The following is a 45148-nucleotide window of genomic DNA, read 5'->3' on the forward strand; positions in this document are numbered from 1 at the left end:
ACATGTTCAAGAAGGAATATCCGGGCGGCCGCTTTTGTTGTGCCGACAATCAGTCCTTTTTGTGGAAGCTCGGGTCATTTGTCCTCCCCAGAATATAATCGGTGGAGGTGTGGTAGAAATCAGCCAGGAGAATCAGCCTGTCGACCGGCAGGGGACGAATCCCACGCTCATATTTTTGATAATATTGCGGTGTAGTTTTTATGACCTCCGCAACATCCCTTTGGGTCAGGTCGTTGTCCTCCCGCAGTGCTCGCAAACGTTGCGGATAAAGCATTGCTATCACCTCAAAAATATTGTATCACTAATCACATATGACACCCTTGACAATAGCCACATGTGGCTATACAATATTAGTTAGGAGGTGATTTCATGGACAAAGATATTTTAAAGGCACTTTACGAAGGGGAGGTATATCCTTCGGAACAGCTCGGCCCGATCCCCGAGGAAAAGGAAATGATGGAGATGTGCGATTTGCTTTGGCACCGGATGGGGATGGAGGATCAAAAGAGGCTGGATCACATCACCGACCAGTTCGCGGTGGTGTGCGGGGCGTATGCGCTGCGCGGCTTCCGCTCCGGCTTCAAGCTGGGCGCGCGCATCGCGCAGGCGCTGTATCCCTGACCGCCCGGCCGCTTTCCTGTTGAAGGCGTGGCATTTGCCTTCTTCATGCGGTTGGCTGGACGTGAGCGAAGGGGGGATTCTCAAGGGGGGCGAGCTTTGCGCCCAGTCTTCTTCAAGTGAGCCCCCCTTGAGCGCCCTTCTTTCGTCCATTTCTTGGGCGATCAAGAAATGGACCCGCCCGCCGGGGCGGGACCCGGCAATCTTAGCCGCTGAAAGCGGCTCCCCTAAAGCGCCCCGGAGGGGCGCGATAAAAGTCCTCCGCCCGATGAGCGGCAAATCTAAGAAGAAAGAGCGGGCCCAACCGGGCCCGCTCAAAAACAATTTTTAAGATTTCTTCTTCATCTGCTCGCGCATGCGCTGGGCATGGTCCAGAATCTTCTTGCGGATGCGGATGCTCTTGGGGGTGACCTCCAAAAGCTCGTCGTCGCTGAGGAACTCGAGGGATTCCTCAAGGGAGAAGCGGCGCGGCGGGATGAGGCGGAGCGCGTCATCCGAACCGGAGGCGCGGGTGTTGGTGAGCTGCTTTTTTTTGCAGACGTTGACGGCAATGTCCTCGTTCTTGGGGGACATGCCGACGACCTGCCCGGCGTAGACCGGCTCGCCCGCGCCGAGGAAGAGGGTGCCGCGCTCCTGCGCGTTATAGAGGCCGTAGGTGATCGTCTCGCCCGTCTCGAACGCGATGAGGGAACCGTTCTGGCGGCGGGGGATGTCGCCCTTATAGGGGGCGTAGCCGTGGAAGAGGGTGTTCATGACGCCCTCGCCCTTGGTGTCGGTCAAAAACTCGCTCTTGTAGCCGAAGAGGCCGCGCTCGGGGATGACGAAGGTCATTTTCATGCGGCTGCCGACCGGCTCCATCGACTGGAGCTCGCCCTTGCGGGGGCCCATCTTCTCCATGACCGAACCGGAGGACTCGGCCGGGACGTCGATCGTCAATTCCTCGAACGGCTCGCACAGCTCGCCGTCGATGGTTTTGAGCAGCACCTTGGGGGTGCTGACCTGGAACTCGTAGCCCTCGCGGCGCATGTTCTCGATGAGGATCGACAGATGCATTTCGCCGCGCCCGCAGACGACGAAGCTGTCGGCGGTGTCGCCGTCCGAAACGCGCAGGGAGACGTCGCGCAGCAGCTCGCGGTAGAGGCGGTCGCGGATCTGGCGGGTGGTGACGAATTTGCCCTCGCGGCCCGCGAAGGGGCTCGTGTTGACCGAGAAGGTCATCTCCACGGTGGGCTCGGAAATCTTGACGAAGGGCAGCGCGATGCTGCTGCCCGCCGCGCAGACGGTGTTGCCGATGTTGATGTCCTCGATGCCCGAGAACTGGACGATGTCGCCGACCGTGGCCGATTCGACCTGGGTGCGGCCCACGCCGGTAAACTGGTAGATCGCGGTGATCTTGCCCTGCTTGAGGAGCTCCTTGTCGTGGTAGTCGCAGACGTTCATCTGCTCGTTGACCCGCAGGGTGCCCTGCTCGATGCGGCCGACCGCCATGCGGCCGACATAGTCGTTATAATCGATCGACGAAACGAGCACCGCGGTGGGCAGCTCGGGGTCGCCCTGGGGGGGCTGGATGTAGTCGACGATCGTGTCCATGAGCGGCAGCAGGTCGGTGCCCGCCACCTCGGGGGAGATCGAGGCGGTGCCGTCGCGGCCGGAGCAGAAGACCATCGGGCTGTCGAGCTGCGCGTCGGACGCGCCGAGGTCCATCAGCAGCTCGAGCACCTCGTCGATGACCTCGTAGACGCGCGCGTCGGGTCGGTCGATCTTGTTGATGACCACGATGACCGCGAGGTCGAGGTCGAGCGCCTTGCTCAGCACGAAGCGGGTCTGGGGCATCGGGCCCTCCGCCGCGTCGACGAGCAGCAGCACGCCGTCCACCATCTTGAGCACCCGCTCCACTTCGCCGCCGAAATCGGCGTGTCCCGGGGTGTCCACGATGTTGATCTTCACGCCCTTGTACTCCGCGGAGGCGTTCTTCGCCAGGATCGTGATGCCGCGCTCCCGCTCGATGTCGTTCGAGTCCATCACGCGGTCCTGCACCGCCTGGTTCTCCCGGAAGGTGCCCGACTGCTTGAGCATCCCGTCGACCAGCGTCGTCTTGCCGTGGTCGACGTGCGCGATAATGGCAATATTGCGTAAGTCTTCTCTCTTGATATTCATATACCCTGCTTCCCATCTGCCGTTCTTCGGCACATTCATTGATTCGACAATTTTACCTTGGTATCATACCGCCAAACAAGTATGTTGTCAAGAAAAACCCGGCAATTTTAGTAACTTTGCTAATGTGGGCCGGAAATCGCGGCTGCTGTCGGGCAGTTTCCCCCACATGCGGCGGCAGCCGGACGCGGGCGGGGGCCCTTCCGCACGGGCGGCGCCGCCGGGGAGGGGACGCGGCCGGCCTGAATCAAACGTTTTGGCGCCGCTTTTTCAAAAGCGGCAAAAAGGAAGGGCCGCCCGCCGGGCGGCCCCTCGTTTTTTCGTCTCTTTTGTCACTCGTCGCGGCCGCAGCACTTTTTGTACTTTTTTCCGCTGCCGCAGGGGCAGGGATCGTTGCGTCCGACCTTTTTGACCGAGCGGGGCTTGTTCTGGATGGTGCCGTCGCTGCCGAAGCCCTCCTGCGCGGGCTTGGCGACCTGCTCGCGCTTGGGCTCCTGGTTGGTGCGCAGCTGGATGGTAAACATCAGCTTGACGGTGTCCTCGCGGATCGACTCGATCATCGCGTCGAACATGTCGAAGCCCTCGATGCGGTACTCGACGACCGGGTCCTTCTGGGCGTAGGAGCGCAGGTACATGCCGCGCTTGAGCTCCTCCATGTCGTCGATGTGCTGCATCCACTTGGTGTCGACGTTGCGCAGCAGCACGACGCGCTCGACCTCGCGCATGATCGGGGAGGTGAACTGCTCCTCGCGCGCGGCGTAGAGCTTTTCCGCGCGCTCCCTGAGCTGCCGCTTGATCTCATCGTCGGTGATCTCGCCGAGTTGTTCGGTGGTGTAGCGCAGGTCGTCGTGGGTGGTGAGCCAGCCCATGAAGTAGTCGCGCAGGCCCTCGAGGTTCCAGTTGTCGTGGACCTCCTTGTCGACGAGGTAGCGATCGACGACCGAATCGATCGTCTCGGTGATCATATTCCTGATGATGCCGCTGATGTCCTCGCCGTCGAGCACCTTGTCGCGCTGGGAGTAGATCACCTCGCGCTGGCGGTTCATGACGTCGTCGAACTGGAGGACGTTTTTGCGGATGCCGAAGTTGCGGGTCTCGACCTTCGACTGGGCGGACTCGATCGAGTTGGAGAGGATCTTCGCCTCGATGGGCATGTCGTCCTCCGCGCCGATCATGTTCATCATGTTCTGGATGCGCTCGCCGCCGAAGAGGCGCATGAGGTCGTCCTCGAGCGAGATGAAGAAGCGCGTTTCGCCCGGGTCGCCCTGGCGGCCGGAACGGCCGCGCAGCTGGTTGTCGATACGGCGGGACTCGTGGCGCTCGGTGCCGATGATGAAGAGGCCGCCCGCCTCCCGGACCTTCTCCGCCTCGACGGAGATCTCCGCCCGGTACTGGTCCATCTTCTCGCGGAAGAGCCTGCGGGCCGCGAGGATTTCCTCGTTGTGGGTGTCGGCAAAGCCGGTGGCCTCGTTGATCGTCTCCTCGTCGTAGCCCTCGCGGCGCAGGTCCGCCTTGGCGAGGTACTCGGCGTTACCGCCGAGCATGATGTCGGTGCCGCGCCCGGCCATGTTGGTGGCGATCGTCACCGCGCCGTACTTACCGGCCTGCGCGACGATCTCCGCCTCCTTGTCGTGGTACTTCGCGTTGAGCACCTCGTGCCTGATGCCGCGGCGCTTCAGCATCTGCGAAAGCAGCTCGGACTTCTCGATCGAAATGGTGCCGACCAGCACCGGCTGGCCCTTTTCGTGGCACTCGACGATGTTCTCGATGACCGCGTGGAACTTCGCGGTCTCGGTCTTGTAGACGACGTCGGGGTGGTCGTGGCGCTGGATGGGCTTGTTGGTCGGGATCTCGACGACGTCGAGCTTGTAGATCTCCATAAACTCGTCCGCCTCGGTGAGGGCGGTACCGGTCATACCGGCGAGCTTATCGTACATGCGGAAGAAGTTCTGGAAGGTGATCGTGGCGAGCGTCTTGCTCTCCCGCTCGACCTTGACGCCCTCCTTGGCCTCGATGGCCTGGTGCAGGCCCTCGTTGTAGCGGCGGCCGAGCATGAGGCGGCCGGTGAACTCGTCAACGATGATGACCTCGCCGTCCTTGACGACGTAGTCGACGTCCCGCTGCATGATGCCGTGGGCCTTGATCGCCTGGTTGATGTGGTGCTGGATCTGCATGTTGTCGCCGTCGGTGAGATTGTCCAGCCCGAAGTATTCCTCCGCCTTCTTGACGCCCGAGGCGGTCAGCGTAGCGGTCTTGGCCTTCTCGTCGACGATGTAGTCGCCGTCGACGTCGTCGTGCTCCTCCTTGGAGTCCGCCTCGGCCACGCGGTAGCATTTGAGGGTGTTCGCGAAGCGGTCGGCCTTCTCATAGAGGTCGGTGGACTTGTCGCCCTGGCCCGAAATGATGAGCGGGGTGCGCGCCTCGTCGATGAGGATCGAGTCGACCTCGTCGACGATCGCGTAATTATGCCCGCGCTGAACCTTGTCCGTCTTGTAGATGACCATGTTGTCGCGCAGGTAGTCGAAGCCGAACTCGTTGTTGGTGCCGTAGGTGATGTCGCAGCCGTAGGCCTCCCGCCGCTCGGCGGTGGTGAGCCCGTGGACGATCAGCCCGACCGTGAGGCCGAGGAAGCGGTAGACCTTGCCCATCCATTCGGAGTCGCGCTTGGCCAGGTAGTCGTTGACCGTGACGATGTGCACGCCCTTGCCGGTCAGCGCGTTCAGGTAGGCGGGCAGAGTGGCGACGAGGGTCTTGCCCTCGCCGGTCTTCATCTCCGCGATGCGGCCCTGGTGGAGGATGATGCCGCCGATGACCTGCACGGGGAAGTGCCGCATGCCGAGCACGCGGTCGGACGCCTCGCGGCAGGCTGCGAAGGCGTCGGGCAGCACGCTGTCGAGCGGCTCGCCCTGCGCGAGGCGCTCCCGCAGCTTGGGCGTCATCGCCTTGAGCTCGTCGTCGCTCATGGCGCGGTAGGTTTCCTCCAGTTCAAGCACCTTCTGCTGAAGGGGCAGGACGCGTTTGATCTCCCTGCTGGAATAGGTCCCGAAGACCTTGTTTAAAATACCCATTTTGTCACCTCATAGTCTGATACGCGCGGACCCTCCCATGCCGTTTCAAAAAGCCGCGGCTGGCTGGAAATGCGTATACTTTAACTTGTACATTCTACTCCCGCCCGCCGTCAAAGTCAACCTCGTTTTCCCGCTTGCGGCGGCGGTTTGGGGCCTCTCCACAGAGGGAGGAGGACGGGCGGGCGCATCTCTGCTTATTATAACCAAAAAAAATCCAAAAATTAGGCCTATTTTGTTTTGCAACCGTGAACAAAAGCTGAACAATCCCCTTGATAAAGCCTTGACAAACTAATATAATAAAGATTAGACAACCCCAGTAAACAAACCGAAAGGAGTACCGATATGAACTATTCTCATGAAGTGGAGAGAATGTGCGTTCTCGCCAAAGGACCCAAGCACGGTCCCGCGCCCATTCCCGAAGAGGGCAAATGGGTAAAGGCCTACGAGATCAAGGATATCTCCGGACTCACACACGGCGTGGGCTGGTGCGCGCCGCAGCAGGGCGCCTGCAAGCTCACCCTCAACATCAAAAACGGGATTATCGAGGAGGCGCTCGTCGAGACGCTGGGCTGCTCCGGCATGACCCATTCGGCCGCGATGGCGGGCGAGATCCTCCCCGGCAAGACCATCCTGGAAGCCCTCAACACCGACCTCGTCTGCGACGCGATCAACGTGGCGATGCGGGAGCTCTTCCTCCAGATTGTCTACGGCCGCAGCCAGACCGCCTTCTCCGAGGGCGGGCTCCCGATCGGCGCGGGCCTCGAGGACCTCGGCAAGGGCCTCCGTTCCCAGGTCGGCACCATCTTCTCCACCAACGCCAAGGGCGTGCGCTACCTTGAGCTGGCGGAGGGCTATATCCTCTCGGTCGCAGTCGACAACAACAATGAGGCCATCGGCTACAAGTTCGTCAAGGTCGGCAAGATGCTCGAGGACATCCGCCACGGCGTGGACCCCAAGGAGGCGTTCGAGAAGAATATCGGCACCTACGGCCGCTACGCCGACGCCCCCAAATACATCGACCCGCGTGAAGAATAAGAGGAGAAGGAGGTAACACACATGGCAAAGTTTGAAGGACAGGAGAGAAGGATGCCCAAAATCAGCGCTTGTCTCGCTGAGTACGGCATGTCTTCCCTTGAAGATGCAAGAGAGATCTGCCTTGCCAAAGGCATTGACGTGGAAAAAATTGTCAAGGGCGTGCAGCCCATCGCGTTCGAGAACGCCGTCTGGGCCTACACCCTCGGCACCGCCGTCGCCATCAAGAAGGACTGCAAAAAGGCCGCGGACGCCTCCGAGGCGATCGGCATCGGCCTGCAGGCGTTCTGCGTGCCCGGCTCGGTCGCGGAGACCCGCGCCGTCGGCCTCGGCCACGGAAACCTCGGCGCAATGCTGCTGCGCGACGAAACCAAATGCTTCTGCTTCCTGGCCGGCCACGAGTCGTTCGCCGCGGCGGAGGGCGCGATCGGCATCGCCCGCAACGCCAACAAGGCCCGCAAGGAGCCGCTGCGCGTCATCCTCAACGGCCTGGGCAAGGACGCCGCCTATATCATTTCCAGAATCAACGGGTTTACCTATGTGGAAACCGATTATGATTTCGCCACCAGCGAGCTCAAGGTGATCGGCGAGACCGCCTATTCCGACGGCGAGCGCTCCAAGGTCAAGGTCTACGGCGCCAACGACGTGCTTGAGGGCGTGGCCATTATGAAGCACGAGAAGGTCGACGTCTCGATCACCGGCAACTCCACCAACCCGACCCGCTTCCAGCACCTGGTCGCGGGCACCTATAAGAAATGGTCCTACGAGAATAACGTCAAGTACTTCTCGGTGGCCTCGGGCGGCGGCACCGGCCGCACCCTGCATCCCGACAACATGGCGGCCGGCCCGGCTTCCTACGGCCTCACCGACTCGATGGGACGCATGCACGGCGACGCGCAGTTCGCCGGAAGCTCCTCCGTCCCCGCGCACGTCGAGATGATGGGCCTCATCGGCATGGGCAACAACCCCATGGTCGGCGCGACCGTCGCGTGCGCCGTCGCCGTCGAGGAATCCTTCAAGTAAGGTTTTACTCTTATAAAAAGGCCATGCGGGCAAAGCCCGCATGGCCTTTTTCCTGTTTTTTCAGATGCGTGCCGCGCCGCACGCGCGCGCGGCTTCGGCGACCGCTGCGGCGACCGTCTTCCCGACCCGCGGGTCGAACGCCCGGGGCAACAGGTAGTCCCCGCAAAGCTCCCCGCCGGACACGAGCCCCGCGATCGCGTAGGAGGCGGCGGTGAGCATTTCGTCGGTGATCTCCCGTGCGCGCACGTCGAGCGCGCCCCGGAAGATGCCGGGGAAGGCGAGGACGTTGTTGATCTGATTGGGGTAGTCCGACCGTCCGGTCCCGACCACCCGCGCTCCGCCCGCGAGGGCCTGCCCGGGCAGAATCTCGGGGACGGGGTTGGCCATCGCGAAGACGGCCGCGTCCTTTGCCATCGTGGAGACCATCTCCGCCGTGACGAGGTTCGGGGCCGACACGCCGATGAAGACGTCCGCACCCCGCAGCGCGTCGGCGAGCGTCCCTGTCCGGCGGCCGCGGTTTGTGAGCGCCGCCATCCGCGCGTGAGCGGGGCTCAGCCCCTCCATTCCCTCGCAGAGAATGCCCGCCCGGTCGCAGAGAATGACCTCCCCGGCGCCGAGCGCCCTCAGGCGCAGAGCGATCGCAGTGCCCGCCGCGCCCGCGCCGTTGATGACGGCGGTGACCTCCTCCATCCGCTTGCCGACCAGCTTGAGGGCGTTGATCATGGCGGCGGAGACGACGACCGCCGTGCCGTGCTGGTCGTCGTGGAAGACGGGGACGTCGCACAGCTCCCGGAGCCTGCGCTCCACCTCGAAGCAGCGGGGCGCGGCGATGTCCTCAAGGTTGATGCCGCCGAAGCTCCCCGAAATGAGGTGGATGGTGCGTACCAGCTCGTCGACGTCCTTTGTGCCGACGCAGAGCGGGAAGGCGTCCACCCCCGCGAACTCCTTGAAGAGGACGCATTTCCCCTCCATGACCGGCATGCCCGCCTCGGGGCCGATGTCCCCGAGCCCGAGCACCGCCGACCCGTCGGTGACGACCGCCACAAGGTTCCAGCGGCGGGTGAGCTCGAACGATTTCGCCGGGTCCTCCCGGATGGCGAGGCAGGGCTCCGCCACGCCGGGCGTGTACGCCAGCGAGAGGTCCTCGCTTGTCTGCACCGGCACGCGGGAGGTGACCTCCAGCTTGCCCCGCCATTCGGCGTGTTTTTCCAGGGCTTCTTGTCTGTAATCCATCGTATCCCCCATTTTGATCCTCCCGTCAACCGGGCGTCCGCGGCGGGCGGGGCCCCTCCGTCCCCAGCTCGTCGCACACCGCCTCGATGTCCCGCATAATTTCATAGATATGCTCCCGCATCGTCTTGACCCCGCCCACGACGTCCCGGTCACGGAAGGCCTGTACGATTCTTTCGTGGGGCTCGATCGCGTTTTTATAGGTCCGGGTCTGTTTGGTGCGGTATTTGTTGATGATCCCCTGCATCTCCCGGTTGATGTTGATCAGCAGCTTGTTGCGGCTGCAATCCATGATATAGGAGTGGAACCGGGAGTCGGCCTCGATCATCCCGGCCACGTCGCCGGACTTTACCGCCGCCGTAAACCGCTCGTGGAGGCGTTCAAGCGCCTGGGTCTCCTGCCCGGTCGCATGGGAGATCGCCAGCCGCACCGCGAGCGGCTCCATTGCGAGGCGCACCTCGATATAGTCCATGAAACTGATGTCCGGTTCGTCCACCCATTTCTGCACCTCGGGGGAGAGCTCGTTCTTCTTGAGGATGAAGGAGCCCTTGCCCGAGCGGATGTCCAAAAACCGGCGCGCCTGCAAGATCCGCAACGCCTCGCGCACGCAGGTCCTGCTCACCTGCAGCATCTCGCAGAGCTGCTGCTCCGACGGCAGCTTGTCCCCAATCTGATACTCGTCCGACTGGATCAGTTCCTTGATGCTCTCCACCGTCAGGTCGGTGATCGAGGTATACCGTACCGGTTCCATAATCCGTCCTCCCGTCGCGCTCACTGGTTGTCTGGAACCAGTATAGCACATATTTCCGACGGCCGTAAACGCCCGGCTGCCGATCTATTGATTTTACGGCCCCACGCCGATATAATAGGTGCAGAGGGCGTGTCCGCCCGGCCGAAAGGAGCCCGCCTATGCAGCCGATCGCCAGAATCTCTTCCACCGACCACGCGGTCAACCACATCCGGGACAGCATCCTGTCCGGGGCATATCGCAAGGGGGACAAGCTCCCCGCCGAAATGGAGCTGTGCGAGCTGCTCCACGTCGGGCGTTCGACCGTGCGGGAGGCGCTGCGCGTCCTGCAGGCGATGGGGCTCGTCGAAATCCGCCACGGCAAGGGCGCGTTCGTCACCGACAGGGAAAACGCCGTGACCCCCGAGATGTGGTTTCAAAAGTACAACTACAAGGTCGCCGACATCATGCAGGTGCGCCTGCCCATCGAGCAGATGGCGGTGCGGCTCGCCGCGATCAACATGCAGGAGAAGGAGCTCTCCCATCTGCAGGAGATCCAGGACTCCTTCCGCCGCGCGGTCGAGGAAAACAACGTCAACCAGATGACGCTGGCCGACGAGTATTTTCACGGCGCGATCATCGAGGGGACCCACAACCCGCTGCTGATCTCCTTCAACGCGAATCTGACCGAGGCGATGCGGGAATACCGCCTGCACTCCTTCTCGGTGCCGGGCAACCCCGAGCACGCCGTCGGGCCGCACGAGGACATCCTCTCCGCGCTGCGGCTCCACAACCCCGAGCTCGCGGCCGCCTACATGGTCACCCACATCCAGAGCTCCCTCTCCGATATGCAGCGCATCCTTTGAACCGCCGGGGAAAGCCCCGGCGGTTTTTCCGTCAGCCCATCAGCAGGTTGGGCAGGAAGGTGATGATCTGCGGGAAGAAGGAGAGCAGCAGGATGACGATAAGCAGCGGCGGCAAAAAGGGCAGCACCGCCTTGACCATCCGTTCGAGCGGGATGTCCCCCACCTTGCAGAGGACAAAGAGCACCATGCCGAAGGGGGGCGTCAGCAGGCCGACCATCAGCGTGATGATCATGATGATCCCGAAGGCCAGCGGGTCGATCCCCGAATTCACGAGCACCGGCAAGAAGACGGGCGCCAAAATCGTGATCGACGCGAGGTTTTCCATGAAGCAGCCCACCACCAGCAAAAACGCCACAAGCAGCAGGGTGATGACATAGGGGTTGGTGGACACCTGCGCGATGGCGGCGGCGAGGTGCTCGGCGATCTTCGAGCGGGTGATCATGTAGCCGTAGAGGGAGGCGCAGAAGCAGATCATCATGATCGTGCCGGAATCCCGCAGCGTCTCCCACAGCACCGCCTTGAGGGTTTTAAAATCGACCTCCTTGTAGACGAACACGGTCAGCACCGTCGCGTAGACCGCCGCAATCGCCGCCGCCTCGGTCGGCGTGAAGACGCCCGAGAGGATGCCGCCGATGATGATGACCGGCGTCAGCAGGGAGAGGAAGGCACGGCGGAAGGTCCGCCACACGACCGAGATGCGGAATCGCTCCCCCTTGGGGAAGTGGTGCCGGACCGCGTAGATTTCCACGTAGATCATCATCGCGATCGCCATCAGGATGCCCGGCACGATGCCCGCGATCAGCAGCGCGCCGATCGAGCAGCCGGTCATCAGGCCGTAGATGACCAGCGGGATGCTCGGCGGGATGATCGGGCCGATCGTCGACGAGACGCCGGTGACCGCGAAGGTGAAGTCGTCCTCGTAGCCCGCCTCACGCATCGCCTTGATCTCGATCGCGCCGAGGCCCGCCGCGTCGGAGGTGGCCGTACCCGTCATGCCCGCAAAGATCACGCTGGCGATAATGTTCACATGCCCGAGCCCGCCCCGCAGCCAGCCCACCGTCGATTTGGCGAAGTCGAAGATGCGGGAGGTGATGTTCCCCGTGTTCATGATCTTCCCCGCGTAGAGGAAGAGGGGGATGGAGAGCAGCAGGAAGTTATTGAGCCCGTAGACCGATTTCTGCGCGATGACCTCGGGGCGGAAGGCGCCGAGCCCACGCTCCAGCATCATCAGGATGGCGGCCGAGCCGCCCATCGAGATCGCCACGGGGATGCCGATCAGAAACGCCGCGATGAGGATGACCAGGTACCAGATTCCCATCTTATTCCCCCTCCTTTTCCGGTCCGCCGCCCCGCAGTTCCCGGAGGAGCGCAAGGACGATGCTCACGAGCGCGCCGCCGCTGCCGACGATGGCCGCGACGTAGAGCCAGCCGTTGCTCAGCCACTCCATTGTGGAAAACCTGGTCGGCCAGACCGACACGGCCATCTTGACCGCTCCCGCTAAAATGACCGCGAAAAAGGCCGCCATAAAGAGCGATATGAGGCTGTCCAGGACCTTGCGCACCCTGCCCCAGAGCTTGGCGCGGAAGGTGTCGATGACGATGAGCTCGTTTTCGCGCACGGCCACAACCACCCCCCAGAAGCAGAGGAAGATGAAGAGCAGCCGGCTCATCTCCTCCGTCCACGGGACGCTCACCCTGAGAATAAAGCGGCAGACGACCTGCAGGATCACCACCGCCACCATCGCGGTAAAGATGAGGATTCCAGCCGCGTCGAACAGCTTTTTGACCTGTTTCAATCCGTTCCCTCCTTCAAACCGGTTTTGTCCGGGCCGGCGGGCCCGGAGAGAACCCAATCAGCCCGGTGCCTCGCGCACCGGGCTGCTGCGTTCCCGGATTTTCCGTTTTCTCAGTAGGCGGCGATCTCCTCGGCCGTCGTGACCGGCCATTTTTCCGCGTAGAACTTGTCCATCGCGGGCTTCACCTTGTCCAGGTAGGGCTGCAGGTCGGTCATCTCACAGAAGGTGACGCCCGCGTCCTCGCACTGGGCCCGCAGCTCGGCTTCCATCTCCTCGCCGAGCGCCGTGGCGTACTCGGTGGCCTCGGCAGCCGCCTCGTCGATCATCGTCCGGTAGGCCTCGGGCAGTCCGTTATAGAATTCGGCGTTCATCTGCCACATCGAGATAGAATAGTAGTACTTCGACAGGGTGATGTAGTCCTGCACCTCATAGAGCTTGTTGGTGACCAACTGGTCGAAGGGGCCCTCCGACGCGTTCACGACGCCCATCTGGAGCGAGGTGAAGAGCTCGGGCAGCGCGATCGGGACGCAGGTCGCGCCCAGCGCGCCGAAGGTATCCATGAAAAGCGCCGACTCGGGGGTGCGGATGGTGAGCTTGGCGATGTCGTCGACGCTTTCGATCGGCGTGTTGGAGGTGATGTGCCGGTAGCCGCGGCCCATCACGCCGAGGGTGTAGAGATTGTGGCTTTCGAGCATTTCCCTGCGCATCGCGTCGCCCAGCTCGCCGTTCCACACCGCCATGAAGTGGTCCTTGTCGCGGAAGACGAAGGGGGAGTCGAAGAAGGAGTATTCTGGCGTGAAGATCGAGATCGGCAGGGTGCCGAACGCCGCCATGTCGATCTCCCCGAGCTTGAGCGCCTCGGCCTGCTCCTTTTCTCCGCCCGTCGAGCCGCTGGCGTAGACGTTGAGCGTGATTTTTCCGCCGCTCTTTTCGCCGAGGAGCTCGCCGAATTTGTCGATTCCCTTGAGGATCGCGGTGCCCGGCTCGAAGATGCTCGCCACATGGATTGTCACCTCCGGCAGGTCCGCCGTGTCCGCGGCGGCTCCCGACGGGGCGGCCGTATCCGGCGCCGCGCTCTGGGCGGGCGCCGCGTTCTCTCCGCATCCCGCCGCCAGGGCCAGGATCATCGCGGAAGCCAGCAGTACGCTCATCAACTTTTTCATAGTTACCTCCTGTTCCTTGTTGGTCCCCAATTTGTGTCGGTGTCTGTTTTATCCTTCCGGCGCCTCCTGCGGCACCGGGATCAGATAGGTTTCCGGCGGGAGGCCCAGCTCCCGGCAGAGGGCGGTGATCTCCTCGAGCGTCTTGTCGTTGAGATAGATGCCGCGGCGGAGGTTTTCCTCACAGGCGAGCATCTCCTTCTGCCCGTGGGTGTAGACGCAGGGCGCGCCCTGCGCCGTTTGGGACTCCTGCAGCTTATTCAGGTAGGCGGAGAGGCGGCGCTCGGTCTCCTCCCGGTCGCCGAACATCCCGTAGTCGATGGCCATAAAAAAGTGGCTGCACCGGTCGCAGTCGAACCGCTTGCGGATCTCGTCGCTCGTCACGCCGCCGGCCAGGATGCCCGTCATGATCTCGACGAGCATGCCGAAGCCGTAGCCCTTGTGGCTGCCGAACTGCTCCCGCGCCCCGCCGAGCGGCAGGATGCCGCCCCCCTGCTTTTTGCCGATGTCGTCGAGCACCCGCCGGGGGAGGGTGCTCGTCTTTCCGTCCGAGTCCATCGCCCAGTCCGCCGGGATCTCCAGGCCCTTTTTGGCGTAGACCTCCACCTTGCCGCGCGGGACGACGGTCGTCGCCGCGTCGAAGAGGAAGGGGTAGGGCTCGGCGGGCATCCCGACCGCGATCGGGTTGGTGCCGAGCAGCGCCTGCCTGCCGTTCGTCGGGATCATGATCGCCTCGGTGTTGGTCATCGAGACGCCCAGCAGATGTTCCTGCGCGATCATCCGCGCGTAGTAGCCCGCGATGCCGTAGTGGTTGGAGTTCTTGACGCACACGATCCCGACGCCTGTCTTTTTGGCCTTTTCGATCGCGAGCCGGGTCGCCATCATGGCGGCCACCTGCCCGATGTATTCGTGCGCGTCGATGAGCGCGGAAACGGGCGTCTCCCGGACGACCTCCGGCTTTCTGTCCCGCTTGATCCGCCCGATCTTGGTGATGCCGTTGGTGTAGAGGGTCATCCGCTGGCACCCGTGCGACTCGATGCCGAAGAGATCGGCCGTCAAAAGCACGTCGGTGATCTCCCGCGCCTCCTCCTCCGAGTAGCCGTACCGCCGGAACACCGTCTCGGAGAGCGCCTTCATCCCCTCGTAGGAAAATCGGTTGTCCGCCATCTTCTTCACTCCCCTTTGTCCGCGCTAACGGTCTCCAGAAATCCGCCCGCTTCCAGCGCGCCGCGGATGCGCCGCTTCTCCTCCTCGCCCATGTGGCAGATCGGGCCGCGCGGCCAGCCCGCGTCGCGGCCCATGAGACGCAGCGCGTATTTGATGCGGATGGGGAACTGGCTGCCCGCGATCGCCTGCCAGGTGAAGTACATGCGGTTTTGCAGCTCGAGCGCGTGTTCCCGCCGGCCCTCCTTGAAATCCTTCCACATCTCCACGCAGAGCTCGGGAAAAACGGTCAAAATTGCCGAGATCGCGCCGTCCGCCCCCAGCTCATAGGTCGAGCAGAGCATGTCGTCGGTCGCGCTGAACACCTTGCCGCGCTTCCCGTTGACCATCTTCATCTCGTAGAAGGCCATGATGCCGCCGACGCTCTGCTTGATTCCGACGACGTTTTCGATCTCCAGCAGCTTCCCAAAGAGGGGGGCGGTGATCGTGTTTTGAGGCACGACGTTGTAGATCACGATCGGGAGCCCCACCCGGTCGGAGATTTCCCGGTAAAAGTTGTAATTTCCCTCGTCGTCCGGGACGAGCACGTTATAGGAGACGGGGGTGACCATCAGCGCGTCGGCGCCCGCCTCCTTCGCCGCGAGCCCGGCGCTGACGGCGGCGGGGGTGCTGTTGCGGATGACGCCCGCAACCACCGGGATCTCCGGATCCTCCGCGCGGATGAGGCGGACGAGCTCCGCCAGCTCGCCGTCGGTGAGGGCCGCGCCCTCTCCGGTGCTGCCGCCCGGGCTGATCCCGTCCACGCCCGCGTCCAAGAGGCGGCGGATCTCCCCCTTGGCGCGCGCGGCATCGAGCCGCCCCGCCTCGTCAAAGGGGGTGACCAGCGGCGCGATAATCCCTTCGATTGCCTTGACCATGCAACGGCCTCCTTTGCAATTCGGTAATATTGTCTGATTTCAAATTCAGAATAGCGGCTTTGCAGGAAATTGTCAATCTTTTTTCTATTTATTTTATATTTTTATGAAATTTAGATAATATAAACGTAAAATTTTATCTGAATACGCGCATTTAAAAGCGGGCGCGCCTGTTGACATTCCGTAAATTCCGGTTTATAATTTCGTTGTCATCAGACAATCATATCAAAAGAGGGAGGCCCACCCATGAACCTGCGCGAAACATACGGCAAGATCCTGCTGCCCCTCGTGACCCCCTACGGCGAAAACGAGGAGATCGACTACGGGCGCTACGCCGAATTGATCGAATACCTCATTCAAAACGACCTCTGCGACAGCTTCATCGTCACCGGCACCACCGGCGAGGCGAGCCTCTGCACCTTCGACGAGCGCGTCAGGCTCATGGAGACCGCCGTCAAAACGGTCGCGGGCCGCAAGCCGGTCATCGCCGGCACCGGCTGCGCCTCCACCAAGGAGACGGTCGCGCTGACCCGGAGGGCTGAGGCGCTCGGCATCGATACGATGCTCGTCGTCTGCCCCTTCTACAACAAGCCCACCCAGGAGGGGATCTACCGCCACTACCGGGCGGTGGCCGAGTCCACCGGGGCGAAGATCATCCTCTACAACATACCCATCTTCGTCGGTGTCAACCTGGAGGCGGAGACGGTCGGTCGGCTCGCTGCCATCCCCAACATCATCGGCGTCAAGGACGAAGCGGGCGTGAATCCCACCCAGGTCACCGACTACTTCCTTGCGACGCAATCGGCCGATCCCGATTTCCTCATCTATAACGGCGACGACGTGATGCTGCTGCCCACCATCGTGCAGGGCGCGATGGGCATCGTCTCGGGCGGCGCGCACATCTTCGGACATGAGATCCGCGCAATCTTCGAGGCCTTCGCGAAGGGGGAAAACGAAAAGGCGCGCGAATGCTTCCTTCCGCTCTACCGCTTCTGCAAGGCCTGCGGCCAGAACGGCCGCATCCTGCCCAACTCGATCATGCGTCCGGCCATCGAGCTCGTGACCGGCGTCAGGGTCGGCCCGGCGCGGGGCCCGCTCGCGCCCATTACCGACGCCGAGCTGGCCGTCCTGAAGGACGCCCTGCACAAGGCCGGCAAGCTCTGAAAACGTCTGTTCCCCCCAAAACGGCAGACGCCGGCCCGCCAGCTTTCGCTGGCGGGCCGGCGTCTGCTTTTTTGCGCCCGACAAAATCTCTTTTGTTTTGGCGCAAAAAGAGATATAATAGGAGAGACATCATAAGGAGGAAGCCTATGGATTTTGATCACGCGCTTTCCGCGCGGCCGACGGTGCACCCGTCCTCCGCAGTCAAAAACTGCGTCCTCGGCGCCTACACCGAGATCGGGCCCGGATGCGCGCTGGAAGAGACCCGGCTGGGCGACTACTCCTACTGCTTCGCCCAAAACGACATCATCTATTCGGACATCGGGAAGTTCTGCTCGATCGCGACGGGGGTGCGCCTGAACCCCGCGCCCCATCCTTCCTCGCTGCGCCCGGCGCAGCACCACTTCACCTACCGCTGCACGAAATACGGCTTCGGCCCCGACGACGACAGCGTCATCTCATGGCGGCGGGAGAAACGGGTGGTCATCGGAAACGACGTCTGGCTCGGGCACAACGCGATCATCATGGGGGGCGTGACGATCGGCAACGGGGCGGTCGTCGGCGCGGGCGCGGTCGTGACCCACGACGTGGCGCCCTACGACGTTGTCGCGGGGGTCCCCGCGCGGCGCCTGCGGCGGCGGTTCGACGGGGAGACGGCCGCCGCGCTCGGGCGCATCCGCTGGTGGGACTGGCCCCACGAGCTGCTGCGCGAGCGGATCGCGGATTTCCGCACAATCGAGGGATTCTGCGAAAAATACGATCCGCTCAGAGCAGGATCGAAATGAGCATCATCTCCAAAAGGCGCGCATAGATCGGTTCGAGCTCCTCGACGGGCAGGGGGTTTTTCCCGCGGCCGATTTCGATCGTGAAGGCGGGCCGGTGCAGGCAGTCGATGAACCAGTCCTTGAATCCGCCGTGGGAGGCGGTCCCCTCGGGGGAGGCGAGCTTGTAGCCGGACGCGGACGCCAGCACCTGTGCCATCAGCTGGGAGCGCACCGGCGTGTGCGGCCCGTAGCGGTAGTAGATCTCCTCCCCCTGGGAGTGAAAGGCGTACGCCTGCCGCAGGTCGAACGCGCAGCAGAAATTTACGAGGGAGCGGGTCTCCGGCTCGCTGTGGGGGGCGGTCCCGCCGTAACGGGTCGGCCCGGGGGAAGTGAACCCCGCCTGCTCCTCGAGCTCCTTGAGCTGGGGGAAGCCCGCGTCGAAATTGTGGTTGAGGTCGATGCCCCGCGCGTTGGCCTGCCAGCGGGAGGCGTCCCCGCCGCTCGCCTTTTCGACGAAGGCGCAGAGCTGCCCCGCCGATTCGGCCCCGTGCAGACTGATCTCCACCCCGTCGGGGTTGAGGCAGGGGATGATCGCGATCGAGCGGTTTTCCAGCGTGCGGGCCATATCGATGTCGGCGAGCGGCTCGCCGGTGGTCATCGCGCTGAGGATATCCTCGCAAAAGCGGAAGAGCAGCAGGGTGGTCAGCCATTCCATCCCGTGCACGCCGCCGACAAACAGGGTGCCCCGGTAGACGTCCCCGATGCCCAGCGCGTAGATGCTGCGCCCGAGGACCGATTTCCCGATCGGAAAGGTCTTTAAAAAGGGGAAACTATTTTTTACAAAGGCATAATGCCAAGTGAAACAGGCTTTAGATTTTCCAGTGGATTGTAACGCTCTCACTGGTTGCATCAATGTGGGATATGAGAATATCAACCACCTTGCGCTTATCGTCAAAACTCACGGACTCCCAATCGTTGAGGTAATTCGTGATACAGTCAATTTGCGTGTCCGAAACGGAATTAGCGGTGAGATCGGCCACCAGCTTTAACTGCTTTTGCCGTTCTGCGTCCAGCTCCTCGATCCTATTGTTTGCGTATTGCAGGAGCAGCGGGTTTGCCCCGGACAAAGTGTCCAGAAGTTTCTCAATCTCGCTTTCCGTCTTTGCCAGGGCAACACGGGCGGCGGTCAGTTTGGGGTTATAGCCCGGTTCCTTGCCGCCTTTCAGCGTGTGATACTTCCGCATTTTCTCCACCATCTCGCCATACACAAAGGACTCCATGCTTTGCGCCGTCAGCGTACCGGCACCCTCGCAGCTCCCGTTATCGGCCCGCTGCTTGCACCGCAGGTAAGTAACGCCGTTTTGGGCTCTCAAGCCCACCAGAGCATAGCCGCAGCGTCCGCACTTGATTTTCCCGGCCAGCCAGGTATTGTGGCATTTGCGGCCATTCTGGAATGAGGTGTTTTGTGACAGCTTGCGCTGGACGGTCAGCCAAAGGCTGGAGGGGATGCGCCCCTGGTGGGGAGCGATTACAAGGATTTGTTCTTCACCCTCCCGGCCCTGGTAGAGATAGCAGCTATTGTCCCCCGTGAACATTTCCGGGGGGCTTTCGATTTTTACGCCCTGGGCTTTGAAGTATTCGTAGATGTCCATATCGGCCTGGACATAGACCGGATTTCTCAGCAGTTTTGAGATAAAGGCCCGTTGCAGGGCTTTTCCATAGACATCAATGGAGTTTTTGACAAAGTACCGGGTTATATCGCCGTAGGAGCTGCTCGGCTCCGCATACATCTGGTACATCAGCTCGGCAAAATCCATTTCCGCGTTTTCCACCAGCTTCTTTGTCTTGATCCCGTCCATGACGATGGGCTCAGTATCAAAACCGTATGGCGTCCGGCCCCGCATATAGTAGCCTTTGGTACACCGGGAATAAAAAGCGTCCTGCACGCGCATTTGGATGCTTTCCCGTTCCAGCTGGGCAAACACGATACAGATATTGAGCATCGCCCTGCCCATCGGGGTAGAGGTATCAAATTTTTCCGTACAGGACACAAACTCCACATTGTACTGCTTGAACAGCTCCATGAGCTTTGCAAAGTCCACAATGGAGCGGCTGATCCGATCCAGCTTGTAGACAATCACCCGCTTGATGAGCCCCAGCTTGATGTCCTGCAAAAGCCGCTGGAAGTCCGGGCGTTCAATATTCTTGCCGGAGTAACCTTTATCCTTGTACTCCCGGCCCTCACCGCCTTTCAATTCGTAACGGCAAAATTCAAACTGACTTTCAATGCTGATACTGTCCTTTTTGTCAATCGACTGCCGCCCATAAATCGCGTCAATTCTGTTATCCATAATTAGCTCCCTTTCCATAAATGGGAGCCAACCTACAACTATATTATACCTCTAATGCCCCCATGCAACAAGGATGACTCCGGCCTACCCCCTCTGTCCGGCGTACTTTACGAACACATCAAACAGCCGCCGTTCAATTTCGCGGTTTCGTTTGTCCCGCTCCTGCGGCGAGTATATGGGGGTAACATTCTTGACGGTGATCGTCCGATCCCCAAGAACGGCAGTTTTGATCTCGCTTTCGTATTTGACCTGTGCCTGCATAAAATACCTCCCTCTTAAAACGGTATGGATAAAGGAAACGGCCAGCACCCGCATAGGGCGCTGGCCGCTTGATGGTGTGACCTCTGGACACTTTGTCCAGAAGTCAATAGGGGCTCCGCTCGTAGTAAGCCGCAGCCTCCTCCGGGGTAGTGTAGTCAAAAACCTCGTGGAGCTCCAGCATGACCTGTTCAATGTCGGTGGGCTTGAAGCCGCACCGCTCCATCGCAGAGATCACATAGCCCCGGCAGGCCCCCTCGCTCCACGGCTGGGAGAGCAGGGCCGCCAATTCTGGATCGTAGTTCATAGAGCGTTCCCCTTTTTCATAAAGATATAGGGGAGCACTGCGCTCATTTTCTTGCCCCGTCATAAGACAGCATCCTCGGCTGCGGCGCTCCCCCGCAAAGAGGGAGGCGGCCCGGCACTGTGGCCTGGGGCCCCCGCGTCCCCTTTACGGAGAGGGAAAAACTTCCTCTCATATACCCAGGACAAAAAAGGAGCAAATGGAGATGGTAATTAGAAATTTTCTCTCAAATATTTTTTCATCCGTTTGATGCCGCTTTCCACGGAACAACGGACGGCGCTCTTGTCCACGCCCTCCTCGCGGGCGATCTGACGGTAGCTTTTGCCGAGGATCAAGTGAGCGTCCACCCGGCGGCCCTGGATCTCCGGCAGGGAGTTGAGGGCATTCCACAGACGGAAAAACAGCTCTTTCCGATCCAGGAGCTCCTGGGGGCTGGGCTCATGCAGGCACGCGGAATATTCGATCCCGTCATCACAGTCCAGGGAATAAAACGCCTTATTCCGGGTAAGCCGCCGCTGATAGGACGCTTCATCCCTCCGGCTGGCCATAAGTGCCTCGGCCACTTCATCGGGCACCTCCACCAGCTCGTCCACTATGTACCAATAATAAAAATCTTTCAGATTGATTGTAGTCATAACTTGTCCTCCATTTTGTTTCGGTGGGTGGGTTGATCGGAAACAAAATGGAGGGCTGGCGGAGAACGGCACCCAGGGGAGCCGCCCCGTACCCCTGGACACTTTGTCCAGAAGTAAGGCAAGCAAAATGCGCTTGCACAGCACAAGGCCGCACAAGCGCATAAAGCGAGGAATTTATTTATATTAGAACAATTTTCGCAACCAATATCAGAATATCCTTGTCCGGTGCCTGGGCTTTTTTTGACAAATTAAGGGCATGGACAAGGCAAAGAAACACGGCGTACCTCCTTTGCCGCCGTGGGTATAAAAAAGCGGCGGCCTTGAAATGATTAGTTTCAAAACCGCCGTTTGACTTCTGCCCCTATTTGAGGCGCATAACAACACAGCCGCCAATCCAACGGTTTTTTTATATGCCGTTTCCGTTGGCGGCCCCCAAACAACTATTAACCTCAAGAAAAAATACAGAAAAGAGAATATAATACGGTGCCGATGCCAAGTAATATATACACTATTCTCAACCCGAGCGAATATTTTGCGTCTGGATTTCTCGTTAAGAATTTTGGTAATTTTATTTTGTTGCAGATAAAACCGAATATCACAAAACCTGCACCAATCACAAGCGTTACATATTGCCAATACTCACTTAAAAACTTTTCTATAAACTCCATCACTTGCCCATCCAATATTTCATGCAATACTCACTCAGCTTTTCATAGTCAAACATATAATTAACGTCCATGAGATAATTTTCCATCATCGCCACGGAACTAATAAGCTGTAAATCTATTTTGCTATCTTCAAGCTGGTCATTCTTTAAGATGAACAGGCTTGTTTTCTTGTCCTGCGTCATTTCGGAATTAGTCTTTTTGCAATAAATAGGTTCATCAATCCAATCCCATTTAGGATCTACGGGAATAAGTACGATTTCAGGAATGTTATTATCGTCTATGCCATAGCCCATAAGCCAGTTGTAATATGTATGAACAGTTTTCGTTAGTTTTTTCTTTGTTGTCATTTTCCAGACAACGGCGGTCTGATAATCTTTCCCTGTCTTTTCCTTAAATACTTCCGCTACCTTTTTCATATTTTCTTCTTGTTTAGCGGTCAGCTTTCCTTGCAGCGGCTTAAAAATGTTTCCAAACAATCCCATGATTTTTCACCTTTCCTTTTTGTTATTGTTGCAGTCGTTTTTGCATTGAAAGTTTATCCTCTTTCCATGCTTCATACAATTCCTCGTTTTCTTCCCACAATTCTCTTAATTCAGAATTATCAGAAAGAATGGCACCAATAGCCGTTACTGCTTTTTGTTTGAGGGGAGAAAAGTCAAAACATTTTTGTGAACTTGTCCACTCAAAATAATCTTCCTCATCACACCTATACACAAAGCTGTTTATTACGCTGTCAATAACGGCCGCTGATACTAAAGCGTAATGCGCTTCATCATAGCCGATATATTCAGCCTGTATAACCTCATCAAAATATTGTTCCATATCAGCAATTATGTCTGATGATCCTTTAAGGTCAATCAAAGCGTCATACGCAGTATCATCATCAAACACACCATAATTCCATGCGCCCATATATCCTCCTTTATCTACCGGGCCACTTCTGGACAAAGTGTCCAGAAGTCCGCACCTAAACAAGCAACGTAGCGATACTACACACGATCAACACGCATCCCCCGCGCCAAAGATGAAGCGGCAAGTTCCTCTTTATTTTTCCTGTTCTTGCTCTAATCGCTGAATGAGCATATCAAGATGATTTCTTTTATCCAATTAGTACCACACGTCCACGCTCTGGGAAATAAATATTCAACCCCATCTTCCAAAGTTCAAAATAAGGACGAAAAGGATTTTCCCGTTTCGTATCATACATAGGCCACTGGAGATAATCGGACAATAGATAATCGCAGTTGATATGGTACAATGCCTCAGTCATTAACTCAATATCCTCATAGCCCTCCTTGTACAGCATATCGCTACACCAATCTATCAAATCAATTTCTATTTCTGTACTTTCTCCATTTATTTGTTGCTGATAGGCTTCTTCTCTAAAAGTCTGGGCAGCTTGTCCGAATAAAATTTCTATTTTGGCGTTCTCGTCCAATGGAGCAGCTTCCTTGAACTCCTCCACGAAAATACGATTTATATTTCTAATATAGGCTTGTACTGCATTTTCAGCGTTCTGTCTATTATCTTCTGAAAATCGAGTAAAGAAATACCCTGCATAGCTGGTTTGTTCGTCTGGCAGTTCAACCTTTGCTGTATCTTTGCTGATTTCATCAATTTCCAAAAGTTCTTGTAACATATTTAATCCAGTTTGCCCATAGAGAGCAAAAATAGGGCGCAGATGTTCGATATTTCCACCGCGCAACTCCTGAAACAGAAAAGGCGGTACAGCTTCTTCCTCCAAATCGTAATCATGTTCTTCAAAGATTTCCATTAGTAATGGGTCTTGTTGAATAATCTCTGCCCAACGATTGGGAAGATATTTTTTACATTCATCTATTGTCATTAAAAATTTCTCCTTTTCCTGCATATAGGGTGTTCTTATAGTACATCTTCATGCCAGATTTGACGAAGCGTAATTCCTTTTTCAAAGGTTTCCTCCGTGCCATCTTCAAAATGGACTTCAACCCGAATAGCTTCTTCATTCTCGTCATTTTCCGATTGATTAACCCAGTCAACCCATTCGATTATTGGAGATAGTTCATCATTGTCCCTAACAATTCGATACCCTTCTCCCAGATTTTCAGATAAAACATCTTCAATTTTATCAAGCTGCATTGTCATTAACTCCGTTTCATCATCTTCAATTTCAACCCATTCCCCGGTTTCGTTTTTCTCCATATATGTGCCATAAGGCAAGGACAACAGGGACACTACGGTCGGGTCAATGCGGCAAATATCTCGAATATCGTAAAAGCCAGCTTTTTCATCATCAAGTTCGTCGTCCATCATATCATCATCGGAAAAGAAGCCCCAACCGCTTTCCCAGCCCCATTCCTCACGTTCTGGCATTATTCGTTTGGCCCCCTTGATTTTATAGCCCTTTTGAGCGATACGGTCAGTTGCATAGCAGAATAGGGGACCGTCCCAATCGGGAATGATAGGCGGCTTTCCGTCGGCGGCACGTGCAACACGCAGTTCGGGATCATCTTCAAATTCTGTTTCCAAAAATTCTTTTAACCGCTTATCCAAAATTGCACTTATCGCCTGGTAGCTTTCCTCGGTATAAGGCAAAAGCAAATATGCGGCTTCTTCCTCCTCAATGCTATTCCATGTATGATCTTTCAAAACAGCCAGAGCACAGTCGCGGTAGTCCCAGAGATAGACATAAGGATTTGAGCGATTGTCCTGGGCATACCATTGAGCAAAGCCAGAGCCTACCCGATCAAAAAATTGCGTGGACAACTTTCCGTCCAGCTTGTCCCGGATAAACACACGCAAGTCGGGGCCATTCCCCGCCCTAACTGTTTCTACCACATTTCGGTACTGGGTAAGAAACGGGTTGCTCATTTGCCCTCGTTCCATAGCCCAACGCAGATAAACGGCCATAGAGTTGTAAGCGGCCAGTTCATCAACAGGCAAATGCAAATCCCGGATACGTTTTAGATGACTTTCCGCATTATCCATTTCCGCTAAATCATAGCCAATCGTATCTTCATCTGTAATTGCATTAAGGCGCGTGGGGTTAATGACCTCCAAGATTTCGTCCGGGCATTTATCTATAAGTTCATCTACACTATTTTCTAACTTAAACTCCATTTCTTCCTTGTAGAGAGGGATAAGCTGATAAAAATTCACTTCGTCCCCGTCGGGGAGAGTGCAGAAGTATGAGGGTTCACCAAACACACCGGGATTTAATAACATAGCCCCGCACAATTTTGTACTTTCCGCAAATGGCTCACCGGAACTTATGGTATGTCCCCAGCCAAGCCAAGTATTTCTATCTTTAACAGGTATGCGGGCAATCCATTTCAAAACATCAATAGGCCAATACCATTTTTCCTCTTGCCAATCCTCCTCCGACAATTTCCAATCCGGGGGAAGATTGATTAAAAGCTCTGCCCGTTCCAATTTTTTCTCTGTTAGTTCCTCTGGCACGTTCATTCTATGAGCGCCCATTCCAAATGTAACAAGGGTATAATAGTTATGATCTTTTCGCGGTGGAATAACGCAGATGTCCAAATGAATACCTGTGGAAACACTTTCGTGAAATACGTAATCATAATAACCGAAATATTTTTCAATGTGTTTCTCTACCGCATCCCAATCGGCCTCGCCATACATTTCGACTGGTTCTTCCGAAAGATACCCCTCACAATCGCTCACCAATTTCTGCGCTTCTGGATTGTCCGGCTCTAATTCCAGCCACCGCTTTCCATATTCAAGAGCAACAGCCGCCGTATCATCTGCCATGAGGTGAGCATATCCCATGCGAGCGTTCCAGTACGGGTCATTTTCTCCCTGTTTCCATACAGTTTCCAAAATGTCAATGGAGTGTTGGATAAGTTCCTTATCTACTTCATCATCATCTCCATGCGCCTTGTGATCTCCCAATACTGCCAAATTGCTATAAGCCCGACCAAGCAATACGGTCAATTTATATCCACGCTCTTTTTCCGGGATAGCTTCAATGGCTTCAATACACCGGGAAAATTCATCGTTTTTATTCCACTGTTCAAGTTGTTCCAGCAAATTGTCCATACCATAATCCTCCTCCAGTTGACGTTTTCAAAACAAAAAAGCGTTTCTATCCGCGCAGAAAACTGCCTTGATAGAAACGCTTATATATACCAATATTATTGGGGGCATGACAAAAGCCCGATGCTACATAGTTATAGCACCGCTCCGCTTGCTTGCTTGCTTGCTTGCTTGCTTGCTTTAGGATGGCAGAAGTCATGTTGCTTGTCAACCCCTTTTTGAAAAGTTATTTATAGACATTATAGCAGAACATTTGAAGTATGGCAATATTCTTTTTGGAATGTTCGCCCCCTGCACTATCCGCTCCAAAGCGCCTGTTTTTCAGGTTTGCACGAAACGGCAAGCAGGGCAGGTGTGCCCACACCTGCTATTTTTGCGTGGCCGGGGCCCCGCAAAAATGCTTGTTGGGGAGCTCCCCAAACCCGCTGCACCTCTGGACAAAGTGTCCAGAAGTCCTTATTGTCTGCGGCCCCGGCGCTACCGCTCCTGGGCCTTATCTTCCCGCCCGTCTGGATAGCCGCGCAGGAAGTCGATGTTGCCCTTGACCGCCACGGCCTCCCGCATATCTGCCTGGGCCTTGCGGTACTCGGCATAGAGGGCCTTTTTCTTTTCAGAGAGCTCCCGCCGCCGCTTTTTCAGCGCGTCCATCTTTGGGAGCTTTGCCCCGTCCAAAAGCTCACTCATGGCGGCCTTTGCCGCCCGATAGTCAGAAAGCTCCGCCTCGTGCTGGGCCAGATATTTTTTAGAATACCGGGCCGCCTTGTAGCCGTCAAACACGGGCCTCGTCTTTGCGTACTTTACCACAGCCCCCATGAGCTGGGAAGTATGGGAGAGGGCGGCCTCGGTGTCCCGCAGCTCCCCGGCCAGGGAGTGAAAGCGATCCACCGCCGCCTCGGTGGTGGCCTCCAGCGCCGCATAGTCGGTCAGCCCATGCTCACGGAGATACAGGAGCGCGGCGGCCATCTGTTTGAGGTTGTAGACTTTGGCCCACCGCTCGTAGGCCGGGCCTTTGCCCTGGGCCAGACGGTTTTGAATGTCGATGATGAGATCGACGCGCCGGGGCGGGGGCGGGCCCTCCTTTGGCAGCTCCGGGATCGGGCGCTCCCCGGCGATCACCGCCCGGATGTCCTCCGGGTCAAAGCCGGGGCCCAGGGTGGACGAGCGCAGGCGGGTGGGCTTATCCTGCCCAGGGGCCAGGAATGAGATCACTCCGCCCCGGCCACGCTTCACCGCAAAGCCGGACTCCTCCATGAGCCGCAGGAACGCCGCAAAGTCGGCGGGCTGTTTCCCCAGGGCCTCCACGATAGCCAGCCGCACTCGCTGCTGGGCCGAGGGCGGGCGTTCCCCGACCCATTGGCCGTAGTGGAGAAAGCGGCCCTTGCTGTGGAGCTTCGGGTTTTGGATCACAGACAGGTCATGCTCCAGGCATACCCGGTCAGAGAGCCGCCGCAGGGCTGCCGCCGATCTGAAAAAATCCCGGAATTTCCCGGTATAGTCCAGGGTGGTGGAATTGTAGTAAATGTGATTATGGATGTGCTGGCGGTCTGTATGGGTGGCAACAAAAAAGGCGTGCTTTCCCTTTGTCCAGCGCATAGCCGTTTCATAGCCCACCCGGTTTGCCTCCTCCGGGGTGATCTCCCCAGGACGGAAGGACTGCCGGATCTGATAGCACAGCACATCCGCATCCCGCCGCTGCTCCCGGCCCGTGACGGCCTTGTACTTTGCCTTTGCCAGCAGGAACTCGGCGTCGGCTGTGCGGTGGTCGCACTCATAGGCGGAAATGAGCTCCCCGCCCTGGGTTTTCTCCGGGTTTTGTCCGTAGTCGAAACGGTCTTTCAGCGATTGGGCAACAGTTTCCCCCTTGCTGATATGGTGGGTGATCAAGCGTGTTGTGGCCGTAAGCTCACCTCCTCCAGATAGACGAAAAGAGGGCGGCGGGAACATACCCGCCGCCCGGCACTTCTGGACAAAGTGTCCAGAGGTCATCAGCTAAACATAAAATCCTGCAAGGCATATTTCACCCCATACAGGCGCTCCAGCAGCCACTCCCCGATGGCCGGGAGCCCAAAGGGGGAAACCAAAAACGCCAGCACCAGCATGGCAATACACCCGGTATGCAGCCCTGCGAAAAAACCGCAGGCCGCCAGCAGGACAAAGGCGGTACACGCCAGCCAGCAGAACGCGCCCGCGATGCAGGAGAGGAACGAGAGCACCGCCACAGCGAGGATCAGCGCCAAAACAAAGGAGGCCGCGATAATTTTCAAAATGATACGCATGGTTCATACCTCCTACAAAAGTTTGCTATTTGCCTCTATATGTATATTATAACTCAGTAAGAGGGGGCCAACAAGGATGACTCCGGCTGCCCCCACCTCTGGACAAAGTGTCCAGAAGCCGGGGCAGCCGGGGAGCGTTGCGCTCCCCGGCAAGGGTTAAAGCTCCACCACCGCCGACAGCTTTTTGAGCAGGTCGGACAGCGGCTCCCACAGGGTTTCATAGTCCCGCTGGAGGGCCTTGATCTCCTCCGGGTAAATGCCGCCGTAGGTGTTCGCCTGGATCGCTACCTGGTTTAGATTGTTGGAGCACCGCCGCTGGAGCGATACCAGCTCCCGGACGGGCGAAAGGTCAACATGGAGCACATAGCCGTTGAGGGCCATTTTCCGCACATAGGCCCCCAGGTTACGGACACCCGCCTCGGCCATGCGCTCCCGGATCAGCGCCAGTTCCTCCTCGGACACCATCACATGAAGATGGACAGGGCGGCGGCGCTTTTTCTGGCTCACCGTTCCTCGCGCTCCCGGCTCCGATAGGGGCGGGGCGGCTCCTTTACCTTGTCCAGCGGCTTTTCCTCCTCCGGGGGCTGGGGGGAGCCAAACACGCCGCACAGCCGTTTCATTTCCAGATCGGCCCGATCCTGTTCCCTCTGTTTTTCCATACACATACCTCCTAACGCTCGCCCCTGTCGGGTGCTTTCTTTTTTGGGGCCTCCGGCCCCTGGTGCTCCAGGGCCTCCCGCTGGGCGGCCTTGAGCTGGTCACGGATTGAGGGCTGCCTGTCGCCAGTCAGAAGCGCCCGCCGCACCCGGATGTTTTCCGTACATTCCATCAGCTTTTCCACGGTAGCCTTTGCCGTTGGCACATAAGCGTCCGCCTCGGCGCTCCATTCTGTAAGCCTGCGCCCCTCCGGGAGCTGGCGCATATCCTCCCACGGCCCCACCACCTGGGCCAGCGCATCCATACGCCGCCACACATCGGGGTTATCCCGTGAGGGCCGCAGCTCATAGCAGAACAGTTCATCATCCGTCAACTGTTTTCCGTATTCCAGCTCGCCCCAGGCCAGGAACGCGCCACCCTCCACCGGAAGCCGTTTATCATAGTTCTGGAAACGGATGGGATCGTTGCCGCCGCCTTTTGGGAACGTGCCGATGTCAATGGGCCGTTGGGTGGAATAGTATTTGAAGCTGTCTGGCTGGGGGCCTTCCGACGCCAGGAAAACGGAGTTTTCCTTTTCATAGTCACCCGCCCGTTTCAGAAAATCTTTGACCGCCGCCCGTTCTGTCGTGAAATAATGCCCCCAGTCAAAAGAACGGCGGCCCTGCTCCTCGGTGACTTTCCAGGTCACATAGGGATCGGGGGCCCGCAGATTTTCCCCCAGGGCAAAGCCCTTGTTATCATCGTAAAGTAAAAGCCGCTTGATTTCATATCCGGCATTTCGCTCCATATACAGCACCTCCTGAATTTGTTGAGATAAGCCGCCACCTCTGGACAAAGTGTCCAGAAGTGACAGCGCGGGGATGTGGAAAGCATTTTGCTGAAATGGGGGCGGGGCATAGAAACATACGGCCCACCCCAAAACCGGCCCCGGAAAGCCTTGTAATCAGCGGGTTTTCCGGGGCCTAATTTTCCACACATCACCTCCGCTTTTTTCGCATATACTCCCGCTTTTGCCGCCGCAGGGCGATCCGGGCGCAAGCCTCGGAGCAGTAGGCCATGCGCCCATCCACGGGGACAGCCCCGCCGCAGATGGGGCAGGGCTTGAAAACCGGGGGCGGGCCCTCGGTCAAGAGCGCCGCCTCCAGCGCCGGATCAAGGGGCAGGACAGCCTCCCGGAAATAACGGCAATAGGCCCCCGTCCAGCATTTGCCGAACATATAACATTCGCACTCCAGGGGCAGGCATCCATATTCCTTGTCATAGTTGGCGCACCACTTCACCACCAGGGCGCGGATTTTGCTTTTTTCCTCGCGGGTCAGTTCACGGGCCACCCCATCACCTCCCGGCAGGGGTTTTCAAAAGCTCCCGGTAGCAGGACACACAGCCGATCCCCCGCCAGTAGGGGCACCCGGAACACCGGGAGCCTTTGGGCGCTTTGGGGATGGAGGGGGCCAGGGGCCGGGGCTTCTGTTTCATCATTTTTTCATAAGGGTTATTGGTAAAGTTCATTCCTCATCCTCCTCGCTGTTTTCGTCCTCGTCCCAGGGCGGGCCGTCGTCCTCATAGTCCTCCTCGCCGTAGTCCTCCTCTGGCTCGGCGGCCTGCTGCTGTTTGGGCCGGAGCACCTTGAAATAGAACGCGGCCCCGCCGCCGATCCCGGCCACCGCCAGGATGAGCAGGAGCGTCCCCATGCTGCCGCCTGTTTCCGGCTCCTCCGCAGGTTCCTCGGTTTCCACAGGCTCCGGGGCTGCGCCCACGCATTTTCCCATATTGACAGAGCAGACGGCGCACTCTGTATTGACAGCCCCCACCTCGCATTTTTCAGAGCAGGAGCACACCGCCTGTTCCACGCCAGCGGCCTCGGCTGCGGCCAGCAGGTCGGCCTCGTCCACCACATTCAGAAAATAGGTTTCGTACTGTTCGCCCTCCTCGTCCACGGGCTTGTCGTAGTCAATGACGAAATAAAATGTAGCCCCGCCGCTGGTATGGACGGTGATAAACTGCTTGTTGGTGTTTTCGTCATAGAGCAGGTCGCGGGTCACAAAGCCGCCCTCCTCCGAAAAGCCCTGGCCGGGTTCAATGGTAGGCTCCGGGGCCGGGGCTGGGGTTTCCATTGTGGGATCGCCGTAATCAGAGCCCGCCCCGCCATCTGCATAGGCATAGGACGGGACGCTAAAGCCGCATAAAAGAACAGCGGCGCAAAGCGCCGCCGTCAAAGACTTCCATCGTTTCATATTCAATTTTCCTCCTTTTCCACAGGCCCCGACTTCTGGACACTTTGTCCAGAAGTGCCCTCCCGGAGCTGCTGAAGCACCAGGGGCAGCTCCTCCAGGGAAATGCTCAGGCCCCGCACGATGTCCACGATCTCGCTGTTTTCGGCCTCCAGCTTGTTTTTCTCCAGCTCCTTGAGCCGGGCCTGCTGCTCGTTGATTTTGGCCTTGACCTTTTCAATCTCGGCCTGGATTTTTTGGCTTTTGCTTGCCGCCATAGAATACCTCCAATCATGGTAAACGCCCGTAGGCGTAGAAATGGGACTGCCAGTAGCTTGTATTCAAATTCGCGTAGCTGATGGGATCGCCCGCATGGATCATCATCCCGTCCCCCACATAGATACCACAGTGGGAAACGCCGCTTGTATCATAGGTGCCCTCAAAAAAGACCAGATCGCCGGGGCGGGGCGCGCTGGTGGGGGTGCAGATGTTGTAAAGCCCCTGGGCCCCCAGGCGGCCCACATCCCAGCCGGAGTGATTGATCACCCAGGACACGAAGCCGGAGCAGTCAAAGGAAGTGGCCGGAGAGCTGCCGCCCCACACATAGGGATAGCCCAGGTACTTTTCCGCCTCGCCCAAGATAGCCGCAAAGGTTTCATCGTCCAGATATTCCTCCGGCACGTCGTAGTCGGCGGGCGGTTTCGTGTATTTGTCCACATACCCGGACTCCGGGAACAGGTCGGGCCGGTTGCCCAGGCTGGACATATAGAGGGCATACCGGGCCAGCTCCTCCTCGCCCATAAGCTCCAGGGGGAGATGGGAAAGGTTTTTGTTTTCCAGCGTCACATAGCAGATATACCAGTTATACGGGACTTCCACCTCATAATCGTTGCCCTCGCTGTCTGTGCGGGTTTCCGTCCGGTAGCGCACCTCCACCACCACATCCTCGGTGAGAATGTATTGGCGGCCAAAAAGCGTTTCCAGGGTGCCCTGTACCTGGGCAAGCGTCCATTCCCCCTCGTGGAGCACAGAGAGAATGGAGATGAGCACATAGGGATCGTGTTCGATCCCGTCCAGGTCAAAATGGTATTCGTCATAGTCGTGGGTGCTTTCGTAGGTGTCCAGGTAGTTTTGCAGCTCCGCCTCCATATCTACATAGGCGGCCTCAGCCCCCAGGATGTCCTCATCCTTTGATGGATAGGTGGTAGCGCCCACGGCCCCCGCGCCGGAGTTGCCCAGCATCACCAGGGAGGACGAACAGGACTGCATGATAAAGAGCAGGAGCACACAGGCCAGGGCCAGGAGCACCCCCACGGGATGCCGCTTGATGAAGCCCACCGCCTGGGCTCCGGCTCTTTCCGTGGCGGCGGCAGTCTGTTTTGCTGCCTTTGCCGCCCCAGCTCTGGCAGTCTGCCGCGCCTGCTTGCGGTATTGCCGTTTCTGCCAAAACCGTTTCCAGGCACTTTGCTTCAGCTCCGGGTGCTCCTGGGCGGCCACGCGGAACTGATGATCCGCCGCAGCCTTGATATATTTGGACTCCGCCCGCTGGACAGCCTTTGCAGGGTGTTCCCGGATTTTCTTCTTGACGAAGCGGGAGCCATGCCGCAGGGCGGTTTCACCCGCCAGCTCGGAGCGGTGGGCCCCCTCGGTGCCCACATTCTCCTGTTCCACCTCAAAGAGCTTGCCATGCACGAAGCCGTGAACGGTGCCGCCAGCGGCCCGGCCCATCCGCCTCACCGGGCCGGGCTTTTTGGGTGGCTTCTGCTTTGCCAGCTTATCTTTGGCTGCCTCCAGCTTTTCCCCGCGCTTTTCCATACGGAGCTTGGACGCGGCGGCCTGTTCCTGCTGGCTCTTTTGCCGAAATTTTGACTTCTGGACACTTTGTCCAGAGGTGCCGCTGTCCGCAGCCCCAGCATCACCTGGGGAGCCGCCCCCAGCGGCCCCGCCAGGATCGGCGGTGCTCTCCCAGGAGCCGGGGCGTTCCATTGGCTCTTGTTTTGGCCTATTCGGTTTTCGCTTCATTCTTCAAATCCTCCGGGCGGGTGGTGAGCAGGTTATAGATCTCCCCCTTGGGGAAACGGTCAACAAAGGGGATGGTCACATCCCCATAGAACAGCAGGCCCTCGCCGGAATTGCTATGGGTGATGTAGGAAAGCTGGTGCTCGGAAATGCCGAGCTGCTTTGCCAGGATCGCCCGGTCACTTTGGGCCTGGGCCAACAGGATCATAAAGTCGGTGTTGTCCAAAATGGCCTCGATCTCCCGGCTGGCTAACAGGTCTTTCACATTCTGCGTAAGTGCGCTGGGGACGCAGCCCTTTTTGCGGAGCATCTTCCACACGGCCACAAAGTAGCTGGCGGTGAGGGCGTCCCGGAGCAAAATGTGAAACTCGTCAAAGTAGCACCAGGTCGAAATGCCGTTGTGGAAATTCACGTTGACCGCCGAAGTGACAAAATCGTTGGTGATGTGCATGGCGATCTTCCGCAGGTTTTCCCCCAGCCCTTTGAGGACGATGCACACCACACGGGCGGTCAAGTCCACATTGGTAGGGTGGTTGAACAGGTTGAGGGAGCCGGTGCAGTAGAGCTCCAGGGCGGTTGCCACCCGCCGGGCCTCCGGCTCTGGCTGTTTCAGAAGCTCCTCATACAAGTCCTGGAGCAAGGGCGGCTTGCCGGCCCCGATCCCCAGGGCCATATCCCGGTAGATGAGCCGCACACAGCGGTCGATCACCGTCTTTTCGATAGGCTGTAAACCATCCTTGCCGCCCACCACCAGCTCGCACAGGGACAACAAAAAATCCGCTTTCATGGAAAGCGGGCTCTCGTCCTCGTCTATATCCAGCCGGATGTCCATAGGGTTGATATGGCTGGGAGAACCGGGGGCGATCTCAATGACCTGCCCGCCCAGCCGCCGCACCAGGGGGGCATACTCGCCCATTGGGTCCACAATCAAAATTCTGTCCTGGGGGATGGTGAGGAACACGTTTAGGAGCTCTCTTTTTGCCGCAAAGGATTTTCCCGATCCGGTAGAGCCCAGGTACAGGCCGTTGGCCGATTTCAGCTTTTTGCGGTCAGCCATGATGACATTGTGGGAAAGGGCGTTCATCCCGTAATAGAGGGACGGCCCCGCCATCCGCAGCTCCCGCGTCATAAAGGGAATGAAAATCGCCGTGGAGCTGGTGGTCATGCCCCGCTGGACTTCCACCTCGTTATAGCCCAGGGCCAGGGAGGACACAAAGCCCTGCTCCTGTTGCCAGTCCAGCCGCTTCAAGGCACAGTTGTATTTCTGTGCGATGCCGCCCACAGTGAAAATATCATTTTCCAGCCGCTGGCGGGTGGGGGCGATATTCACCACCGTAAAGGTCAGCAGGAACATCCGCTCGTTGCGGGATTGTAGGTCGGCCAGCAGCTCCGCCGCGTCTTTGGAAAAGGTAATGAGGTCGGGGGGCAGGATGTCGGGATCATACCCGGCCCGCACCGCCTTGCGTTGTTCCTCCACCTTCATTTTTCCAATATCGGACAGCTTGCCTTTTACCGTTTTAATGGCCTTCAACTGATCTACCGTCTGGATGTGCATGGTCACAGTCAGCTCCGCGTCCAGCTCCAGGATTTCCGCCAGGAGCTTGTCGGAGAGCTCCGAAGCCATGATCTGCAAATAGGAAGCCGCCCCCCAATACTGGCCCACCCGGAACAGGCGGGACTGCCGAAAGTCGAAGCTGTCCGGGGCGATATAGTCCTTGGTGCCCAGCCCCGTTTTGGGAATGTCCTGCCAGGAGAAGCGGAACGGCTCCCGGCTGCCGGGATGCATCTGGCTGTGGAGCAGGGCCAGCCGTGACCGCCCGTCCAGGGGCTCCGAGGGCACTCCCAGCCGTTTGAGGTTGCCTGTCACATCGGCCTCCACACGCTCCAGCCGGGGCCGGGCCTCCCCGATCCCATCGGCGGGGAGCCCAAAGGTGATATATTTTGACCGCTCGATCCCGTTGTTTGACCGAGCGATCTGGTTTTTTAACATCCCAGTAAATTCAGCCCGGATGCTGTTGAAGCTATCCTCCGCCTGGGGGATATTCACCCGGTATTTGCTCCGGGAACGGGAGCGGCGGTTGATAAAGGAGAGCTGGAACGGCAAAGAGGTGTCAAAGTAATTGAGGAACGAACTCCAGCCGCCGAAAATCGCTGTCTGATCCTCGGTGCTTGCCACGGAATAGTTGATGTCCTCATATTCCACCGTCTTTGTATAGAGCCCGCCGGGGAGCTGGCACACCCCGTCCGGGTGCATCACCAGATAAGGGATCGTCTGCTGGGCAGACAACGCAGCTTTCCGGTCAGCGGCCTTTCCGGGGCCGCGCTTTTGATTTTTTGCTTTCTGCAATCGCATCCTCCTTTCCCGCAGCGCCCCGATGGGTGAACGGGGCGTAAATGTTTTCTGTTCGGTAGGGCCTCACCCCAGGCCGCAGGAAACGGGCCCGGATGATGTTTCGCACCACCTTTTCCAGCGGGAGCCCGTCTTTCTCATACATAGCCAGCAGAAACGCCGGGAGCGCCACCGCCATCATAAAGAACATGGCCCCGGTGTTGCCGATGGAGCTGCGGGCCAGCAGGTAGGACGGGACGCCCACCGCCGCCGCGACGCCGAAGCACACAAGCTGGCGTTTCGTCAGATTAAAGGCAAGTTTGGTCTTGACCTTTGACAGATCGTTGGGAACATTCACATAGGGAATTTTGCTCACTTCCTTTCCAGCCCGGCTACCTCTGGACACTTTGTCCAGAAGTCCAGGCAGTTTTAACGCAGGGCCTCCGCGATCCCCGCCATGATATACTCCGCGCAGGGCAGGGCGATGGCGTTGCCCAGGGCCTTGTACCGCTGGGACGCGCTGATCTCCCTGCCGTCGGCCCCGTACTTCGTCCACCCCTCCGGCAAGCCCATGAGCCGCTCACATTCCAATTCCGTAGGGAAACGAATACAGCCGCCCGCCGGATCGTCCTCGTACCAAAAAGCAAACGGTGTCACCGTACCGGCTAACAGAGTGGGAAAAGGGTCAGTTGGAAATCCGAAGCTGTTTTGGAACGCTGTTTGTTCCCCCTCCTTGGCGGCTCCCCGCATACGGAACCCTTGAAAGGGTCTGGTGACGGGTACGCGCCCCCCTGTTTCAAGAACAGGGCCTCGATCTCCGCCGGGGGCGGGCAGCCCGCCCGCTGTGCAAGGCGCAGGAAGTGGGAGCATTGGGCGGGGCTTAAACAATATTGCGGGAGCACGCCGCCCTCCAAAGTCTGCCACAAGAAAGACGCGCTGGCGTCGGGCCAGTCGGGGCCTTGCCCAGTGTTGGGCATCCATGAGCCGCCATGCGAGATCGGGGCATCCCCCTCGCACCATTCCGGCGTTTGCCCATCTTCCCGAAGCAGGCATTGAAATTTCGGTGTCTGTGAAAGCGGATAGGACGGCTCTAAAGTCCATCCGGTCATTTGAAGAAAACGCTCCCATGACGTTTTCCCAAACAGAGATAACTGGATATAGATCATTGGTGGCCTTTCTCATTTCTTGAATAATGCGGATGGCGTGAAAAAACAGGCCGGACTTGGCGCCGTCCAGCCCCTCACGCCTGCCGATCTGTGAAAGATTTTGACAAGGGGAGCCAAAGGTCAGCACATGGACGGGCGGGATGGCCCCGCCGTCCAGTTTGGTGATGTCCCCCAGGTGGGCCATATCCGGGAAGTGCCGCCGGGTGATAGAGATAGGGGCAGCCTCGATCTCGCTTGCCCACAGGGGACGGATGCCGCACCGCGACGCCGCCAGGGGGAAAACCCCGATCCCGTCAAACAGGCTCCCCAAAGTGAGCCCGCTCACAAGTCCTCCTTTTGATCTGCCGCCTCTGGACACTTTGTCCAGAAGTCCGGGATCGTGGGCTCCACCTCATTTCCCCACACATCCCAGCCGGGCGGGGACTGTCTTGCGAACAGCTCCACCCTGGGCAAGTCGCCCATAAGGGCCACGATCTTTTCACGGGCCTCCTCCGGCTTTCGGCTGTGCTCCCGGACAGGGGAAATGATAAACTGATGGACATTCGCCGCCTGCCGTTTGGGGTGTCCCCGCGTCGCCAGCAGGCAGACCTCCGCGTTGCCCCGCGTCCAAAAGCCCAGGCCGTAAAACCAGCCGGGGGATTTGCGGTTTTGTTTGAGCCAGACGAAAGCCACGCTTTTATAAGTGAAGCCCCACGCCTGGATCAGCCGCAGGGCCTCCGGGAGCTGCGGGAATGTGGCCCACAAAAAAAGCGCGCTGTCCTTGGCCGCAAGGTCGGCCACAGGCAACGCGCATAGCTCCGATATGCTCATGGTGGGATAATGGTTTTCCGCCGCCCCCTGTACCTTTTTCGCTGTGTAGCGCCAGGGGGGATCGGCATAAATAATAGAATACTGTCCGATAGTCAGACTCCTTTCTCCCCAGCCTCCACCGCCGCCCGCGCTGCACGGATGCGCTCGCTGGCGGCGGCATAGTAGGTCGGGACGGTTTCAAAACAAATAAAGCGGCGGCTTGTGTTGAGGGCGGCCACCGCCGTTGTGCCGGAGCCAGCGCAGATGTCCGCCACCACCTCGCCGGGCCGGGTATAGGTCTTGATGAAATACTCGCACAGCTCCACTGGCTTTTGCGTGGGGTGGATAGTACGCTGGACGGTGGGAAAGGCCAGCACATTTCCGGGAAAGCGCAGGCCGTCCTCCGATCCGCTGCCGGAGCGGAGGAATTTTCCGTAGTTGGTGCTGTCCCCACGGTTGCCCGCGATTTTCTTGTAGGGCTTGCCTTGTTCAAACTGCGGATTATAAAGCGGAAGTTTCTGATAGAACACCAGAATATTCTCCGTCTTTTTCAGCGGGGCCCGCCTCGCGTTGAGGAAACCTGTGCACCGGCTCTTGTACCACACCCATTCATAGCGGAGCATGGGGAGGTTGGACGCCCCCAGCACCTTATCATAGGGGCACTGTGCGAAGAACAACACCGCCCCCTCCGGCTTGACGGCCCATTTCACCGCCTCCCACAGCTCCGGGAGGGGCAGCGGCACATCCCAAAAGTTCCGTGTGGTGCCATAGGGCGGATCAGTCAAGAGCATATCTACCGAATGACGGGGCAGAGAGCGCAGCCCCGCAATGCCGTCTTGCAGGAACAGGCCCTCCGGGGACTTCTGGACACTTTGTCCAGAGGTATCGAAAGTCGTTTTTTCCATTGAAGCGCCTCCTCTCAATGCGCCCCGAAGATGCGCTGGGCGATGCCGCCCGTCTTAAACAGCATAAAGCAGAGCAAAACCGTGTAGCCCACAATGCCCCAAATCGCCCCAATGGGATCTCCGCTGGTGACGATCCCCTGGACGAGCACCGCATAGATGGCAACGCATACCAGAATGAGCATCCCTTGAAATCCCACGGCGAACAGGGAACGCAGATAATTCTGGCCCGTCTGCCCCACCTCCCGGTGGGCCAGGGTAGCCATAGGGATGGGGGCCAAGCTGGTCAGCAAATAGATTTCCAACATCCTGCCATAGACCAGCACAAAAATGACAATGCCCAGCGCCCACATAGTCACACCGATAAGAGAGGATTGGAGCCACAGGCCGAGAAGCGGCCCCAAGTCCATGCCCTCCAGGGTGGTTTCCAGCTCCGCCATCATATCCGGCGTAATGTCCGTGGAGCCCTGGATGAGCCCGCCCGCCTGGGCGATCACGGACTGCGACACATCGAACACCGCCATCACGATATTAAAGGTGTTGGACAGGATGAGGATGGCACAAGCCGTTTTGAACATCCATTTATAGATATTCGCTACATCAAACTCGTGCATATTGTTCTTTTCCAAAAGCATCTGTATCAGCTCATAGGTGGCAACAAAGGTCAGCACCAGACCGGCAATCGGTAAGATCACCGTTTCGGAAAGCTGGCGTATAAGGGAGAAAACCCCGGCGTTCCAGGCCGCCGGGGTAGTCCCCACTTGTACCGCGATCTCCCCGACCTGGGCGTTGACGTAATCGGTGAGCCCCTCCAGGTTGCCCATGATCCCGCCAATCAGCAGCTCTTTGAGCCAGTTCGTGAGCCAGTCGGTGAGAAAATCCATAAGCCGCTACCTTAAAACAGCCCGGACAGCAGGGGGATCAAGGTGGTGCCCAGCAGGATGATGCCGCCGCCAGCCATGAGCTGCTTCATGCCCTGTGATTTTGAGCCAGGATTATCCGAGCCGTAGCCCTCCAGCAGATTGACCACGCCCCACACGCCAAGACCAGCGCCGAGAGCAACAACAAGGGTCTGCAAAGTATCAATCGCGGAAGAAAAAAACTGCATAGAGCCTCCATTTCTCCGGGGAATACCCGGCTATGAAAAAAGCCGCCATTTCTGGCGGCAGGTTACGACCTCTGGACACTTTGTCCAGAAGTGGGATTTATACATAGGCGTCCGGGTCATCCACATCATCATAGTTGAGGATGTCCTCGTCCTCGCCTATGGGCCCTGTGTCTGTCCCGTCTGCCTCGTACACCTCGCAAGCCTCAGAGAGCCCAGGCCGCCTGCGGCGGTTGATGAGCTGATCGAGGGAAAAGGCGTTTTTCACTTTATCGGCCTCAGCCGTGTATTTGTAGTTGGGGTGCTGCTTCAAGTCGTACTTTGGGGAATAGAACGGGGGCAGGCCCCGAAGCTGTAAAATACAGCGATCCCCCGGCATGGTGGCAAGCTCGGCGGGTGTCATCAGCTCCCGGCCAAGCCGCTGGGTGTTCTGGTTGTAGCTTTCCGACTGCCCTTTGGAGCGCCCGTCCGTCTGCATATAGATGGTGGACTTCCCCAGCCAGTTTTCCGAAATCTCCTTGATGGTGGAGCTTTCCCTGCCGCCCAGGAAAACCACGCTGTCCATATTTCCCATGATCGTTTCCGCGTGCTTGTCATAAATGGCCTTGCACTGCGCCATCTGCTGATAAAAGAGCGTCAGCGATATTTCACGGGAACGGATGACGGCCACCAGCTTTTCCAGGTTGGGCACCTGCCCTGTATTGGCCGCCTCGTCCCACAGCACCCGCACATGATGGGGCAGGCGGCCCCCATGAACATTGTCGGCCCTCTCGCACAGCAGATTGAACATCTGCGAAAAAGCCAGGGCCACAAGGAAGTTGTAGGTTGGCGTGGTGTCGGAAATGGTGAAGAACACCGCCGTTTTCCGATCCCCGATACGGTCAAGGGCCAGCTCGTCATAGCTCATGATCTCCCTAAGCTGGGGGATGTCAAAGGGGGCCAGCCGGGAGCCGCAGGAGATAAGGATCGACTTGGCCGTTTTGCCAGAGACGAAAAGTCAAGGACTTTTTCATCAAATTCACAAAGAAGTCACATTCTGCGGACTTCTTCACGGAGCAGACGCTTGATTTTGTCCTCCATCGTTTCTTTTGCGGTCTGGCTGAAATGCACACGGACGATATAGGTTGTCTTGCCGATCTGCTTTCTGACAGTAGGGCAAGTGGCGGTGTTGGTTGCGGTATTGTTCATTCAAAATCCTCCTGTAAATGAAAAATGCCCGGTGACTGTTCATCATCGGGCGGTGTCGGTATGAGGGAACAAGGCAAGGCGGCAGCATTAAGGTATCTATAAAAACCTTGCCGTCTTTGCCACGCTTGCCGTGTTCCTGTTGTCAGTCTCGGAGATAGCAGACCCATGCTGTGCCGTCTTTCTCGGTCACAAGTCTGTCCCCGATACGGCTCTTTGCCGTTCTCATGGTGCGTGAGGAAATCCCACGCTCATTGACTGCCTTTTCCAGCTCTGCGCTCGGCATACGCTTTCCATCTGCCAGCAGTTCCAGAATGAGCATTTGCGCCTGTGCGGTCTTGCTTTCGGTCTTGGCGGTGTCTGTCCCGGCAAGAAGCTCGTCAGCGGTAATGTCATAAGCTCCTATCCATTCAAAGCCTTTCTCGTCTCCCAGAGAAAAGGCAAGGGACTGTCCGGGCGGCGCAAGGGAGCTTTTCTCATGGATAAGCACCCTTGTTGTGGGACTGTCTTTCAGCTTGCCAATAAACAGCAGACTGCGGACTGCCGCCGTAATGTCGATAGACCCCAATCCTCGGTAAGTGCTTTGCGTTCCTGTGGCTTTGTTGAGGTGTCCGATCAGCACGATAGCGCACCCGGTAGCCTGTGCAATGTCTCCCAGACTGCGGAATATTGGGCGCACCTCGTTTGCTCTGTTCATGTCCACATCTGCGCCCAGAAACGCCTGTACCGGGTCAATGATAACCAGCCTTGCGTTGTTTTCCCGGATTGCCCTTGCTATGCGTTCATCGGCAAGGGTCAGCGGCGTATCCCTGTCATCAATGACAAGCACTTTTTCGAGGTCTGCGTCTGCTTCCATCAATCGGGGCTTAACAGTATCGCCCAGACCGTCCTCGGCGGTCTGATAGATGATATTGAAAGGCTCAAGGGTCTCCATACCGGGCAAGGGCTTTCGATTGGTGCAAGCCGCCGCAAGACGCATGGCAAAGTAGGTCTTGCCCTCGCCGGGGTTGCCCTGTATGATCGTCAGCTTTCCAAAGGGGATATACGGAAACCATAGCCAATCCACGCTCGTCAGCTCCACATCTGCCATACGGAGCATGGGGACAGGCTGGGCGGTGGGCAGCTCTCGCAGCGTGATTGTCTCGGCTATGAATTTGCGGCTGGGAATATCCCCTTGCTGACGGAGAACATCGTTCCAGTCTTTCCTTGCCGGGACAAGGCGAATGACGGCGATCTCGCTGGGAATGGACTGTGCCAGTCGGGTACAGGCTTCGCTTCCTGCGGTGTCGCTGTCAAGGCAGAGGAACACTTTTTGGGTGTCCTTGCGTTCAGAAAGAAAACGGTCAAGGGCTTTTCCCGAAACGCCGCCCAGGGCAAGATAGCTCCTTGTCTGCCAGTCCTGCGGATAAAGGCAGATGAACGATAACAGGTCAATCGGTGCTTCAAAGACAAAGAGCTGGTTGCCGTTTCCCTCATAGCGGAACGGATAGGACTTGTCAGACCCGGCAATGTCCTGTCTGAATGGGTCTGCCGTTCCTCGCACATGGGCGTATCTCGGCGTACCGCTTCGGTCTCTGCCGACAAACACAACATTGTGCCGCTTTGCGTCCTCGTAAATATCCCCAGAAAGAAGAAAAGCCTCAACAAGCGTTTTGTTGAGACCTCGGCTTTCGCAAAGATATTGAATTGCTCTGTCGGCTGTTCTGTTGTGCAAGGGCAAGTGAAACGCTGTGGGCGGTGTTGTGCTGGCTTCGGTCTGCCCCTCGCCGCTTTCGCCGGTCAGGAGCTGGACGGCTTCGGGAAAGGACTTTCCGTAAAACTCCATGACAAAATCAATGGGATAGCCGCCCTTGCTCTGGCTGTGGCGAAACCACTTGTTTCCCCGGACGGTCAAGCTGTCATGTTCTTTCCAGCGGTATTCCCGTCCGCTTTTGATTAGTGTCTCTCCCTGTGTACGGAGAAAATCTTCCAGACTGACGGCATTTGCCCGGTCAATCTGTGCTTGGGTGTAATTCATCGGGATAGTTCCTCCTTTTTCTGTCGTGTTTGGGGTCGATTTTGGAGCATTTGTTCCTCTGTACGCTCGTTAAATCGGGCGGCAGTATCTACGCATGACTTGACCCTCCAAAGGCGGTGTAAATCGTCTCTGACAGTCTTAAACTCGCCGTAGGTGGTTTCATGCGCCTGTTCCAAAGCGTCATACTCTGCGGACAGCTTTTTCATATCCACCTTGCCGTCCGAGAACTCCTCGGTCAGCTTGCGTCTGGCGGCGTAGAACTGTTTCAGTTCCGCTTCATGCTCTGCCTTGTACTTGGCTCTGGGCTTTTCAAACTTGATTTTCTGCAAGCCGTCATAGACAGGCTTCAGGCTTCGGAAAGCAGCGGAGCTGTCATAGAGCTGCTTAATCGCTTTCATTCGGGCGGTCTGTTCGCCCAGCGTTTTCTTCAAGCTCTCCGTGGTGGCGTTGTGTTCGTTGACACGGTGTTCCAAATCTTCAAGGGTGTAAATGCCGTTTGCCCGGAGATAATTGAAAGTCTCGTTCATCTCCTTTAGGTTGCTGACCTTGCCTTTCTGCGAATACGCCCCGGCGTTGCGCTGGCTGTAATAGGCGTTCAGCAGAGAAACAAGGTCGGGGGATTGCGGTTTGGACAGCTCGGCTTTTGCTTCGGCAATCCAATCAAACAGGAGAGTGATTTTCTTCTTGATGTCCCGGATAACGGCATTGGTCGCTCTGATCCAGCGATTGAACTCGCCTTTCTCGGTGCGTATGCCTTTCTTCTCCATTGCCCGGACGGTTGCGCCCTCATGGACGGTGGGAAGAAGCTCCACGCCCTGACGCTCATAGCTTCGGTGGTCGATACGAACGTCAAGCCCCTTTTCCGCAAACTTGGCGTTGCATAGCTCCGCCCATGTCTGCCGCCAGTATTCCAGCGTTTCGGGACTGCCCCAGTCGGTAGTGGGAACGGCGTTGAACACAAACTTTCCGTCTGCGTCCCGGATACGGTTGCCGTCCTCGTCCAGCTCATACACCCGGCGTTGCTTTAGTCCCCATTTGCCGTCCTGCTCAATGGGACGGATAGGACAAAGCACATGGAAGTGTGGGTTTGGTATGCCGCCGTCCTCCCGGTCTGGCTGGTGTACGGCGAAGTCAACCACCATGCCACGGCTCACAAAGTTCTCCAACAAAAATTGCCTTGCAAGAGCGATGTTTTCCTCAAGGGAAAATTCATTCTGCAAGGCAATGTCAAAGCTGTATGCAAGCTGGGCGTTCTTACCACGCTCGGCTTTTTCCACGGCGTTCCACAAGGTCTGACGGTCTGCAAATTCCGGGGGAGCATGGGACGGCAAGAGAATGTCAGAGCAGATCACGCCGCCCTTGCGGGTGTAGTCGCTGTATTCGCCGTAATACTCGCTATACAAGCGTTCCCCGGCTCGGTATGCGGCAGAAGCAATAGCGGACTGTCCTGCGCTGCGCTTAGTCTGCGTGACGCTCAGATGAAATAGTGCCATCGGCTTTCAACTCCTTTTCTCTGTTTGCTTGGCTGATGTGGGTAATCGCCATGTGACGGACGGCTCGCTGGACTTCGGACAGGGAAAAGATGTGTTCCATCAGCTCTGTCATTTCGGTGCGTGTGAGATCTTTGACCTCCGGGGCAAGGCTCTCAATCGTGCCGCCCAGATTGCAAAGGCGGTGTGTGCGCTTGGTGCGTTCACCTTTCTCCAGATACTTCTTTCTATTCTCCAGACGCTCCAGCTTGTGCTGTTCCTGTGCAAGCTGCGTCTCGGCTCGTTCCTTTTCGGCTCGGAGCTGGTCGAGGGTTTTCGGTTTTGTCATTGGGATTGACCTCCTTTTTTGATTTTGGGGATAAAAAAAGACCGTCAACTTTTCGCATAGTGCGACCAGTCAACGGTCTGATTTTCGGTATTTATTTTTTCAAACTTGCTGGCGGCGAACAGCATTTTATGCTGTTTGCGGACGGCAAGTCCACAGGGGATAGCTGCTTTAGCGGCGCAAGGGGGTGTAGCCACCTTGACGGAGCGAAGTGACGAAACATTCTCGGTCATGCAGTTTCTTTCTGCTGACAGAGAATGAAGCTCCGCAGGACGCACAATACTCTCGACAAGAGAGTATAGAAGTGCGCCCTTTAGTTCCTAAAGGGATTTTATCAGTTCGACAAACTTGAATTTTCTAATTAGTCTTTGCAAATAACCTTTAAACCTTCACAATCAATTACAATTCCCTGACAAGTCTTGGGCTTTGATTTAGGGTTATAAAATGCACTCTCAATACGCTTTTCGTCCAAATAATCCACGTATTTCTGGCTGTACATAGGTTCTTCACGAATTTGTAGCCGTTTTGTATCCAGCCATTGTATTTTGTGAACTCATTCCTCGAACAGATACAGAAGATATCCGTAACCCTCTGCTTCCATCTTTGCGTAAGGCACAAAGCGCAGGGCCGCACTGTTGATGCAGTAGCGCACGCCATTTGGGGACTCCGGATCGCCGGTGAACACATGACCAAGGTGAGAATCTCCGGCACGGCTTCTGACCTCTGTGCGGCGCATGCCGTGGCTCA

The 45148-nt window shown here is 57.7% G+C and carries 47 protein-coding genes and 2 pseudogenes; 6 read left to right on the forward strand and 43 right to left on the reverse strand.

Annotated elements, in window-relative coordinates:
* Positions 1-49: 49 nt before the first annotated feature.
* The gene (locus NE609_RS09855) at positions 50-274 is read right to left on the reverse strand and encodes a helix-turn-helix domain-containing protein (RefSeq protein WP_121586276.1); all 225 of its coding nucleotides are present in this window, start codon (positions 272-274) and stop codon (positions 50-52) included.
* Between the two features lie 95 nt (positions 275-369).
* On the opposite strand from NE609_RS09855, the gene NE609_RS09860 reads away from it, so the two are divergent.
* The gene (locus NE609_RS09860) at positions 370-621 is read left to right on the forward strand and encodes a DUF6809 family protein (RefSeq protein ID WP_121586275.1); all 252 of its coding nucleotides are present in this window, start codon (positions 370-372) and stop codon (positions 619-621) included.
* A 324-nt stretch (positions 622-945) separates the two neighbouring features.
* Here NE609_RS09860 and typA read toward each other — a convergent pair whose 3' ends face one another.
* Positions 946-2775 (reverse strand): translational GTPase TypA, encoded by a 1830-nt coding sequence (gene typA / locus NE609_RS09865; RefSeq protein ID WP_121586274.1) that lies wholly within the window; start codon positions 2773-2775, stop codon positions 946-948.
* A gap of 329 nt (positions 2776-3104) precedes the next feature.
* Positions 3105-5840 carry a preprotein translocase subunit SecA gene (secA, locus tag NE609_RS09870; RefSeq protein WP_121586273.1) on the reverse strand — a complete coding sequence of 912 codons (2736 nt, stop codon included), beginning with the start codon at positions 5838-5840 and terminating at the stop codon, positions 3105-3107.
* A gap of 342 nt (positions 5841-6182) precedes the next feature.
* Here secA and NE609_RS09875 point away from each other — a divergent pair, with 342 nt between their 5' ends.
* Positions 6183-6875: an iron-sulfur cluster assembly scaffold protein gene (locus NE609_RS09875; RefSeq protein ID WP_101553114.1), complete on the forward strand. Its 693-nt coding sequence runs from the start codon at positions 6183-6185 to the stop codon at positions 6873-6875.
* 21 nt (positions 6876-6896) lie between these two features.
* The gene (locus tag NE609_RS09880; protein ID WP_101553115.1) at positions 6897-7895 is read left to right on the forward strand and encodes a GGGtGRT protein; all 999 of its coding nucleotides are present in this window, start codon (positions 6897-6899) and stop codon (positions 7893-7895) included.
* 60 nt (positions 7896-7955) lie between these two features.
* Here the strand turns inward: NE609_RS09880 and NE609_RS09885 are convergent, their stop codons facing one another.
* Both NE609_RS09885 and NE609_RS09890 read right to left on the reverse strand, forming a co-directional pair.
* The gene (locus NE609_RS09885; protein WP_256152416.1) at positions 7956-9128 is read right to left on the reverse strand and encodes an NADP-dependent malic enzyme; all 1173 of its coding nucleotides are present in this window, start codon (positions 9126-9128) and stop codon (positions 7956-7958) included.
* Between the two features lie 25 nt (positions 9129-9153).
* Positions 9154-9876 (reverse strand): FadR/GntR family transcriptional regulator, encoded by a 723-nt coding sequence (locus tag NE609_RS09890; RefSeq protein WP_256152417.1) that lies wholly within the window; start codon positions 9874-9876, stop codon positions 9154-9156.
* 158 nt (positions 9877-10034) lie between these two features.
* Between NE609_RS09890 and NE609_RS09895 the strand changes: the two genes are divergently transcribed.
* Positions 10035-10718 (forward strand): FadR/GntR family transcriptional regulator, encoded by a 684-nt coding sequence (locus tag NE609_RS09895; RefSeq protein ID WP_121586271.1) that lies wholly within the window; start codon positions 10035-10037, stop codon positions 10716-10718.
* Positions 10719-10749: 31 nt separating this feature from the next.
* Here the strand turns inward: NE609_RS09895 and NE609_RS09900 are convergent, their stop codons facing one another.
* The 5 genes from NE609_RS09900 to NE609_RS09920 form a co-directional block, all read right to left on the reverse strand.
* A complete protein-coding gene (locus tag NE609_RS09900; RefSeq protein ID WP_256152418.1) occupies positions 10750-12036 on the reverse strand; it encodes a TRAP transporter large permease in 1287 nt (428 codons plus the stop codon).
* Position 12037: 1 nt separating this feature from the next.
* A complete protein-coding gene (locus NE609_RS09905) occupies positions 12038-12514 on the reverse strand; it encodes a TRAP transporter small permease (RefSeq protein ID WP_256152419.1) in 477 nt (158 codons plus the stop codon).
* A 110-nt stretch (positions 12515-12624) separates the two neighbouring features.
* Positions 12625-13677, reverse strand: coding sequence for a TRAP transporter substrate-binding protein DctP (dctP, locus tag NE609_RS09910; protein ID WP_256152420.1), 1053 nt, complete (start codon positions 13675-13677; stop codon positions 12625-12627).
* 48 nt (positions 13678-13725) lie between these two features.
* Positions 13726-14841, reverse strand: coding sequence for an Ldh family oxidoreductase (locus NE609_RS09915; RefSeq protein WP_256152421.1), 1116 nt, complete (start codon positions 14839-14841; stop codon positions 13726-13728).
* Positions 14842-14846: 5 nt separating this feature from the next.
* Positions 14847-15755 carry a dihydrodipicolinate synthase family protein gene (locus NE609_RS09920; protein ID WP_256152422.1) on the reverse strand — a complete coding sequence of 303 codons (909 nt, stop codon included), beginning with the start codon at positions 15753-15755 and terminating at the stop codon, positions 14847-14849.
* A gap of 243 nt (positions 15756-15998) precedes the next feature.
* On the opposite strand from NE609_RS09920, the gene dapA reads away from it, so the two are divergent.
* Entirely contained in the window at positions 15999-16916 is a 918-nt protein-coding gene (gene dapA, locus NE609_RS09925) for a 4-hydroxy-tetrahydrodipicolinate synthase (protein ID WP_121586266.1), read from the forward strand.
* A gap of 146 nt (positions 16917-17062) precedes the next feature.
* Positions 17063-17698, forward strand: coding sequence for a DapH/DapD/GlmU-related protein (locus NE609_RS09930; RefSeq protein ID WP_256152423.1), 636 nt, complete (start codon positions 17063-17065; stop codon positions 17696-17698).
* Here the strand turns inward: NE609_RS09930 and NE609_RS09935 are convergent.
* From NE609_RS09935 to NE609_RS10090, 33 genes and pseudogenes are all read right to left on the reverse strand, one after another.
* The gene (locus NE609_RS09935; protein WP_256152424.1) at positions 17679-18578 is read right to left on the reverse strand and encodes a M14 family metallocarboxypeptidase; all 900 of its coding nucleotides are present in this window, start codon (positions 18576-18578) and stop codon (positions 17679-17681) included. The two genes, NE609_RS09930 and NE609_RS09935, sit on opposite strands and share 20 nt — an antisense overlap.
* Positions 18547-20028, reverse strand: coding sequence for a recombinase family protein (locus NE609_RS09940; protein WP_025483343.1), 1482 nt, complete (start codon positions 20026-20028; stop codon positions 18547-18549). Before NE609_RS09940 ends, NE609_RS09935 begins: the two co-directional genes overlap by 32 nt.
* Before the next feature lie 84 nt (positions 20029-20112).
* The gene (locus NE609_RS09945) at positions 20113-20289 is read right to left on the reverse strand and encodes a hypothetical protein (protein WP_165858884.1); all 177 of its coding nucleotides are present in this window, start codon (positions 20287-20289) and stop codon (positions 20113-20115) included.
* 103 nt (positions 20290-20392) lie between these two features.
* Positions 20393-20593: a hypothetical protein gene (locus NE609_RS09950; protein WP_044940776.1), complete on the reverse strand. Its 201-nt coding sequence runs from the start codon at positions 20591-20593 to the stop codon at positions 20393-20395.
* A gap of 209 nt (positions 20594-20802) precedes the next feature.
* Positions 20803-21225 carry a sigma factor-like helix-turn-helix DNA-binding protein gene (locus tag NE609_RS09955; protein WP_044940778.1) on the reverse strand — a complete coding sequence of 141 codons (423 nt, stop codon included), beginning with the start codon at positions 21223-21225 and terminating at the stop codon, positions 20803-20805.
* Between the two features lie 667 nt (positions 21226-21892).
* Positions 21893-22375: a hypothetical protein gene (locus NE609_RS09960; RefSeq protein ID WP_044940782.1), complete on the reverse strand. Its 483-nt coding sequence runs from the start codon at positions 22373-22375 to the stop codon at positions 21893-21895.
* Positions 22376-22397: 22 nt separating this feature from the next.
* Positions 22398-22805 (reverse strand): DUF4259 domain-containing protein, encoded by a 408-nt coding sequence (locus NE609_RS09965; RefSeq protein WP_044940785.1) that lies wholly within the window; start codon positions 22803-22805, stop codon positions 22398-22400.
* Between the two features lie 187 nt (positions 22806-22992).
* A complete protein-coding gene (locus tag NE609_RS09970; RefSeq protein ID WP_044940788.1) occupies positions 22993-23739 on the reverse strand; it encodes a hypothetical protein in 747 nt (248 codons plus the stop codon).
* A gap of 35 nt (positions 23740-23774) precedes the next feature.
* Positions 23775-25934: a DUF2185 domain-containing protein gene (locus NE609_RS09975; protein WP_227128336.1), complete on the reverse strand. Its 2160-nt coding sequence runs from the start codon at positions 25932-25934 to the stop codon at positions 23775-23777.
* 474 nt (positions 25935-26408) lie between these two features.
* Complete coding sequence (locus tag NE609_RS09980; protein WP_044941585.1) at positions 26409-27770, reverse strand: relaxase/mobilization nuclease domain-containing protein; 1362 nt, start codon at positions 27768-27770, stop codon at positions 26409-26411.
* A 146-nt stretch (positions 27771-27916) separates the two neighbouring features.
* A complete protein-coding gene (locus tag NE609_RS09985) occupies positions 27917-28207 on the reverse strand; it encodes a CD1845 family protein (RefSeq protein ID WP_044940789.1) in 291 nt (96 codons plus the stop codon).
* A gap of 156 nt (positions 28208-28363) precedes the next feature.
* Positions 28364-28714 carry a plasmid mobilization relaxosome protein MobC gene (gene mobC, locus NE609_RS09990; RefSeq protein ID WP_002578766.1) on the reverse strand — a complete coding sequence of 117 codons (351 nt, stop codon included), beginning with the start codon at positions 28712-28714 and terminating at the stop codon, positions 28364-28366.
* Positions 28711-28866 (reverse strand): hypothetical protein, encoded by a 156-nt coding sequence (locus NE609_RS09995; RefSeq protein WP_015563773.1) that lies wholly within the window; start codon positions 28864-28866, stop codon positions 28711-28713. Before NE609_RS09995 ends, mobC begins: the two co-directional genes overlap by 4 nt.
* A gap of 11 nt (positions 28867-28877) precedes the next feature.
* On the reverse strand, positions 28878-29651 hold the full coding sequence (locus tag NE609_RS10000) for a hypothetical protein (RefSeq protein ID WP_044940791.1): 774 nt from the start codon (positions 29649-29651) through the stop codon (positions 28878-28880).
* Positions 29652-29841: 190 nt separating this feature from the next.
* On the reverse strand, positions 29842-30195 hold the full coding sequence (locus NE609_RS10005) for a cysteine-rich VLP domain-containing protein (RefSeq protein ID WP_123158303.1): 354 nt from the start codon (positions 30193-30195) through the stop codon (positions 29842-29844).
* A gap of 174 nt (positions 30196-30369) precedes the next feature.
* The gene (locus NE609_RS10010; RefSeq protein WP_044940794.1) at positions 30370-31098 is read right to left on the reverse strand and encodes a DUF4366 domain-containing protein; all 729 of its coding nucleotides are present in this window, start codon (positions 31096-31098) and stop codon (positions 30370-30372) included.
* 2 nt (positions 31099-31100) lie between these two features.
* Entirely contained in the window at positions 31101-31352 is a 252-nt protein-coding gene (locus NE609_RS10015) for a DUF4315 family protein (RefSeq protein ID WP_015563770.1), read from the reverse strand.
* 13 nt (positions 31353-31365) lie between these two features.
* Positions 31366-33096 carry a C40 family peptidase gene (locus NE609_RS10020; RefSeq protein ID WP_123158304.1) on the reverse strand — a complete coding sequence of 577 codons (1731 nt, stop codon included), beginning with the start codon at positions 33094-33096 and terminating at the stop codon, positions 31366-31368.
* Positions 33077-35446, reverse strand: a complete 2370-nt coding sequence (locus NE609_RS10025; protein ID WP_370867099.1) for a VirB4-like conjugal transfer ATPase, CD1110 family — start codon at positions 35444-35446, stop codon at positions 33077-33079. The genes NE609_RS10020 and NE609_RS10025 overlap by 20 nt, the downstream gene beginning before the upstream one ends.
* Complete coding sequence (locus NE609_RS10030; protein ID WP_123158308.1) at positions 35394-35789, reverse strand: PrgI family protein; 396 nt, start codon at positions 35787-35789, stop codon at positions 35394-35396. The genes NE609_RS10025 and NE609_RS10030 overlap by 53 nt, the downstream gene beginning before the upstream one ends.
* A 62-nt stretch (positions 35790-35851) precedes the next feature.
* Positions 35852-35995 carry a hypothetical protein gene (locus NE609_RS17815; RefSeq protein ID WP_370867159.1) on the reverse strand — a complete coding sequence of 48 codons (144 nt, stop codon included), beginning with the start codon at positions 35993-35995 and terminating at the stop codon, positions 35852-35854.
* A 498-nt stretch (positions 35996-36493) separates the two neighbouring features.
* Positions 36494-36946: pseudogene (locus NE609_RS17820) on the reverse strand (DNA cytosine methyltransferase); the annotation flags it as partial.
* Complete coding sequence (locus NE609_RS10040) at positions 36910-37494, reverse strand: MT-A70 family methyltransferase (protein ID WP_044940810.1); 585 nt, start codon at positions 37492-37494, stop codon at positions 36910-36912. The gene NE609_RS10040 and the pseudogene NE609_RS17820, both read right to left, overlap by 37 nt.
* On the reverse strand, positions 37491-38282 hold the full coding sequence (locus tag NE609_RS10045; RefSeq protein WP_123158305.1) for a site-specific DNA-methyltransferase: 792 nt from the start codon (positions 38280-38282) through the stop codon (positions 37491-37493). Before NE609_RS10045 ends, NE609_RS10040 begins: the two co-directional genes overlap by 4 nt.
* Before the next feature lie 14 nt (positions 38283-38296).
* A complete protein-coding gene (locus NE609_RS10050; RefSeq protein ID WP_044940816.1) occupies positions 38297-39163 on the reverse strand; it encodes a VirB6/TrbL-like conjugal transfer protein, CD1112 family in 867 nt (288 codons plus the stop codon).
* 11 nt (positions 39164-39174) lie between these two features.
* Positions 39175-39387: a Maff2 family protein gene (locus NE609_RS10055; RefSeq protein ID WP_002578752.1), complete on the reverse strand. Its 213-nt coding sequence runs from the start codon at positions 39385-39387 to the stop codon at positions 39175-39177.
* 97 nt (positions 39388-39484) lie between these two features.
* Positions 39485-40372, reverse strand: a pseudogene (locus NE609_RS10060) (VirD4-like conjugal transfer protein, CD1115 family); the annotation flags it as partial.
* 41 nt (positions 40373-40413) lie between these two features.
* Positions 40414-40572 (reverse strand): transposon-encoded TnpW family protein, encoded by a 159-nt coding sequence (locus NE609_RS10065; protein WP_003500132.1) that lies wholly within the window; start codon positions 40570-40572, stop codon positions 40414-40416.
* A gap of 142 nt (positions 40573-40714) precedes the next feature.
* Positions 40715-42586: an AAA family ATPase gene (locus tag NE609_RS10070; protein WP_256152425.1), complete on the reverse strand. Its 1872-nt coding sequence runs from the start codon at positions 42584-42586 to the stop codon at positions 40715-40717.
* Complete coding sequence (mobQ, locus tag NE609_RS10075) at positions 42583-44079, reverse strand: MobQ family relaxase (protein WP_256152426.1); 1497 nt, start codon at positions 44077-44079, stop codon at positions 42583-42585. Before mobQ ends, NE609_RS10070 begins: the two co-directional genes overlap by 4 nt.
* The gene (locus NE609_RS10080) at positions 44045-44404 is read right to left on the reverse strand and encodes a DUF3847 domain-containing protein (protein WP_003500140.1); all 360 of its coding nucleotides are present in this window, start codon (positions 44402-44404) and stop codon (positions 44045-44047) included. The genes mobQ and NE609_RS10080 overlap by 35 nt, the downstream gene beginning before the upstream one ends.
* A gap of 44 nt (positions 44405-44448) precedes the next feature.
* Positions 44449-44634, reverse strand: coding sequence for a hypothetical protein (locus NE609_RS10085; protein WP_003500141.1), 186 nt, complete (start codon positions 44632-44634; stop codon positions 44449-44451).
* A 320-nt stretch (positions 44635-44954) separates the two neighbouring features.
* The coding region (locus tag NE609_RS10090; RefSeq protein ID WP_256152427.1) for a peptide-methionine (R)-S-oxide reductase at positions 44955-45148 on the reverse strand (194 nt) is incomplete at its 5' end.

This window comes from Anaerotruncus sp. DFI.9.16 (assembly GCF_024461615.1).
GTDB lineage: Bacteria > Bacillota > Clostridia > Oscillospirales > Ruminococcaceae > Anaerotruncus > Anaerotruncus massiliensis.

What these genes read in the sequence shown, in the direction of transcription:
- NE609_RS09855 (WP_121586276.1), bottom strand. Translation starts at nt 274, where the DNA reads ATGCTTTATCCGCAACGTTTGCGAGCACTGCGGGAGGACAACGACCTG.
- NE609_RS09860 (WP_121586275.1), top strand. Translation starts at nt 370, where the DNA reads ATGGACAAAGATATTTTAAAGGCACTTTACGAAGGGGAGGTATATCCT.
- typA (WP_121586274.1), bottom strand. Translation starts at nt 2,775, where the DNA reads ATGAATATCAAGAGAGAAGACTTACGCAATATTGCCATTATCGCGCAC.
- secA (WP_121586273.1), bottom strand. Translation starts at nt 5,840, where the DNA reads ATGGGTATTTTAAACAAGGTCTTCGGGACCTATTCCAGCAGGGAGATC.
- NE609_RS09875 (WP_101553114.1), top strand. Translation starts at nt 6,183, where the DNA reads ATGAACTATTCTCATGAAGTGGAGAGAATGTGCGTTCTCGCCAAAGGA.
- NE609_RS09880 (WP_101553115.1), top strand. Translation starts at nt 6,897, where the DNA reads ATGGCAAAGTTTGAAGGACAGGAGAGAAGGATGCCCAAAATCAGCGCT.
- NE609_RS09885 (WP_256152416.1), bottom strand. Translation starts at nt 9,128, where the DNA reads ATGGATTACAGACAAGAAGCCCTGGAAAAACACGCCGAATGGCGGGGC.
- NE609_RS09890 (WP_256152417.1), bottom strand. Translation starts at nt 9,876, where the DNA reads ATGGAACCGGTACGGTATACCTCGATCACCGACCTGACGGTGGAGAGC.
- NE609_RS09895 (WP_121586271.1), top strand. Translation starts at nt 10,035, where the DNA reads ATGCAGCCGATCGCCAGAATCTCTTCCACCGACCACGCGGTCAACCAC.
- NE609_RS09900 (WP_256152418.1), bottom strand. Translation starts at nt 12,036, where the DNA reads ATGGGAATCTGGTACCTGGTCATCCTCATCGCGGCGTTTCTGATCGGC.
- dctP (WP_256152420.1), bottom strand. Translation starts at nt 13,677, where the DNA reads ATGAAAAAGTTGATGAGCGTACTGCTGGCTTCCGCGATGATCCTGGCC.
- NE609_RS09915 (WP_256152421.1), bottom strand. Translation starts at nt 14,841, where the DNA reads ATGGCGGACAACCGATTTTCCTACGAGGGGATGAAGGCGCTCTCCGAG.
- NE609_RS09920 (WP_256152422.1), bottom strand. Translation starts at nt 15,755, where the DNA reads ATGGTCAAGGCAATCGAAGGGATTATCGCGCCGCTGGTCACCCCCTTT.
- dapA (WP_121586266.1), top strand. Translation starts at nt 15,999, where the DNA reads ATGAACCTGCGCGAAACATACGGCAAGATCCTGCTGCCCCTCGTGACC.
- NE609_RS09930 (WP_256152423.1), top strand. Translation starts at nt 17,063, where the DNA reads ATGGATTTTGATCACGCGCTTTCCGCGCGGCCGACGGTGCACCCGTCC.
- NE609_RS09940 (WP_025483343.1), bottom strand. Translation starts at nt 20,028, where the DNA reads ATGGATAACAGAATTGACGCGATTTATGGGCGGCAGTCGATTGACAAA.
- NE609_RS09945 (WP_165858884.1), bottom strand. Translation starts at nt 20,289, where the DNA reads ATGCAGGCACAGGTCAAATACGAAAGCGAGATCAAAACTGCCGTTCTT.
- NE609_RS09950 (WP_044940776.1), bottom strand. Translation starts at nt 20,593, where the DNA reads ATGAACTACGATCCAGAATTGGCGGCCCTGCTCTCCCAGCCGTGGAGC.
- NE609_RS09955 (WP_044940778.1), bottom strand. Translation starts at nt 21,225, where the DNA reads ATGACTACAATCAATCTGAAAGATTTTTATTATTGGTACATAGTGGAC.
- NE609_RS09960 (WP_044940782.1), bottom strand. Translation starts at nt 22,375, where the DNA reads ATGGGATTGTTTGGAAACATTTTTAAGCCGCTGCAAGGAAAGCTGACC.
- NE609_RS09965 (WP_044940785.1), bottom strand. Translation starts at nt 22,805, where the DNA reads ATGGGCGCATGGAATTATGGTGTGTTTGATGATGATACTGCGTATGAC.
- NE609_RS09970 (WP_044940788.1), bottom strand. Translation starts at nt 23,739, where the DNA reads ATGACAATAGATGAATGTAAAAAATATCTTCCCAATCGTTGGGCAGAG.
- NE609_RS09975 (WP_227128336.1), bottom strand. Translation starts at nt 25,934, where the DNA reads ATGGACAATTTGCTGGAACAACTTGAACAGTGGAATAAAAACGATGAA.
- NE609_RS09985 (WP_044940789.1), bottom strand. Translation starts at nt 28,207, where the DNA reads ATGCGTATCATTTTGAAAATTATCGCGGCCTCCTTTGTTTTGGCGCTG.
- NE609_RS09995 (WP_015563773.1), bottom strand. Translation starts at nt 28,866, where the DNA reads ATGGAAAAACAGAGGGAACAGGATCGGGCCGATCTGGAAATGAAACGG.
- NE609_RS10000 (WP_044940791.1), bottom strand. Translation starts at nt 29,651, where the DNA reads ATGGAGCGAAATGCCGGATATGAAATCAAGCGGCTTTTACTTTACGAT.
- NE609_RS10010 (WP_044940794.1), bottom strand. Translation starts at nt 31,098, where the DNA reads ATGAAACGATGGAAGTCTTTGACGGCGGCGCTTTGCGCCGCTGTTCTT.
- NE609_RS10015 (WP_015563770.1), bottom strand. Translation starts at nt 31,352, where the DNA reads ATGGCGGCAAGCAAAAGCCAAAAAATCCAGGCCGAGATTGAAAAGGTC.
- NE609_RS10020 (WP_123158304.1), bottom strand. Translation starts at nt 33,096, where the DNA reads ATGAAGCGAAAACCGAATAGGCCAAAACAAGAGCCAATGGAACGCCCC.
- NE609_RS10025 (WP_370867099.1), bottom strand. Translation starts at nt 35,446, where the DNA reads ATGCGATTGCAGAAAGCAAAAAATCAAAAGCGCGGCCCCGGAAAGGCC.
- NE609_RS17815 (WP_370867159.1), bottom strand. Translation starts at nt 35,995, where the DNA reads ATGGGCTTGCCGGAGGGGTGGACGAAGTACGGGGCCGACGGCAGGGAG.
- NE609_RS10045 (WP_123158305.1), bottom strand. Translation starts at nt 38,282, where the DNA reads ATGGAAAAAACGACTTTCGATACCTCTGGACAAAGTGTCCAGAAGTCC.
- NE609_RS10050 (WP_044940816.1), bottom strand. Translation starts at nt 39,163, where the DNA reads ATGGATTTTCTCACCGACTGGCTCACGAACTGGCTCAAAGAGCTGCTG.
- NE609_RS10055 (WP_002578752.1), bottom strand. Translation starts at nt 39,387, where the DNA reads ATGCAGTTTTTTTCTTCCGCGATTGATACTTTGCAGACCCTTGTTGTT.
- NE609_RS10065 (WP_003500132.1), bottom strand. Translation starts at nt 40,572, where the DNA reads ATGAACAATACCGCAACCAACACCGCCACTTGCCCTACTGTCAGAAAG.
- NE609_RS10070 (WP_256152425.1), bottom strand. Translation starts at nt 42,586, where the DNA reads ATGAATTACACCCAAGCACAGATTGACCGGGCAAATGCCGTCAGTCTG.
- mobQ (WP_256152426.1), bottom strand. Translation starts at nt 44,079, where the DNA reads ATGGCACTATTTCATCTGAGCGTCACGCAGACTAAGCGCAGCGCAGGA.
- NE609_RS10080 (WP_003500140.1), bottom strand. Translation starts at nt 44,404, where the DNA reads ATGACAAAACCGAAAACCCTCGACCAGCTCCGAGCCGAAAAGGAACGA.
- NE609_RS10085 (WP_003500141.1), bottom strand. Translation starts at nt 44,634, where the DNA reads ATGACCGAGAATGTTTCGTCACTTCGCTCCGTCAAGGTGGCTACACCC.